This window comes from Lysinibacillus sp. 10T31, assembly GCF_056394365.1.
The window spans coordinates 1-57,671 of sequence record NZ_JBFTHS010000023.1; the positions used below are offsets into that span (position 1 = coordinate 1).

General features: G+C 37.3%; 52 protein-coding genes, 1 tRNA gene and 1 riboswitch. Of the genes, 36 read left to right on the forward strand and 17 right to left on the reverse strand.

All coding sequences use genetic code 11. The features are described from left to right. Window positions 1-174: 174 nt before the first annotated feature. Both rpoN and AC1DCY_RS14670 read right to left on the reverse strand, forming a co-directional pair. Window positions 175-1,461, reverse strand: coding sequence for an RNA polymerase factor sigma-54 (rpoN, locus tag AC1DCY_RS14665; RefSeq protein ID WP_477351240.1), 1,287 nt, complete (start codon window positions 1,459-1,461; stop codon window positions 175-177). Window positions 1,462-1,780: 319 nt separating this feature from the next. Next, window positions 1,781-2,845 carry a M24 family metallopeptidase gene (locus tag AC1DCY_RS14670; RefSeq protein WP_477351242.1) on the reverse strand — a complete coding sequence of 355 codons (1,065 nt, stop codon included), beginning with the start codon at window positions 2,843-2,845 and terminating at the stop codon, window positions 1,781-1,783. Window positions 2,846-2,982: 137 nt separating this feature from the next. Here AC1DCY_RS14670 and AC1DCY_RS14675 point away from each other — a divergent pair, with 137 nt between their 5' ends. Then, window positions 2,983-4,665: a peptide ABC transporter substrate-binding protein gene (locus AC1DCY_RS14675; protein ID WP_477351244.1), complete on the forward strand. Its 1,683-nt coding sequence runs from the start codon at window positions 2,983-2,985 to the stop codon at window positions 4,663-4,665. A 106-nt stretch (window positions 4,666-4,771) separates the two neighbouring features. On the opposite strand, the gene AC1DCY_RS14680 is transcribed toward AC1DCY_RS14675, so the two are convergent. From AC1DCY_RS14680 to AC1DCY_RS14695, 4 genes are read right to left on the reverse strand one after another with little or no spacing between them, the layout of a single operon-like run. Then, window positions 4,772-5,137 carry a DUF3899 domain-containing protein gene (locus AC1DCY_RS14680; RefSeq protein ID WP_477351246.1) on the reverse strand — a complete coding sequence of 122 codons (366 nt, stop codon included), beginning with the start codon at window positions 5,135-5,137 and terminating at the stop codon, window positions 4,772-4,774. Further along, window positions 5,134-7,122, reverse strand: coding sequence for an ABC transporter ATP-binding protein (locus AC1DCY_RS14685; RefSeq protein ID WP_477351248.1), 1,989 nt, complete (start codon window positions 7,120-7,122; stop codon window positions 5,134-5,136). The genes AC1DCY_RS14680 and AC1DCY_RS14685 overlap by 4 nt, the downstream gene beginning before the upstream one ends. A gap of 13 nt (window positions 7,123-7,135) precedes the next feature. Then, the gene (gene opp3C / locus AC1DCY_RS14690; protein WP_477351250.1) at window positions 7,136-8,170 is read right to left on the reverse strand and encodes an oligopeptide ABC transporter permease; all 1,035 of its coding nucleotides are present in this window, start codon (window positions 8,168-8,170) and stop codon (window positions 7,136-7,138) included. A gap of 3 nt (window positions 8,171-8,173) precedes the next feature. Continuing rightward, window positions 8,174-9,097 carry an ABC transporter permease gene (locus tag AC1DCY_RS14695; RefSeq protein WP_477351251.1) on the reverse strand — a complete coding sequence of 308 codons (924 nt, stop codon included), beginning with the start codon at window positions 9,095-9,097 and terminating at the stop codon, window positions 8,174-8,176. A gap of 447 nt (window positions 9,098-9,544) precedes the next feature. Between AC1DCY_RS14695 and AC1DCY_RS14700 the strand changes: the two genes are divergently transcribed. The 6 genes from AC1DCY_RS14700 (at window position 9,545) to tsaD (ending at window position 13,078) form a co-directional block, all read left to right on the forward strand. Continuing rightward, window positions 9,545-9,620 (forward strand) — tRNA-Asp (locus AC1DCY_RS14700). A gap of 222 nt (window positions 9,621-9,842) precedes the next feature. Next, a complete protein-coding gene (locus AC1DCY_RS14705; RefSeq protein ID WP_477351252.1) occupies window positions 9,843-10,178 on the forward strand; it encodes a hypothetical protein in 336 nt (111 codons plus the stop codon). A 285-nt stretch (window positions 10,179-10,463) separates the two neighbouring features. Further along, the gene (gene tsaE / locus AC1DCY_RS14710; RefSeq protein WP_477351366.1) at window positions 10,464-10,913 is read left to right on the forward strand and encodes a tRNA (adenosine(37)-N6)-threonylcarbamoyltransferase complex ATPase subunit type 1 TsaE; all 450 of its coding nucleotides are present in this window, start codon (window positions 10,464-10,466) and stop codon (window positions 10,911-10,913) included. Next, on the forward strand, window positions 10,910-11,617 hold the full coding sequence (gene tsaB / locus AC1DCY_RS14715) for a tRNA (adenosine(37)-N6)-threonylcarbamoyltransferase complex dimerization subunit type 1 TsaB (RefSeq protein WP_477351254.1): 708 nt from the start codon (window positions 10,910-10,912) through the stop codon (window positions 11,615-11,617). The genes tsaE and tsaB overlap by 4 nt, the downstream gene beginning before the upstream one ends. Continuing rightward, on the forward strand, window positions 11,610-12,062 hold the full coding sequence (gene rimI / locus AC1DCY_RS14720) for a ribosomal protein S18-alanine N-acetyltransferase (protein ID WP_477351255.1): 453 nt from the start codon (window positions 11,610-11,612) through the stop codon (window positions 12,060-12,062). The genes tsaB and rimI overlap by 8 nt, the downstream gene beginning before the upstream one ends. Then, the gene (gene tsaD, locus AC1DCY_RS14725) at window positions 12,062-13,078 is read left to right on the forward strand and encodes a tRNA (adenosine(37)-N6)-threonylcarbamoyltransferase complex transferase subunit TsaD (protein ID WP_477351368.1); all 1,017 of its coding nucleotides are present in this window, start codon (window positions 12,062-12,064) and stop codon (window positions 13,076-13,078) included. Before rimI ends, tsaD begins: the two co-directional genes overlap by 1 nt. Window positions 13,079-13,708: 630 nt before the next feature. Here tsaD and AC1DCY_RS14730 read toward each other — a convergent pair. After that, window positions 13,709-15,652: an ABC transporter ATP-binding protein gene (locus AC1DCY_RS14730; protein WP_477351370.1), complete on the reverse strand. Its 1,944-nt coding sequence runs from the start codon at window positions 15,650-15,652 to the stop codon at window positions 13,709-13,711. Window positions 15,653-15,873: 221 nt separating this feature from the next. Here AC1DCY_RS14730 and AC1DCY_RS14735 point away from each other — a divergent pair, with 221 nt between their 5' ends. The 3 genes from AC1DCY_RS14735 to tatC all read left to right on the forward strand — a co-directional run bounded on the left by AC1DCY_RS14735 (window position 15,874) and on the right by tatC (window position 17,691). Continuing rightward, a complete protein-coding gene (locus AC1DCY_RS14735; protein ID WP_132364235.1) occupies window positions 15,874-16,509 on the forward strand; it encodes a redox-sensing transcriptional repressor Rex in 636 nt (211 codons plus the stop codon). Window positions 16,510-16,662: 153 nt separating this feature from the next. Continuing rightward, window positions 16,663-16,848: a twin-arginine translocase TatA/TatE family subunit gene (locus tag AC1DCY_RS14740; protein ID WP_010857065.1), complete on the forward strand. Its 186-nt coding sequence runs from the start codon at window positions 16,663-16,665 to the stop codon at window positions 16,846-16,848. A gap of 18 nt (window positions 16,849-16,866) precedes the next feature. Continuing rightward, on the forward strand, window positions 16,867-17,691 hold the full coding sequence (gene tatC / locus AC1DCY_RS14745) for a twin-arginine translocase subunit TatC (protein ID WP_477351258.1): 825 nt from the start codon (window positions 16,867-16,869) through the stop codon (window positions 17,689-17,691). Window positions 17,692-17,789: 98 nt separating this feature from the next. Here tatC and AC1DCY_RS14750 read toward each other — a convergent pair whose 3' ends face one another. Next, window positions 17,790-18,554: a lysostaphin resistance A-like protein gene (locus AC1DCY_RS14750; RefSeq protein ID WP_477351260.1), complete on the reverse strand. Its 765-nt coding sequence runs from the start codon at window positions 18,552-18,554 to the stop codon at window positions 17,790-17,792. Between the two features lie 174 nt (window positions 18,555-18,728). On the opposite strand from AC1DCY_RS14750, the gene groES reads away from it, so the two are divergent. The 3 genes from groES to AC1DCY_RS14765 all read left to right on the forward strand — a co-directional run bounded on the left by groES (window position 18,729) and on the right by AC1DCY_RS14765 (window position 21,853). After that, on the forward strand, window positions 18,729-19,013 hold the full coding sequence (gene groES / locus AC1DCY_RS14755; RefSeq protein WP_049667833.1) for a co-chaperone GroES: 285 nt from the start codon (window positions 18,729-18,731) through the stop codon (window positions 19,011-19,013). Window positions 19,014-19,154: 141 nt separating this feature from the next. Continuing rightward, entirely contained in the window at window positions 19,155-20,786 is a 1,632-nt protein-coding gene (gene groL / locus AC1DCY_RS14760) for a chaperonin GroEL (protein WP_477351262.1), read from the forward strand. A 530-nt stretch (window positions 20,787-21,316) separates the two neighbouring features. Next, window positions 21,317-21,853 (forward strand): DUF6241 domain-containing protein, encoded by a 537-nt coding sequence (locus AC1DCY_RS14765; RefSeq protein ID WP_477351264.1) that lies wholly within the window; start codon window positions 21,317-21,319, stop codon window positions 21,851-21,853. 282 nt (window positions 21,854-22,135) lie between these two features. Here the strand turns inward: AC1DCY_RS14765 and AC1DCY_RS14770 are convergent, their stop codons facing one another. Then, entirely contained in the window at window positions 22,136-22,261 is a 126-nt protein-coding gene (locus AC1DCY_RS14770; RefSeq protein ID WP_477351265.1) for a hypothetical protein, read from the reverse strand. 143 nt (window positions 22,262-22,404) lie between these two features. After that, window positions 22,405-23,121: a hypothetical protein gene (locus tag AC1DCY_RS14775; RefSeq protein WP_477351267.1), complete on the reverse strand. Its 717-nt coding sequence runs from the start codon at window positions 23,119-23,121 to the stop codon at window positions 22,405-22,407. Between the two features lie 301 nt (window positions 23,122-23,422). Between AC1DCY_RS14775 and AC1DCY_RS14780 the strand changes: the two genes are divergently transcribed. The 10 genes from AC1DCY_RS14780 to AC1DCY_RS14825 all read left to right on the forward strand — a co-directional run bounded on the left by AC1DCY_RS14780 (window position 23,423) and on the right by AC1DCY_RS14825 (window position 35,304). Beyond that, complete coding sequence (locus AC1DCY_RS14780; RefSeq protein WP_477351269.1) at window positions 23,423-23,767, forward strand: hypothetical protein; 345 nt, start codon at window positions 23,423-23,425, stop codon at window positions 23,765-23,767. A 230-nt stretch (window positions 23,768-23,997) separates the two neighbouring features. Next, a complete protein-coding gene (locus tag AC1DCY_RS14785; RefSeq protein WP_477351271.1) occupies window positions 23,998-25,335 on the forward strand; it encodes an AAA family ATPase in 1,338 nt (445 codons plus the stop codon). After that, window positions 25,328-26,059 carry a hypothetical protein gene (locus AC1DCY_RS14790; RefSeq protein ID WP_477351273.1) on the forward strand — a complete coding sequence of 244 codons (732 nt, stop codon included), beginning with the start codon at window positions 25,328-25,330 and terminating at the stop codon, window positions 26,057-26,059. Before AC1DCY_RS14785 ends, AC1DCY_RS14790 begins: the two co-directional genes overlap by 8 nt. A 334-nt stretch (window positions 26,060-26,393) precedes the next feature. Further along, window positions 26,394-27,566: a glycosyl hydrolase family 18 protein gene (locus AC1DCY_RS14795; RefSeq protein ID WP_477351372.1), complete on the forward strand. Its 1,173-nt coding sequence runs from the start codon at window positions 26,394-26,396 to the stop codon at window positions 27,564-27,566. A 205-nt stretch (window positions 27,567-27,771) separates the two neighbouring features. Further along, complete coding sequence (locus AC1DCY_RS14800) at window positions 27,772-29,997, forward strand: YcdB/YcdC domain-containing protein (RefSeq protein ID WP_477351275.1); 2,226 nt, start codon at window positions 27,772-27,774, stop codon at window positions 29,995-29,997. Between the two features lie 162 nt (window positions 29,998-30,159). After that, entirely contained in the window at window positions 30,160-32,388 is a 2,229-nt protein-coding gene (locus tag AC1DCY_RS14805) for an S-layer homology domain-containing protein (RefSeq protein ID WP_477351277.1), read from the forward strand. A gap of 154 nt (window positions 32,389-32,542) precedes the next feature. Beyond that, entirely contained in the window at window positions 32,543-32,977 is a 435-nt protein-coding gene (locus AC1DCY_RS14810) for a MarR family winged helix-turn-helix transcriptional regulator (protein ID WP_477351279.1), read from the forward strand. A 50-nt stretch (window positions 32,978-33,027) separates the two neighbouring features. Next, window positions 33,028-34,011 carry a ring-cleaving dioxygenase gene (locus tag AC1DCY_RS14815; RefSeq protein WP_477351281.1) on the forward strand — a complete coding sequence of 328 codons (984 nt, stop codon included), beginning with the start codon at window positions 33,028-33,030 and terminating at the stop codon, window positions 34,009-34,011. A gap of 70 nt (window positions 34,012-34,081) precedes the next feature. Continuing rightward, window positions 34,082-34,699, forward strand: coding sequence for a nitroreductase family protein (locus AC1DCY_RS14820; RefSeq protein ID WP_477351283.1), 618 nt, complete (start codon window positions 34,082-34,084; stop codon window positions 34,697-34,699). Between the two features lie 62 nt (window positions 34,700-34,761). Next, window positions 34,762-35,304, forward strand: coding sequence for an NADPH-dependent FMN reductase (locus AC1DCY_RS14825; RefSeq protein ID WP_477351285.1), 543 nt, complete (start codon window positions 34,762-34,764; stop codon window positions 35,302-35,304). Between the two features lie 326 nt (window positions 35,305-35,630). On the opposite strand, the gene AC1DCY_RS14830 is transcribed toward AC1DCY_RS14825, so the two are convergent. The 4 genes from AC1DCY_RS14830 to AC1DCY_RS14845 all read right to left on the reverse strand — a co-directional run bounded on the left by AC1DCY_RS14830 (window position 35,631) and on the right by AC1DCY_RS14845 (window position 37,939). Continuing rightward, complete coding sequence (locus tag AC1DCY_RS14830) at window positions 35,631-36,227, reverse strand: biotin transporter BioY (RefSeq protein ID WP_477351289.1); 597 nt, start codon at window positions 36,225-36,227, stop codon at window positions 35,631-35,633. A gap of 400 nt (window positions 36,228-36,627) precedes the next feature. Continuing rightward, entirely contained in the window at window positions 36,628-36,942 is a 315-nt protein-coding gene (locus tag AC1DCY_RS14835) for a DMT family transporter (protein WP_477351291.1), read from the reverse strand. Continuing rightward, on the reverse strand, window positions 36,942-37,295 hold the full coding sequence (locus AC1DCY_RS14840) for a DMT family transporter (protein ID WP_477351293.1): 354 nt from the start codon (window positions 37,293-37,295) through the stop codon (window positions 36,942-36,944). The genes AC1DCY_RS14835 and AC1DCY_RS14840 overlap by 1 nt, the downstream gene beginning before the upstream one ends. 65 nt (window positions 37,296-37,360) lie before the next feature. Beyond that, window positions 37,361-37,939: a TetR/AcrR family transcriptional regulator gene (locus AC1DCY_RS14845; protein ID WP_477351294.1), complete on the reverse strand. Its 579-nt coding sequence runs from the start codon at window positions 37,937-37,939 to the stop codon at window positions 37,361-37,363. Between the two features lie 146 nt (window positions 37,940-38,085). Between AC1DCY_RS14845 and AC1DCY_RS14850 the strand changes: the two genes are divergently transcribed. The 4 genes from AC1DCY_RS14850 to AC1DCY_RS14865 all read left to right on the forward strand — a co-directional run bounded on the left by AC1DCY_RS14850 (window position 38,086) and on the right by AC1DCY_RS14865 (window position 41,528). After that, complete coding sequence (locus AC1DCY_RS14850; protein WP_477351296.1) at window positions 38,086-38,256, forward strand: hypothetical protein; 171 nt, start codon at window positions 38,086-38,088, stop codon at window positions 38,254-38,256. Between the two features lie 70 nt (window positions 38,257-38,326). Beyond that, the gene (locus AC1DCY_RS14855) at window positions 38,327-39,493 is read left to right on the forward strand and encodes an endonuclease Q family protein (protein ID WP_477351298.1); all 1,167 of its coding nucleotides are present in this window, start codon (window positions 38,327-38,329) and stop codon (window positions 39,491-39,493) included. A 121-nt stretch (window positions 39,494-39,614) separates the two neighbouring features. Further along, window positions 39,615-39,773, forward strand: a complete 159-nt coding sequence (locus tag AC1DCY_RS14860; protein ID WP_477351300.1) for a hypothetical protein — start codon at window positions 39,615-39,617, stop codon at window positions 39,771-39,773. Between the two features lie 132 nt (window positions 39,774-39,905). Then, a complete protein-coding gene (locus AC1DCY_RS14865; protein WP_477351302.1) occupies window positions 39,906-41,528 on the forward strand; it encodes an S-layer homology domain-containing protein in 1,623 nt (540 codons plus the stop codon). Window positions 41,529-41,830: 302 nt separating this feature from the next. Here AC1DCY_RS14865 and AC1DCY_RS14870 read toward each other — a convergent pair whose 3' ends face one another. The 3 genes from AC1DCY_RS14870 to AC1DCY_RS14880 all read right to left on the reverse strand — a co-directional run bounded on the left by AC1DCY_RS14870 (window position 41,831) and on the right by AC1DCY_RS14880 (window position 43,197). Continuing rightward, a complete protein-coding gene (locus AC1DCY_RS14870; protein ID WP_477351304.1) occupies window positions 41,831-42,259 on the reverse strand; it encodes a hypothetical protein in 429 nt (142 codons plus the stop codon). Between the two features lie 204 nt (window positions 42,260-42,463). Beyond that, window positions 42,464-42,751 (reverse strand): DUF2653 family protein, encoded by a 288-nt coding sequence (locus AC1DCY_RS14875; RefSeq protein WP_477351306.1) that lies wholly within the window; start codon window positions 42,749-42,751, stop codon window positions 42,464-42,466. Then, a complete protein-coding gene (locus AC1DCY_RS14880; protein ID WP_477351308.1) occupies window positions 42,739-43,197 on the reverse strand; it encodes a hypothetical protein in 459 nt (152 codons plus the stop codon). Before AC1DCY_RS14880 ends, AC1DCY_RS14875 begins: the two co-directional genes overlap by 13 nt. A 285-nt stretch (window positions 43,198-43,482) precedes the next feature. On the opposite strand from AC1DCY_RS14880, the gene AC1DCY_RS14885 reads away from it, so the two are divergent. From AC1DCY_RS14885 to desA, 9 genes are all read left to right on the forward strand, one after another. After that, window positions 43,483-44,496 (forward strand): YdcF family protein, encoded by a 1,014-nt coding sequence (locus AC1DCY_RS14885; protein ID WP_477351310.1) that lies wholly within the window; start codon window positions 43,483-43,485, stop codon window positions 44,494-44,496. A 59-nt stretch (window positions 44,497-44,555) separates the two neighbouring features. Next, window positions 44,556-45,842 carry an SEL1-like repeat protein gene (locus AC1DCY_RS14890; protein ID WP_477351312.1) on the forward strand — a complete coding sequence of 429 codons (1,287 nt, stop codon included), beginning with the start codon at window positions 44,556-44,558 and terminating at the stop codon, window positions 45,840-45,842. A 583-nt stretch (window positions 45,843-46,425) separates the two neighbouring features. Further along, window positions 46,426-47,715 (forward strand): protoglobin domain-containing protein, encoded by a 1,290-nt coding sequence (locus tag AC1DCY_RS14895; RefSeq protein ID WP_477351314.1) that lies wholly within the window; start codon window positions 46,426-46,428, stop codon window positions 47,713-47,715. Window positions 47,716-47,992: 277 nt separating this feature from the next. Next, window positions 47,993-49,381, forward strand: a complete 1,389-nt coding sequence (locus AC1DCY_RS14900; RefSeq protein ID WP_477351316.1) for a protoporphyrinogen oxidase — start codon at window positions 47,993-47,995, stop codon at window positions 49,379-49,381. A 125-nt stretch (window positions 49,382-49,506) separates the two neighbouring features. Further along, a riboswitch (SAM riboswitch) is annotated at window positions 49,507-49,605 on the forward strand. Between the two features lie 320 nt (window positions 49,606-49,925). After that, entirely contained in the window at window positions 49,926-51,773 is a 1,848-nt protein-coding gene (locus AC1DCY_RS14905) for a bifunctional homocysteine S-methyltransferase/methylenetetrahydrofolate reductase (protein ID WP_477351318.1), read from the forward strand. Next, the gene (metH, locus tag AC1DCY_RS14910; RefSeq protein ID WP_477351320.1) at window positions 51,766-55,197 is read left to right on the forward strand and encodes a methionine synthase; all 3,432 of its coding nucleotides are present in this window, start codon (window positions 51,766-51,768) and stop codon (window positions 55,195-55,197) included. Before AC1DCY_RS14905 ends, metH begins: the two co-directional genes overlap by 8 nt. Before the next feature lie 43 nt (window positions 55,198-55,240). Continuing rightward, window positions 55,241-55,741: an N-acetyltransferase family protein gene (locus AC1DCY_RS14915; protein ID WP_477351322.1), complete on the forward strand. Its 501-nt coding sequence runs from the start codon at window positions 55,241-55,243 to the stop codon at window positions 55,739-55,741. A 402-nt stretch (window positions 55,742-56,143) separates the two neighbouring features. After that, window positions 56,144-56,353: a hypothetical protein gene (locus AC1DCY_RS14920; RefSeq protein WP_477351324.1), complete on the forward strand. Its 210-nt coding sequence runs from the start codon at window positions 56,144-56,146 to the stop codon at window positions 56,351-56,353. Between the two features lie 155 nt (window positions 56,354-56,508). Beyond that, window positions 56,509-57,540, forward strand: coding sequence for a Delta(5) desaturase DesA (desA, locus tag AC1DCY_RS14925; protein WP_477351326.1), 1,032 nt, complete (start codon window positions 56,509-56,511; stop codon window positions 57,538-57,540). The last annotated feature ends 131 nt before the right edge of the window (window positions 57,541-57,671 follow it).

The following is a 57,671-nucleotide window of genomic DNA, read 5'->3' on the forward strand; positions in this document are numbered from 1 at the left end:
GGATTTAATTTTAATTGTGCCTGTTGTTGTTTCGAAAATAAATTCTTAGTCATACTATTTACCACCGCTCGTTTTTTTCTTCATTATAAACAAAAATACCCTATAAGATGACCTTTTTGAAAGTGTCTATCTTATAGGGTACATTTTAATTAAGAGTAGCTCCTTTTAAAATAGTTAATTAAATTGAATCATTTTACGTCTTGCTGATGACGGAATGTTCATTTCTTCACGGTATTTTGCAATTGTACGACGTGATATTTCAATACCAAGTGTGGTGTTGAAATGCTTGGCGATTTTTTGATCTGAGAAAGGCTTATTTTTATTTTCAGTTTTGATATAGTTTGATAAAAGCGATTTTACTTTTATTTGTGAAACACTATTACCGTTAGTTGTTTGTAATTTAGAAGTGAATAAATCTCGAAGTTCGAATATCCCAAAAGCCGTTTGTACATATTTATTCGTTGTCACTCGGCTAACTGTCGATTCATGTACTTCAATTTGTTCAGCAATTTCACGCAAGGTAAGAGGCTCTATAGCATCAAAGCCATGTGTAAAAAAGGCTTTTTGCTTTTCAATAAGTGCTTTTATGATTTTAATAATTGTATTTCGGCGCTGCTCAATACTGTTAACTAGCCATTGATAGTCTGATAAATACTTTTTAAAATAACTCTTTTCAGAAGAATTGGCAGTAATATATGGTGCATAGTCCGCATGTATATTGATTTTAGGTAAATAATAATCATTTAATGAAAAAGTGATGACGCCATCAACAATTTCAACAATAATATCAGGTGTATGATGATGTATAGCTTCCTGGTAAAACAGTGAGCTAAGCTTAGGTTGCAAAGTTTGAATGAATTGATAAATCTCTTGTAATTCACAAAGTGATATATCTAATTCGTCGGCAATTTGTTTCCATTTTTGATTTGCAAGTTCATCAAGATAAAAGGAAATTACTGTTTCTGCATGGGCAGGGCTATTTTCATGATACATTGTTTGTAATAGTAGGCATTCTTTCAAATTACGTGCCCCAACACCAAGTGGTCCAATGTTTTGTAATAAGTGAATACCCTTTTCGATTTCATGATCTTGATAAGTCGGCGTCATTGGTTGTTCATAGTAGCCGTTGTCATCCAAATGATAAATAATATGTTTAAGCAGTTTAATGTCCTTATCTTTATGCAAGGTTAGCTTAATTTCCTCAAATAAATCATCACGAATATTTTTTTCATATTTAGTTACATGTTCCAAGATACTTGTGTGACGGCTAACACCTTTTGAAAAATGTGTGCGTTCTTGAAATATCGGTTCACTTAACTCTATTAATGGATTTTCGAGCTCTTGTTCACGAATATACTGTTCTAATTCTAGTGTAGAATATTGTAGTAACTCTATGGCTTGACGAAGTTGTGCAGTCATCACTAAATTCAAATCTTGAGTTTGTTTAATAGAAAGCTGCATTTTAAAACCTCCATTCTCCATTTACGTACTTAAATCTATAGAAAATGATGCTATTGAGTAATAGTGACAATAATTTTTGACATTATCACTAAAGTAAAAAGGAGCTTTAGTGATAAATGTCTAATATAAAGATATTTAAAATGTGTCAAAAAAATGAACATTAGTGTGTATAAATAATGAAAAAGGGCTCCTCACCAATATATGTACTTGACTGCGAATTTCATTCCGGGAGACGCTTTCCTTTGGTGTGGTCCGAGCCTCCCTCCGCTCCATCGGCTTTCATACCAACAATACACTTTTTCAAAATTAAAAGGTTACTTTATAAAATAATAAGCTCTTTTGGTGAGTGTGTGATAACTTCAACACCGTTTTTTGTAACGATGACATCATCTTCTATACGTACTCCGCCTAAATCAGGAATGTAAATACCGGGCTCAACAGTAAGCACCATATTCTCTTCTAGGATGTCTTCGCATACTGGAGACATAAAAATATTTTCATGAATATCTAAGCCGATACCGTGCCCCGAACCGTGTCCATAATTTTTTCCATAGCCTTTAGCTTTTATGAAATCTCGTGTATAGCTATCTGCTTCTTTTCCAGTAATACCAGCCTTCATACTAGATAGAGCTATTTGTAATGAGTCATAAACGATTTGGTATATTTCCTTTAGTTTACCAGGTGGTTCGCCAACTGCAATTGTTCTCGTCATATCTGAACGATAGCCTTGATAATAGGCACCAAAATCAAGTGTCAGCATATCGCCTTCTTCAATTATTTTGTCAGATGCAACACCATGCGGAAGTGCAGAACGATGGCCAGAAGCAATAATTATATCGAATGCAGCTCCAGTAGCTCCGTTTTTACGCATATGAAACTCTAGCTCATTTGCGATATCAATTTCTGACACTCCTGGTTTAATAAATGTCAAAATATACTTGAATGCCTCATCTGAAATCCACGCTGCTTTCTTAATCAATTCAATTTCTTTTGGTGTTTTTATCATGCGTAAATTTTCCACAATATTAGATAGCGGCTTTAATGTTGCTGTTATTTTACTAGCCATTAATTGATATACCTCATAAGTAACATGTTGTTGCTCAAAACCAATTGTTTGGATAGATTCTGTGTCTAAAATTTCTTGGATAGTTTCATATAAACGACTGCGATCGATTTCACGAACATCAAATTCTTTACTTTGGTTTGTAGCTTGCTTTGTGTAACGGAAATCTACGAGTAAAAGTGCTTGAGTTGGTGTAATTACTACTGTACCCGCACTGCCTGTAAATCCTGTTAAATAACGACGGTTTTGATTACTCGTTATGATGAGTACATCCGATTGTTGAGCTCGTAATGATACACGTAATTGTTCTAGTAGTGACATGTTATAATTCCCCCTTTTTTAATATACTGCAAGATTTGTGCCAAAATTTTAGAGCAAATATGGTGTCGGCATGAATATTGCATATATGTTTTATTGCACGGTAGCTATCGTGCAATAAAATCAAAGGGGAAATGACAATGACTAAAAAGACAAAATGGTTAGTCGTGTTATTAGGGCTGATGCTAGTTGTATTAGTTGGCTGCTACGGCAAGGAGGATAAATCTTCTGATAGCCCGACTGGTGGCAATAGTACGGACAAAGAGTCTACTACTGACGTCGACACAACTGTTGGACAGGAACTACATTTAGTAGCGGGAGGGGATTTAGCAACAATGAGTTCATTAGGGAGTGTAGATGCACTTGCAGTTACAGCAATGAACTCTGTATTTGAGGGGTTATACCGTATCGGACCAGAAAATACACCAGTGCCAGGAATGGCAGAGTCATATGAAGCTTCAGCAGATGGAACTGTATATACATTTAAGTTACGCAAAGATGCTGTGTGGAGCAATGGTACACCTGTTACAGCACATGACTTTGAATATGCTTGGAAAAGAGCTATCAATCCTAAAACGCAAGCAATTTATTCTTATTTAATGCTAGATATAAAAAATGCGGCTAGTGTTCAAAAAGAGGGCGATCCACTATATGGTAAGGTAGATGAAATTGGCGTTAAAGCGCTAAACGATTACACATTGGAAGTCCAACTAAATGCTCCAATTCCATATTTCCTAAGCTTAACAACGTATGCGCCGTTTTTTCCACTAAACAAAGAATTTACAGAAGCACAAGGTGATCAATATGCGTTAGAAGCAGCAAATATGATTTATAATGGTCCATTCGTAATGGAATCATGGCAGCATGGTCAAGGCTGGACGTTCGTAAAAAATGAAAAATATTGGGATAAAGATAGTGTGAAGCTTACTAAGATTACACAAAAAATCGTGAAAGATACAGCAACAGCAGTAAATCTATATGAAGCGGGAGAGATCGACACTGCTGAGCTTTCAAGTGAGTATGTTGCTCAATACAAAGATAGCCCAGAGTATTCAACATTCTTAAAACCAAATACGTATTTCATTCGAATGAACCATGAAAATAAATTTCTATCGAATAAGAACATTCGTAAAGCAATCGATATGGCTTGGGATAAACAAGGCTTTGCAGATGTAATTTTACAGGATGGCTCTATTCCAGCTTATTTTTTAGTACCACTTGGATTATCAACAGATGAAAAAGGTGTTGATTTCCGTGAAGGTAATGGTGATATGAATAAAACTAATGTTGAGTTGGCCAAGGAAGCATGGGCTACTGGTTTAAAGGAGCTGGGGGTAGATAAAGTAAAACTAGAATTTTTAACATACGACCGTGCAGAATCTAAAAAAGCTGCAGAATTTATTAAAAATCAATTAGAAACAAATCTTGAAGGCTTAGAGCTAACAATCAATATGCAGCCAAATAAGCAAAAGCTAGCACTAGAAGGGGCTGTTGACTATGATTTGGACTATGGCGGTTGGGGACCAGACTATCAAGATCCAATGACATATATTGAGTTATTTGAATCAACTGCCTACTACAACCAATCTCACTATAAAAATGAAAAGGTTGATGCATTAATTAAAAAAGCTAAAACAACTTCTGATGTTTCTGAACGTTGGATATTAATGCAACAAGCCGAAAAGATTATGATGGATGATTTTGCATTTGCGCCGACCTTCCAAAAAGGTATAAGTCGTTTGACGAAGCCGTATGTAAAAAAATTATATGAACATCCGTTTTCAGCGGACATTAGCTATAAATGGGTTGAAATTGTAAAGTAAAAACAGATGCTGCCTACATTGAGGCAGCATCTGTTTTTCTATAAGGATCATCACCAAAAGTTGGGACAAGGCGAAATCAACCCCTTGTTATGTTGAAATAAGCCATCTATAAATAGAAAACAAGAGATAAAATAGTGGTGATAATACAGCCAATCAAACCTGCAAGTAGCAGTGGATAGGTAAAGGTATAGGATGGCGCTTGTACGAATTCCAAGTCACCATCTAACTCATATGCGTAGGTACCGTTTTTAGTGACACGTGCAAAGAAGCGTTTAAAGCTATAAGCGATACCATTAAAAAGCCCACCTTGCACAACAAACAATATTGCTCCAACGATTGTAAAAGCAAGTGAAGCAAGAAAAGTATGATTAATTATAGTCAGCATTGTCATCGATTGTTTTAAGAGTAATGTATAGAGAAGGGAACATATAAAAATGCAGCCAGTAAACAATATAGTTGTTTTTAATTTCATAGTGGTATGCTCTCACTGTTTGCTTGATCGTATTGGGTAAGCTCCTCTTCTGTTAGCATGACAAAATGGCCCGGGCGTACTTCAGTAAAGCTTTCACTTTCTCTATTAGTAGCGTTATATTCAGCTTCATTAAAAATAATACGTTGTCGTTCACGTTCTAGTTTTGGGTCAGGCAGTGGTATAGCAGATAATAATGCCTTTGTATAAGGGTGAATAGGGTGATCATAGAGTTCATGGCTTTCTGCAAGCTCGACAATTTTCCCGCGATACATGACGCCGATACGGTTACTAATATATTTCACCATCGACAAGTCGTGTGCTATAAATAGATATGTCAGTTCCCGTTCCTTTTGTAGCTTTTTCAATAAATTAACGATTTGTGCTTGGATCGATACGTCTAATGCAGAAATCGGTTCATCAGCAATGATTAGTTCAGGCTCTACAGCAAGTGCGCGTGCAATACCAATACGCTGACGTTGCCCGCCACTAAGCTCATGAGGATAGCGATTCGCATATTCTTTCGTTAAACCTACTATATTTAAAAGCTCATAAATTTTTGCCTTCCATTCGCTTTTCGGTACACCATGAATAGCAAGACCTTCTGCAATAATGTCAGCAATTTTCATACGTGGATTTAGGGAAGAATAAGGGTCTTGAAAAATCATTTGCACCTTGCGATTCAAGGCTAATTTTTCTTGCTTCGTCTTTGTTTCATTAATGTTCCTACCGTCGATGTGAATATCCCCATCTGTTATTATATTGAGTCCAATAATCGAGCGCCCTGTCGTGGACTTACCACAGCCAGATTCTCCAACTAAACCGAAGATTTCTCCTTTATAAATATCAAAAGTAATGCCATCTACAGCTTTGTTTATAGCATTTTTATCTAATTTAAAATGCTGCTTTACTCCTTTTAATGTTAAATACGGTTTGGTTGTATTAAATACTGGTGCTTTTTCACGTTCCTTGCGTTCAGCTTGGGCTAACTGTTGATGAATTGGTATCATTTTAGGCGCTTGCTCATGCAATAACCAAGTAGCTGCATAGTGTGTGTCGCTGACCTTAAACATTGGTGGCTCCTCTAAAAAATCGATTTTGAGTGCTTGGTTATTACGAGCAGCGAAGGCATCTCCAATCGGCGGTTGCAGTAAGTTTGGTGGTGTTCCTGGAATAGCGTACAGTGTGCTGGTTTCGATATCTGGGTTTGGCATAGCAGCGAGTAGACCTTGTGTATAAGGATGCTGACAATGGTAAAAAATTTCATCAACTAAGCCAATTTCAATAATTTTTCCAGCATACATCACGGCAACACGATCAGCCATTTTTGCTACAACACCCAAATCATGTGTAATAAAGATAATTGAAAGATTCATCTTTTTTTGAATGTTTTTTAGCAATTCTAGAATTTGTGCTTGAATCGAAACATCTAGAGCTGTGGTAGGTTCATCGGCAATAATAATACGAGGTTCGCAAGCAAGTGCCATCGCGATAACGATACGCTGACGCATTCCTCCAGAAAATTGATGAGGATATTGTTTATATCGTTTATCTGCTTCTTTAATGCCAACAAGCTGTAATAGTTCAAGCACTCGTTCTGTAATTTGATTACCACGTAATGATGTATGTTTTTTTATGCTCTCTGCAATTTGACTACCGATTGTCATCGTGGGGTTTAATGCAGTCATGGGATCCTGGAAAATCATTGAGATTTCAGCCCCACGAATTGCACGTATTTCCTGCTCTCTGCACGTTAAAATATTTTTTTCATTATATAAAATTTGACCGTTTTTCAGTATTGTTGTTTCAGCAGGGTTTAATCGTAATAGGCTTTTAGAAGTAACAGATTTTCCAGAGCCAGACTCGCCAACGATTGCTAGTGTTTCACCTTCAAATAAGTCGAATGATACATTGCGTACAGCCTGAACCTCACCATTTTGCGTATTAAATGAAATACTTAAATTTTTAACTTCTAATATTTTTTTCAATTCGCACCCCTCCTTATTTACGTGTTTTTGGATCGAATGCATCACGCAGTCCATCACCTAGTAGATTAAAGCTAATCATAATTAAGCTAATGACAATGGATGAAAAAATCATGCCATGTGGATAAATACGTAATAATTTATAAGAGTCATTAACAATCGTTCCTAAGGAAGCAGTTGGTGGCTGTAGGCCTAGGCCGATAAAACTTAGTAATGCTTCAGTAAAGATAGCTCCTGGAATGGTAAAAGTAGTAGCTACAATAATCGGACCTAGTGTATTAGGAATTAAATGTTTCCAAATCAAGCGTTGGTTACTAGCACCGAGCGTTCTAGAAGCAAGAACAAACTCATATGTTTTTAGCTTTAGTATTTGTGCTCGTACGATACGAGCCATACTAATCCACCCGACGATAACCATCGCAATAGTAATAGAAATGATTCCTGGTTTTAAAATAAGAATGAGAAGAATATTAATAATTAGCCCAGGGATACCAACTAACACTTCAATAATACGTTGCATGATATTATCAGTGCGACCACCATAAAATGCTGAAATAGCACCGTATGCAACCCCTATAATTAAATCAATCGTTGCCGCTAAAAAAGCAATATAAAGAGAGATACGTGTACCTTGCCAAATACGTGTCCATAAATCCCGGCCTAATTCATCTGTACCAAACCAAAAATATTCACTTATACCTTTTGCTTCGTATTGGTCAACGCCACAACTATCAACACCGTTCAAACCTAAGAATGAAATATTCTCAAGAACAGGAATTTTTGGTGGTAAATTTGTACGCGCAAGATTTTGTTCATCGTAGCCATGACTGTTCATAAATGGACCGAAAATAGCTAGTATAATAACTAGAATAATAATGCATAAGCCAACAATAGCTGCTTTATTTTTGCGTAAACCAAGCCATGCATCTTGCCAAAATGATTGTTCGGGACGATACGTAAAATCATCAACAAATTCACTTTGAGAGGCAGGCTCAAACAAATCAGGAGGATATTTTTTTACCGTCGCATTGTCAGTTACTTCTGTTGTCATAAATTACTCGCCTCCTGTGACACGAATCCGAGGGTCAATGAATCCGTATAAAATATCAATAACTAAGATAACGCTTACAAATAAAACAGCATAAAAGATTGTTGTTCCCATAATAAGCTGGTAATCATTCGTAATAATGGAGTTAACAAATTGCTCTCCTAACCCAGGGATACTAAAAATTTTTTCAATAACTAGTGAGCCCGTAATCGTATTAACAGTTAATGGTCCGATAATTGTAATGATTGGGATTAGTGCATTTCGAATACCATGCTTTGTAATAATAACGGAATTCGACAGTCCTTTTGATCTCGCTGTTAAGATGTATTCTTGATTGAGCACTTCCAACATTTCAATCCGTGTAAAGCGGGCAATTGTTGCAACAACACTGACCGCTAACGCGATTGTTGGTAATATTGAGTATTCAAAACCATTCCAAAAGGCGATTGGTAGCCAGCCTAGTTTGACACCAACCCAATATTGTAAAAAACCTGCAAATACAAAGGATGGAATGGAGATACCGAGCACAGCTAAAACAGTAGCCCCGTAATCTATAACAGTGTTATGCCTTAGCGCCGCCACGATACCTAATAGTAAGCCTATTAAAGTACCGACAGTAACGGCTTGAAATCCGAGAATGGCAGAGGCGCCGATACGCTCTTGAATAATTTTAGTAACCGGACGATTATCCAAAACAAATGAAATACCTAGGTCCCCTTGTACAAGATTTGTTAAGTAAACACCGAATTGAATAGGTACTGGCTTATCTAGCCCGTATTTTTTGTAAAGTAGTTCTTTTTGTGTTTCAGGTAAGCGTTCATCGTTAAATGGAGAACCGGGTAATGCCTTCATTAGCAAAAATGAAAGCAAAATGATAATAAATAAAGTAATTATCATGTAGCCGATTCGAGTAAAGATGTACCGAATCATTGAAACGACCTCCTTATGAAATAGTTTGTAGAATCTATTTAATTTATTTGCAAAATCTATGCCAAAAGAAGGGAGATAATTGAAGAATTGGCTCATCACCATAACGTTTGGTTGATTTCCGTTCCGACTGGAGCTTTCTTGGGGGCGTCAGATGAACAGTTTGGGCCAACAGATGTTTTTGTGCGAAAGCGTATTGCTAACGAAGCGGCAACGGCAGCAACACGATGTTGTCACGAAGGCGTTATCACAGGAGTGATACTTTAGCCTTCGTTCCTCTATTGCTAATCCTCAAGGAGTCGGAATCGCCTAGCGGGAACGAAGATCAACTTATATACATGACATACGTTTTAACAAATGTATCCACAACTTTTGGTGAAAATCTAAAAAAATATGAAAAAATATTGCATATGTTATTATTCTATGATATATTTATAAATGTCTTAAAGAGGTCCCGTGGTGTAGCGGTTAACATGCCTGCCTGTCACGCAGGAGATCGCCGGTTCGATCCCGGTCGGGACCGCCATTATAAACGATAATATAGTTCTTATGATGCTTTTAAATCATAAGAACTTTTTTTATTGTTAATATAAGGGAATTAATGGGTATCGATAAAATTGGTTCTATAATATTTGTTGGGGTAACCATAGATTTTTAGATTAAAGTTTTTTTCCGATACTTCACTTTTGGTACAGATAATCTACTTTTTATCGATTCCTCACGTATGAAGGAATTTGGAGGTGTTAGCATGAGAAATTATTTTTACATAAAACGTCTGAATATAAGCTTACTAATAGGTGCTCTTGTAATACTAGCAGGCTGTGGAGATCCTATTTTAGATATAGAGGAGTCCAATGCGTACCACTGGCAGAAAAATATGAATGAAGCAGAATTTGAAAAATTAAAAGAAGGTATGTCATATATGGAAGTGGTAAAAATTGCAGGAGGAGCAGGGGACAAAGTAAAAAAAGATCAATATCGCTGGAATGATGAAATACTTATGACAAAAACATATATAGTACAATTTAAAGATGATAAATTGGTTGATAAAAAGGTTGCTGAGGTAAAGGGGCATAAAAAATAAGCGCGTTTTATCTCGATTCAGCACATAGTTTAGTATCGTCAGCGACAATTTAGCAAAGGCTTAATTGATGAGTAGATTCAGCTTGCCGACTACCCCATTATGAGTACTTACACAGGGGGAAATAACTTTGTTTATGAGATACACAGTATTTATATTTTTGGTCGACAAGCTGAAACAATTACGCCAAGGTGTAATTGTTTTTTTTGAAATCCATTGGATGTTTTGAACATTTACGCTTGTTTCGGTAAACTAGAAGTAATGGAGCTAGGAGAGGAAAAAGAGATGATGTATGAAAAAATAATGAATTCACTTGATGATACTGAGAATTTTGCGTTGAAGCTAGCAAACTTACTAGAAGCTCAGGATACAATTACATTAGAGGGTGATTTGGGCGCTGGTAAGACGACATTTACGAAAGCATTAGCGAAGGGACTTGGCGTGACGAGAACGGTCAATAGCCCGACATTTACGATTGTAAAGCAATATGAGGGGCGTTTACCATTTAATCATTTAGATGTTTATCGTTTAGCAGAAAGTGATGAGGATCTTGGATGGGACGAACTATTTTATGGTGATGCGGTGTCAGTTGTCGAGTGGGCTCATTTGATTGAACAGGATTTACCACAAGAGCGTCTTGGAATAGAGATTTACCGGATCGGAGAAAATCAACGACGATTTGTATTGACACCTCTTGGAAAGCGATATGAGGCATTATGTGAGGAGCTAATGAAATGATTTGGTTAGGGATTGAAACAGCGAATGCACCACTTTCTATTGCAGTAATAAAAGATGGGAAAGTGATCTCGGAGATTGTACAAAATATAAAATTAACGCATTCAGCAGGTGCTATGCCAGCCATTGAAGAAGTGCTAGCGAAGGCTGGCATAAAGCCAAGCGAGTTGGATGCGATTGCTGTATCAGAAGGACCTGGTTCTTATACCGGTGTACGGATAGGTGTGACGCTTGCTAAAACATTAGCGTGGACATTGAAAAAGCCTTTAGTTGGAATATCTAGCTTAAAGTCATTAGCCGCAAATGCAGCACTATATAATGGGTTTATTTGTCCTATTTTTGATGCGCGTAGAGGCAATGTCTATACGGCCGTTTATAAAGGTTGTGAGCTTGAAGCAATTATAGAAGATTATCACGATCATATAGATGGCTTGTTAGAGCGTTTACAAGCTTTAGAGGCACCGATTTTATTTGTTGGAGCCGATGTAGATATTTTTTGGCATAAAATCGTAGAGGTGCTAGGTGATTATGCGCAACGCACACCATTTAGTAATGACTTACCACGAGCAAGTGAAACAGTTCGATTAGCGACGAAAGTGGAGCTACCAAGTGTGGATGCAGTTCATCATTTTGTCCCGCAATATAAACGTATTGCCGAGGCGGAGGCGAATTGGCTGAAGGAACAAAAGGAGAAGGCACATGAGTAGTAATGTAACATATCGTAAAATGGTATCTGAAGATGTCCCAGAAGTGTATGAAATTGAGCTTGCTACATTTCCTGCTCCATGGACGTTAGATTCTTTTTATTATGAAGTGCATGAAAATCAGTATGCACATTATGTGCTAGCTATAGATGAATATAATAACATTATCGGTTTTTGTGGAATGTGGATGGTTATAGACGCAGCGCAAATTACGAACGTTGCCGTTATAGATGCTGCTCGCGGTCGCGGCATTGGTGAAGGATTAATGCGAGAGGCAATGCGTATTGCTAGAGAGCATACTATGGAAGTCATGAGTTTAGAGGTACGAGTAACAAATACAGTTGCTCAAAATCTTTATCGAAAGCTTGATTTCCAAGATGGCGGTATACGTAAAGGCTATTATACAGATAACGGGGAGGATGCCCTTGTCATGTGGGTGAATTTATGATGGAAGATCGAATGATATTAGCAATAGAATCGAGCTGTGATGAAACAGCAGCGGCGATTATTCGAAATGGTTCTGAAATTGTTTCAAATGTAGTTGCATCTCAAATAGAAAGTCATAAACGATTTGGTGGAGTTGTACCTGAAATTGCATCTCGTCATCATGTTGAGCAAATTACAGTAGTTATAGAAGAAGCATTAGCGCAGGCAAATATGAAGCCAGCTGATTTAGATGCTGTGGCAGTTACTGAGGGTCCTGGTCTTGTAGGTGCATTGTTAATTGGAATTAATGCTGCGAAGGCCTTTGCATTTGCAAATAATTTACCGATTGTAGGTGTGCATCATATAGCTGGACATATATATGCTAATGCACTCGTGCAGCCAATGGAATTCCCATTGTTAGCACTTGTTGTATCAGGTGGCCATACAGAGCTAGTTTATATGAAAGAACATGGCTCTTTTGAAGTCATCGGTGAGACGAGAGACGATGCAGCTGGTGAAGCTTATGATAAAGTTGCACGTGTTTTAGACTTACCATATCCAGGTGGTCCGCGAATTGATAAATTAGCACATGAGGGAGAAGAGGCTGTATCTTTCCCAAGAGTGTGGTTAGAGGAAGATTCCTATGATTTTAGCTTTAGCGGCTTAAAATCAGCGGTTATTAATTATAAACATAACATGGACCAACGTGGTGAAGAAATTAGTCCGACTGCCGTTGCCAAAGGGTTTCAGGAAAGTGTAGTTGAAGTATTAACGGCGAAAACATTACGGGCAGCTCGTGAATATAAAGTGAAACAGGTTATTGCAGCTGGTGGTGTAGCAGCTAATAAGGGATTGCGTGCATCACTTGAGACAGTATTTGCTGAAGAAAACATACCATTTTTCGTGCCGCCATTAAAGCTATGTACAGATAATGCCGCTATGATAGGGGCAGCAGCAACACCTATGTTTGAAGCGGGAGTTCGAGGCAATTTATCAATGAATGGTCGCCCTGGAATGGAGTTAAAATCCTGGGTTTAACTTCTTTCAGCAAATGTTTTTTGTAGCGTCAGCTACAATTATTTTATGTACCGAAAGCGTAGCGACAGGTACAGAAGTCTCCCATCTCTATAGGTGGTGAGATGAATGCGGATTTAAGCTACTTTTCAGCGGGTGTCCAAGCATAAAGTCGATTTCGGACTGAGGCATAATTGATTTTAGAAAAGAGGTATTTTAGATTTGATTCTAAAATATCTCTTTTTGCTTTTGTGAAAAAATTGTTGAGAAAACAATGTCTATAAGAAAATTTGAATCCAATCAGTTGACAAATTTTTCAGAAAATTATCCACAGGTAAGGTAGAAATAAAACAGCGAACATCCGTACTTATGCACAAAATGTTGATAACTTGTGTATAACTTGTGATTATTCAATATATAGTAGCCTGTTTTACACAAAATGATGTGAATAAAATATTTTTGAATTGTGGACAATGTGGAAAAGTCTGTTGATATGTTGGTATTACTAGATTGAAAGTGTGTATAAAGTTGTGGGCATTTTTTGTCGAAAAATAGCACTTGACCAATATATATGAAAAATCAACGCGAGTAAAGTAAAAAGCCATGCGACAAGGCACATGGCTTTACAATTTTTATCCCACCTCAAGAGGGATGTTATAAAATAATATTTTCAAGTTCTTCACTTAGCTCAAGCCATTCCATTTCGAATAACTCATGCTGTTCCTTAGCAGTTGATAATTCCTCTTGAAGCTGTGTAATTTTTTCGTGGTCTGTGAAAATCTCGGGATCGCAAAGAGCTTCTTCTAAACGAGCTATTACAAGATTTACTTGCTGCATTTTCCCTTCTAGTTCCTCAAGCGTGCGTCTAATTTGGCGCTCCCGTTTTTTAGCCTCTTTATCAATTTTAGAGGTAGAGATCTTCTCAGGTACATCAGCTTGTACTTGCGGTTGAGCGGCAGCCTTCAATTGTGCAATTTCTAATAGCTCTTGTTTCTTTTCAAGATAGTAATCATAGTCACCTAAGTACTCAAAGGAACCATCGCCGGATAGTTCGATTACTTTAGTAGCGATTCGATTGATGAAATATCGGTCATGCGATACAAATAAGAGCGTTCCAGGATAATCGATCAGTGCGTTTTCCAATATCTCTTTACTATCTAAGTCTAAGTGATTGGTAGGCTCATCGAGAATTAAGAAATTTGCCTTTTGCATCATCAACTTAGCTAATGCAAGTCTAGCCTTTTCTCCACCAGATAAAGAAGACACGATTTTATCTACATCATTTCCACCGAATAAGAAACGGCCAAGCACGGTGCGAATATCTTTTTCATTCATTAATGGCCATTCATCCCATAGCTCTTTTAGCACAGTTTTATTGCTCGATAGCTTTGCCTGCTCTTGATCATAATAACCAATTTGAACATTTGTACCATAGCGAATCCCTCCAGAGAGAGGTACTAAATCTTTGACGATGGTTTTTAATAAAGTTGATTTACCAACACCATTTGGTCCAACAAGTGCAATACGGTCTTCTCGGAAAGTACGTAATGTGATACCGCTTGATATTTTCTTATTACTATAACCTATAGCTAAGTCATCAACAGACAATACATCGTTACCACTTTGACGCTCAATTGTAAAACCGAAGCTTGCTGACTTTTCATCACCGTCAGGAGATTCCATCCATTCTGTTTTTTCAAGCATTTTACGACGACTTTGTGCCATTTTAGTAGTAGAAGCACGAGCAATGTTTTTTTGAATAAAATCCTCAAGCTTTGTCTTTTCATCTTGCTGACGTTCATAAAGCTTCAAATCACGCTCATAATTTTTCGCTTTTTCATCTAAATAGGCACTATAATTGCCTGTATATTTTGTGACGCGATGACGAGAGACTTCGTAGACAATGGACACAACCTGGTCTAAGAAGTAGCGGTCATGGGAAACAATTAGAATAGCCCCTTCATAGCTTTTTAAATATGATTCCAGCCAAGAGAGGGTTTCAATATCTAAATGGTTAGTTGGTTCATCGAGTATTAATAGGTCAGGTTTACTTAACAGAAGCTTAGCAAGCGCTAATCGAGTCCGTTGTCCTCCTGATAGTGAGCTAATTGGTTTTTCATAATCATTAGGATAAAACTGCATACCATGAAGCACAGAACGTGTATCCGATTCATATTGATAGCCGCCTGCATCCTTAAAATTATGCTGCAAATGATCGTATTCAGACATTATTTTTGCATATAAAGTAGGGTTTTCATAAACAGCTGGGTCGGCCATTTGTTGTTCTAATGATCGGATTGCTTGTTCTTGGGCAATAAGCGGCTCAAAAATTGTCATCATTTCATCCCAGATCGACAATGTTGAGTTTAATCCAGCATGTTGCTCTAAATACCCAATTTGTATACCTTTAGGGATAATAATATCGCCAGAGTCATATGACATTTGACCAGCAATTATTTTAAGTAAAGTAGACTTACCAGCACCGTTACGACCTACTAATGCAACGCGGTCACGATGTTGAACCTCTAATTTTACGCCACTTAAAATTTCATCTGCAAGGAAGGATTTAAATAGTTGATTGACCTGTAAAACAATCATTCTTGACACCTCAATTCCTCCTTAGTGTAATGGATGAGCGATTGGCTTGCAATGTCGATGCTTTACTTATTCCAAGCTGTCATGTAAGATTGAATCGATTTCTCTTTAGTTAGTGGCGTAAAAGCGCCATTAACTAAAGGGAAATCCTCCAGTGAATAATATAAATATAGAATTAAGCGTGTATCATAAATTGATTTGATACTCTATAAGGAGGAAAAAGTTTGAAACAAGAATTAAAAATTCCACAAGCCACTACGAAAAGACTTCCTCTTTACTATCGATTTATCCAAAACTTTGCACAAGAAGGCATGGAACGTATTTCGTCGAAGGAACTGAGTGAAGCGATGAAAATTGATTCTGCAACTATTCGTCGTGATTTTTCTTATTTTGGTGCGCTTGGGAAAAAGGGATATGGCTATGATGTTCAACATCTCTTGAAATTTTTTAGTCAAACGCTCGATCAACATGAAGCGACAAAAGTAGCGTTAATTGGTGTAGGGAATTTAGGTAGTGCTTTATTAAAATACAATTTCCAAAAAAATCATAATACCCATATCGTTGTGGCATTTGACTCAAAGGCCCCGAAGGAAGGGAAGATGATTAGCAATATTCCTGTTTTTCATCCTGATTTATTGGAAGAAAAATATGCTGAATATGGAGCGGAGCTTGCAATTTTAACAGTTTCACCACGCTCTGCACAGAAAATGGCTGATAGATTAGCGGTGATGAATGCAAAAGGAATTTTGAACTTTACGCCGGAGCGTATTACTGTACCAGATAAAATGCAACTTTTAACAATCGATTTGTCGGTAGAATTGCAGGCACTCATTTATTTAATTCGTAATCAGGAAGAGTGATAATTGTACATAATTTAAAGTATAGCTCACAGTTTCTGTCAAATAGAAGTATGAGGTAAAATGAGAGAGTGACGAAAAACTTTCACATATTATTAGTTAGCATAATGGCGAAATATGCGTTAAAATGATGGATATAAAGAGGAGGTGGCTTTAATGGGTGGTATTGGTCCTATGAGCCTCATTATTATCGGAATTGTCGCATTACTAATTTTTGGTCCTAAGAAGTTACCAGAGCTTGGTAAAGCATTTGGTTCAACATTACGTGAATTCAAAAATGCTACTAAAGGATTAGCCGACGAAGATGATGATGACAAGAAAAAGAAAGAATTAGATAAGTAAAGTTAGGATGTTTGTGGAATGAATCCAAGAGATCTAACTGTCATTGAGCATATAGAAGAATTAAGAAAACGGCTTTTCATTGTTGCCGTTTTCTTTGTTCTCGCTATGGCTGGCGGTTTTTTTGTTGCGAAGCCGCTTGTTAAATACCTTCAATCTACCGGAGCGAATTATAATATAGAGCTTCATGCATTTGATGTAGTAACACCACTTGCAATTTATATCCAAGTCGTTTTTTTAATAGCATTTATCCTATCTTCACCGGTATTGATGTATCAATTATGGGCTTTTATTAGTCCAGGATTAAGGGACGTAGAACGAAAAGCAACCTTAAGTTATATACCTTATTCGTTTATATTGTTTTTAGCAGGGCTATCTTTTTCATACTTTTTACTATTCCCTTACGTCATAAAGTTTATGATGAATTTATCAAATGAATTAGAAATTCAACAAACGATAGGAATACATGAGTATTTTTCGTTTTTATTTAAACTTACAATACCTTTTGGTTTCCTTTTCCAATTGCCGATTGTGGTCTTGTTCTTTTCACGTATTGGGATTCTATCGCCTGAGTTACTAATTCGTATTCGTAAGTACTCATACTTTGGTTTATTTGTATGTGCTGCTCTAATCGCACCACCTGAATTAGCTTCACACTTAATGGTTTCAGTACCGTTATTTATGCTTTATGAAATTAGCATTATGATTTCCCGTATTGGCTATAAGAAATACTTGAAATCAGAGGAAATGCGAATGAAGGAAGAACAAGAAGCTGAGCAAAAACGCCAGATCGAAGAGGCACTTGAACAACAGCGACGCCAAATCGAAGAATTGAATCAACAATAATAGAAGCTCGATGCATATTAGTAGCATCGAGCTTTTTCGTCGTAATATATATACTTACATTCAACTAAAAATCAGTGGGAAGAAAAACTCGCTGATTTTTATTGCATTTTTTCTAGTTGATCAAGAAACTTTTGCAATGGTTCTGCATACAATTGTACAAGTGTCACAAAACCATTCAGCATGATATGGGCGATAATAGATGTCCAAATGCGTTTTGTTTTGTGATATAAGAAGGCGAAAATCAATCCACAAATTGTATAAAGCAAGATATGAGAGAAGTCGAAATGAATAAGTGCAAAGAAAATGGCACTTACTATACCAGCTATCCAGAAATTAGTTGTTTGGACAAGCGATCCAAAAATAACACGGCGGAAGACGAACTCTTCTAATATTGGTCCAAATACGACAATTGCTAATATAGCAATAGGAGCGCCTTTTGCAATAGCTACAATATCAGCTGTGTTTTGCGACCCACCTTGGATACCGAATATAGCCATTTCGATAGCTGCGCCAATCATTTGGCCGATGAAAACTAAGAAGAAACCTATGATTCCCCACATAATTGATAGTGGTATAGTTTCTTTCTTTCCTTGATAAATATCCCAAAACGCTTTATCGCGAGATGTTAGGATTAAGCTTAGAATTAACGCAATGGCAAAGCTAAGAGCGATATACCAGCCTTGCGTAAGAGGAGCAGCCTGCTCACTAGGTAAACCGGTTGTACTCATAACCATCTTGTGAAACGGTTTTGCCAGCAATATACCTGATAGTTGCATGAGGATATAGATCAGTAAAACATAAAGGGCTGTTTTTTTATGTTTATTTATTTTTTGAGAATTGTTCACAGTCAAAATCCTTTCCATTCATTATGCTACCTTTCTATTGTAGAGGAATATGGAAAGAAAACAAAATTTTTCGAAGTTCTGACTTGCAAAAAAAAGTGTGATTGATTATCATAATAATTGTATTAGCACTCGACTAGATAGAGTGCTAATAAACTTTTAAACATATACTTAATTAATAGGAGGTTGTTTCACTTGTTAAGACCACTAGGAGATCGTATTGTAATCGAACTAATCGAGGTAGAAGAAAAATCTGCATTCGGTATTGTACTACCAGACTCTGCAAAAGAAAAACCGCAAGAAGGTAAAGTTGTAGCAGTTGGGACGGGTCGTATTTTAGAGAACGGACAACGTGTAGAGCTTGACGTAAAAGTTGACGACCGCATTATTTTCTCTAAATACTCTGGTACAGAAGTTAAATATGAAGGTAATGAATACCTAATTTTACGCGAAAGCGATATTCTTGCAATTATTGAATAAGTTAATAAGTTTATTAAAGTAAATGCCTCTAGTGATTGTCGAAGATGAACAAATAGATAGGTGACAATGACAGTTTGGCGAAATTTCTATAAATATATGATGAAGCTTAACGAATATTCCATTCCAGGAGGGTAAATTCAAATGGCAAAAGATATTAAATTCTCAGAAGACGCTCGTTCATTAATGCTACAAGGTGTAGATAAATTAGCAAACGCAGTAAAAATTACTCTAGGGCCTAAAGGTCGTAACGTAGTTTTAGAAAAAAAATTCGGTTCACCACTTATTACAAATGATGGTGTAACAATTGCAAAAGAAATCGAGCTAGAAAACCCATTCGAAAACATGGGTGCAAAATTAGTAGCAGAAGTTGCTTCTAAAACAAACGAAATCGCTGGTGACGGTACAACAACTGCAACAGTATTAGCTCAAGCAATTATTCGTGAAGGCTTGAAAAACGTAACAGCTGGTGCAAACCCTGTAGGCATTCGTAAAGGGATCGACAAAGCGGTTGCTGCAGCTCTAACGGAATTACACGCTATTTCTCGCCCAGTAAGCAACAAAGAGGAAATCGCGCAAGTAGCGTCAATCTCTGCTGCTGATGATGAAGTAGGGCAATTAATTGCAGAAGCAATGGAACGTGTGGGTAACGATGGTGTTATTACAATTGAAGAATCTAAAGGCTTCACAACTGAGCTTGATGTAGTTGAAGGTATGCAATTCGACCGTGGTTATGCATCACACTACATGGTAACAGATACAGATAAAATGGAAGCGGTATTAGATAACCCATACATTTTAATTACTGATAAAAAAATTACAAACATCCAAGAAGTATTACCATTATTAGAACAAGTGGTACAACAAGGTCGTCCACTATTAATCATCGCTGAAGATGTTGAAGGTGAAGCTATTGCAACACTTGTAGTGAACAAACTTCGTGGTACATTTAATGCTGTAGCGGTTAAAGCTCCAGGATTTGGCGACCGTCGTAAAGCAATGCTTGAAGATATCGCAATTTTAACAGGCGGTCAAGTAATTACAGAAGAATTAGGCTTAGACCTTAAAACAGCTGATATTACATCACTTGGTCGCACTGCGAAAGTTGTTGTTACAAAAGACAATACAACAATCGTAGAAGGTGTTGGCAGTGCAGATACTATCGAAGGCCGTATTGGTCAAATCCGTGCTCAGCTTGCTGAAACAACTTCAGAATTCGATAAAGAAAAATTACAAGAACGTCTTGCAAAATTAGCAGGCGGTGTAGCAGTAATCAAAGTTGGTGCTGCAACAGAAACAGAATTAAAAGAACGCAAACTACGCATTGAAGATGCACTTAACTCAACTCGTGCAGCAGTTGAAGAAGGTATCGTATCAGGTGGTGGTACGGCACTTCTTAACGTATATGCAGCAGTTGAAAAAGTTGCAGATGCAGAAGAAGGCGACGTAGCAACTGGTGTAAAAATTGTTCTACGTGCTTTAGAGGAGCCAGTTCGTCAAATCGCAAACAACGCTGGTCTTGAAGGCTCAATTATCGTGGATCGCCTAAAACGCGAAGAAATCGGTGTGGGCTTCAACGCTGCAACAGGCGAATGGGTAAACATGATTGAAGCGGGCGTAGTAGACCCAGCGAAAGTAACTCGCTCAGCTTTACAAAACGCAGCATCTGTCGCAGCTCTATTCTTAACAACAGAAGCAGTTGTAGCAGACATTCCAGAACCAGCATCAGCAATGCCAGATATGTCTGGTATGGGCGGCATGGGCGGAATGATGTAAGGGGTTTTTCCCTCTCATTGTGAGAAATAGTCACTGCTATTTTTCGCCCAATTTGTGAAGCAGTCATGTAAATAATTAATTTCAATAACAATAACCACTTCTCAGTAATAAGGGGAGTGGTTTTTTTGTTGCTTAAATTTGCATATCAAGATTTTTAGATGACAGGAAATTCAAGAATACAAGTAAAGCAAACATTCAAAATTACAATATGCTGTTAGGTAAATTCATTGATTATTGCTCTGAGAATCAAGTAGTAAATGTTGAAGATATTACTTACAATCATGTCCGACAACATTTACTCATTTAACGCTTTCAACTTTGAATGGGTATGTTGACCTGCTGTGAATAGTGTTCCGAGCAGATACCTGATGTGTTTATTGAACACGTCAGTTACATGTATGTAACAGTATTACATGCAGATAGACAGTACTCATTGAGCTTAATTATAATCATCTGTTATTATTAAACTAATTACATAAAATAAACCAAATTGCATAATTACATACAAATTATAAGTGAGGTTTGATAATATGCAGAGAAAAACAAAGTCGGCTATCGTTATCATTGCAGTATTAGCCATCATCGGTGGAGCTTATGCTTACACTCAATTCACAAATCAAATAGAAAAACCAACTCCCGAAAAAGAAAAAGCAACTGTTGAGCATGACGGAGTAACGCTTGAAGATAAAATTGTTACAAAAGAAGAATTGCTTTATCCTGATAATTTAATAGAACACAAAGTGAACGAAGCCATCCATAGCATGTCTCATCAAAAAGTTGAAGCTAAAGTAAAATGGGGGCATGAGCAAATCACACAAGCCAAAGTTGACCGATTGTTAGCTGTAGCCAAAATGAACGATTATAAATACAAAGAGCTTTATATTGAAATATTGGAGAGATGGTCGAAAGGTGATTTTTCTCATGCAATTGAAGATCACAACAAAATTTGGGAAATGCAAGGAGGCGACGAGTCAAGAAATTCAGGAAAAGCAACTCGTTTATTGACTGACGAGGAAGAACAAGCTTATATTGAACACAATTTAACATATGATTTATATGATAAATAGCGCTCAGTAATGACATTATTTTTTATTTGTTCGCTATTTACCAGTTTGTTATCATTAAATTAATTACTAAAATCCACCAATTACTAAGATACAAAAAATTATCGGTGGAGGTTTTATACACCGTCTGCTGTCCGCAAGGCGGTGTTTTTTGAGTCGATTAGATCAATTGTTATAAATATTAATTAAACAACTTCGCAATAAGCAGCAACAACTTTATAATGAAAGAAGTAGATAAATCACGAGAAGTTGTTATCGTTGATTGAATTTTGATATTACATAACTTTACAAATAAATTTGCTTCTTTGTCTTAACAACAGAAGCAGTTGTAGCAGACATTCCAGAAGCAGCTCCAGCAATGCCAGATATGTCTAGTATGGGCGGAATGATGTAATCTACGACTCCAGCCAAATAAAAATCACTTTCTCAAATTTGAGAAGTGATTTTTTTATGCTTTAGCGAATATATTTTTCGGTGAATTACTGATAAAATCCCCACAACAGCTAATAAAGATAACAAACCTGCTGGCAAAACTACGAAAAAGTAGCTTAGATTTATTCTTTTTGCTTCAGCCTAAAATCAGGAGAAATATAAGAGATAAGAGCATAATCCATTTCTTCTCCTGCTTGAGTTGATAATTGCACAAGCAAAGATTCTTCGGTATTTGTGGGATGTATAGCGCTTGTATTTATAGTAATCACTTGAACACCGGTTCTTCTTGGATTTCCAACAACGACAACCTGATTGCCCAACGTATAAACTGCTGTAATATCAGATTGGAACGCGACAATATATAAATCTAAATCCGTTTTATTTTGAAACATTGGAATCGTGAACCCCATATTTTGTTCAAAGTCGTACCATTCAGAAAGAGCAACATCGTAATTCGTAAATAGTCGATGCAGTGCATAATGAATTCTAGTTGGAACATAGCTCCACCGACCGATTGAGCTATGCCAATATTCTTCATAAGCGGGTCTCTTATAGCCAGGATTATTGACGATAACATCATAAGGAATAGTAGTGCCATTCTCTATCACCTGTGAAAGTGTAACAAATTTTGATGGGGGAGATAATTCTGGAAAAGGAGGATCGGCAATTGTTTGGGGTTTTATCGGCTCAAGGCTTTTTAAACGATTTTCTAGTCCTTTTATTTGTGCTTTAAGTCCATTAATTCTATTCAATTCTTTTGCATCGAAAGAAGATACAATGCTCAAATTAATTAATATTAGGCTAATCATACATAAAGTTATTTTTTTTACGTTACACATAGATCCACCTCTCTATATACTGTGCTCATTAAATGAAGGAATATGTAGGATGGCTGAAAATTTTATAGACATGTTTCCACTTCCTTAGTTTTTTTATCAGTTCAATATTAGTTTCTAATAAACAATAAAAAGGCAATCCATTAGTTCGTGTTTGAACTTCTGGATAGCCTTTCTTATAGTCTGTTATTTAGGACTTCCAAATATGGCAGGTGACAAATCTACATTCCTGGTAGGTTTAATCCAGGAAAGCCTGGTAAGCCAGGATATTGCCCGCCTGGAAATGGCATAGGACGTGGTGGGTATGGTTGTGGCGGATATGGCTGCGGAGGACGTGGTGGGTATGGTTGTGGCGGATATGGCTGCGGAGGGCGCGGTGGATATGGTTGTGGCGGATATGGCTGCGGAGGACGCGGTGGATATGGTTGTGGCGGATATGGCTGCGGAGGACGTGGTGGATATGGTTGTGGCGGATATGGCTGCGGAGGACGTGGTGGGTATGGTTGTGGCGGATATGGTTGCGGAGGGCGCGGTGGGTATGGTTGTGGCGGATATGGCTGCGGGGGGCGCGGTGGATATGGCTGCGAAGGTCGTGTCGGATACGGTGATGGGTTTAAAGATGGATATGGGCTACCAGAAGGCATGGTAGGGTGAAACGGAATGTTAACATCAAGATCTTCGGGATTTAATGGATTGACCAATGAAACACACCTTTCTTCGTTTTTTCTTTTCTAACATATGCCTACTATTATGATTGTCATAGGCATTAAACTATGTGAATGATCGCTACTTGTATAATTCGTTAAAGTAGAAAATGTTATAAAATATATCAAAATTAATTATAATAGAAAGAAATATCATTAAAGGATGTTTAAATAAATGACTATTATAAAAATCAAGAAAATAAAGGTACAAAATTTACGAAATGTACGTCATGGTGAAATTGTGTTAGCGGTAGATTTCGAGACGTTTTTTAAGCCCAATGTTGTAGGTTTATACGGACAAAACGGTTCTGGAAAAACAACTATTGTTGATGCATTTGGCTTGTTAAAGGCACTTATCTCTGGCTGGATTGCTGAAATTAAATTACCATCTCAGGAAAAGAAATTAATTATGGCAGGGGAGGATACGGCAAGTATTGAGTTCGAGTTTTTAGTAGAAAATCAATTTGGCACATTTTTTCTCAATTATTATGTAGAGTTACAAGAAGATGAAAATAGACTGTACACAACGGTTGAACGTATAGCATACAGAGAAAACGAGAAAGGGAAGCGTTCAAAGATTCTAATTAATGTTACAGAGGAAGACATACAACTACGTAAAGCAAATCTTTCTGATATGAATGAAAAAACGCGTATCCAATTATTAGTCATTCATCAATTATCTAAAAAACAATATATGTCCTTTGTCTTTCACAAAGATTTAAAGCCATTATTACAGGACAGGTTGTCAGAGCTAGAAATGCAATTGCTTCATAATTTAGCAATAGATTTTAATCGGGATTTACATGTCGTTAATAATCAAAATATCGCACCATTATTTGAAGAGCGCAGTATGCCCTTTAGTATCCATCTCGAAAAAACTCGTGGTTCTATCCCTTACAATTTGAAGGGCCCAGCGTTATTGCCAGAGGACGCATTTTACGTGTTATGTGAAGTAATAGAGCAAAGTAATCAAGTTTTATCAGCGATTATTCCAGGTCTGTCTATAAAGATTAATGTGCTTACAAAACAAACTATGGATAATGGGGAAAAAGGAATCCGTTTTGAATTTTTATCGCAGCGAGGGGAACGCGAATTACCACTACGGACAGAGTCAGAAGGAATTTTGAAAATTATTTCTGTACTTAGTGTGCTTATTGCAGTTTATAATAACCCAAATGCTTGTGTAGTGATTGATGAATTAGATTCTGGTGTTTTTGAATATTTATTAGGCGAGTTGTTAACAGTGATTGATGAGGGCGGAAAAGGTCAGCTTATTTTTACGTCGCATAATTTACGTGTGTTAGAGGTGCTAGCTATTAAAAACTTATGGTTTACGACAACGAATGAAGATCGTCGTTATATACAGCTAAAGGGTATTAAAGAGGTAAATAATGCTCGAGATGTTTATTTACGTGCAATTCAGTTGGGTGGACAGGATGATGAGGTTTATAAGGAAACGAAGACATTTAAAATTAAGCGTGCCTTTAGAAAAGCGGGTGTCCAGCGTGACTAAAAAGGTTCTTTTAATCATTGTAGAGGGGCAGACGGAGCAAATTGTTTTAGAGGATTTTCTAGATGAACATTTTGCAAATTCAACGATTCGCTTCGATGTACAACGGGAGGATATATTAACGAAATGGGATGCTAATAAACGGATACCTAATATTAAAAATAGTGTGACGCGAGTGATTCAAAACTATTTGGAAAAGTATAAGTTTTTAGCGAAGGATTTAACCGCTGTTGTTCATATTACTGATGCAGACGGTTGTTTTATTGCCCCTGAATTTGTCAAGGTGAAGGAAGATATTGAGCAAAATTTATACTATACAGAAGATGCAATATTGGTGAAATCTGAGAAGCGTAAGGAGCAAATCGAACAACGGAATGAAATGAAGGCGAATAATGCCAAAATCCTTGTGGCGAATGATCATTTTAGTATTCAGCGATTAAGAATACCGTATCAGCTATTTTATTTTTCTACAAACTTAGAGCATGTATTATGGAATGAGCGCAATGAAGTAGCAACGGAAAAGGTGCAAAAGGCTGATGAATTTATGGAAAGTTTATCGAGTTCCATAGAAGAATTTTTAAAAGAATTTCTTCCAGTTAATTCAGAGCTTCCGTATAAAGAAAAAATGAAAATGAGCTGGTCATTTTTAATGGAGGGCTGTAATTCGTTACAGCGCGGAACGAATGTACCATTATTATTTGAAATGATTAAATCAGATGTACAATAAAGTGAAACTTTAATCAATGTAGTGAAAAAAGAAGCGACAGCAATAACAAATATGGAGGAAGCTTGATGCTTGCCCGCAGAAAAAAGGGTCCATTCGCTAGAATAAGGATCTTTTTTTCGTTTCAGGGAATCCGTTCTTACTGAGCAATGGCATCTTTTCCTTTCTAAATTCATAAGCTTTATAGGTGTGATTTATCAAGCTAGAAGGAGGCACTGACATTCAAATACATGTTGTACGGGCAGGGGAGTCCTTATGGGGTATTGCGCAGGCATATGGGACAACAGTTCAAAGTATTGTAGATGGCAATCAAATTCCTGAACCAAATCGATTAGTTATAGGGCAAGCGCTTGTAATACCGATTGTCGGAAATTTCTATTATGTGCAGTCAGGAGATAGCCTATATTCAATTGGCCAACGCTTTGGCATAAATTATTTAACACTTGCTCAGGTGAACAATATTAGTCCGAGTCAACCTTTATCGATTGGTATGCGACTTTATATTCCACCTCAACCAAAAACAAGGGCTGAAACATTGGCATATTTAGAGCCGAAAGGGACATTCGTTAGTGAGGCATTACTGAGTCAAGCAAGAGAAGCAGGTCCATTTTTAACTTATCTTGCTCTATTTAGCTATGAGGCAAGGCGAGATGGAACGCTTAAGATACCTCCGAGTCAAGGTGTGGCACAAATTGCAAATGATACAGGTGCTTCTCTAGCGATGGTTGTCTCAAATTTGGAGAATTTTAGTTTTAGTGGTGATTTGGCGAGAGATATTTTTCAAAGTACAGCAGTACAGGATTTGCTCTTTAATAATATTCTTGAAGAGGCAAAGCGTTTAGGTACCGTAAAAGATATTCATTTTGATTTTGAGAATTTACCGGGCGATCAACGAGAAGCGTATAACAACTTTTTAAGGAGAGCTGTGAGTCGATTCCATCCACAGGGGTATACCGTATCGACAGCGCTAGCTCCAAAAACAAGTGCTAGTGAGCGAGGTCCGTGGACAGAGGGGCATGATTATAAAGCACATGGAGAAATAGTAGATTTTGTTATGTTAATGACTTATGAATGGGGGTATTCTGCAGGTCCGCCTATGGCAGTATCGCCACTTCCGGAGGTAGAAGCGGTTGTTAAATATGCGATAAGTGAGATACCTCGGAACAAAATTTTACTTGGACAGAATTTATATGGGTATAACTGGACATTGCCTTTTGTGCGAGGGGGCCCAAATGCAGAAGCAGTTAGTCCACAAAGAGCAATCGAGATTGCTAAGAAATATAATGCTGCTATTCAGTTTGATTTGAGATCTCAAGCACCATTCTTTGAATACTATGATGAGCAAGGTAAAGCACATGTGGTATGGTTCGAGGATGCAAGATCCATTCAAGCGAAGTTTGATTTAATCAAACGGTACAAACTCAGAGGAGTAGGCTATTGGAAGTTGGGTCTACCATTCCCTCAAAATTGGTTATTAATCGGGTCAAATTTTGATGTAGTAAAGAAATGAGAATCTGAAGGAGCAATCAAGCAATTTCGCATGGCGTAATTGACGCTGACGCTTCGCTTTCGCGCAGAAAAGATATGCGGAATGAAGATAAGATAGCTCTATGTCCATTCTATTTTTTAATAAAAATAAGTAATCCGAAAACACTATTTCTATTTATGGGAAATAATATTATAATTATGGTAAATGATAATTCAGGAGGGATATTTTGGGAAAGTTTAAAAAGTTAGGTATCATACTAACAACTACTGCATTTTCTGTTGGTGTACTTTCGCCAATGGCACAAGCTTCAGCAAATGTAAAAGAACCGCAAGAGAGAGTTGCAATTCAAATTGCTTCAACAGAAACAAAAGTAACGAAAAGTATGCTTATTAAGCAATTGAATACACTATTCCCAGGCAAGTTCAATTTTGTAACAGAGAAAGATTTCTCGATGGGGCAAGGGCATTACTTTAATGATGATAAAACAGTGCGCTATGATTTAAGTTTCCATAAGGTAATAAATAATAAAGATGTCTATGGTGGTTTTACTTTTAAAGGCGAAGATTTAGAATTAGAAAATTTCTACTATCAACCTGCTAATATAGCGGATGCATTGTACCCAGTGAAGTATTCCGAGGGCGATGCAAAGAAAATTGCCCAAGACTTCCTAAAGAAATTGCCGAACACTGCGAATTACAAACTTCGTGAAGACAATATCAATGGTAATTTTAATTTTAGTAGACCTTTATCTGAACCAATTACGTATTCATTCTCTTATTCACCTACACACAATGGTGTGCCACTTAGTAATCAGTTTGTTGATATTACAGTTCTAGCAAATGGTGAAGTTACAAGTATGTATCGTAATACTGAGTCAACTAGTAAGGCTACATTTGATAGCTTAGATCAGAAAAAGAAAGAGTCAGACATCCTCGCACAGGTTCGCGAAAATGTGTCAATAGATTTACGTTATATGCTTGACTATAACTACCAAACAGGTGAATCTATTGCTAAGCTTGTGTATACGCCCCCAACAAGCTTCAGTGGTGTGAATGCATTAAATGGGCAGTGGCAAACAATGAATGGTTTCACTTCTCAAGTACCAAAGGCTAAAGGTGTAGAAAACCTAGCATCGCAGCCACTAGAACCTAGAAAGAAGGGCATTACATTAGCAGAAGTTGAAGAGTTAGCTAAGTCATTTTTAAAAGTTGATTCTGATAAAATAAAGCTACAACTTAATTCGGTTGATGAAAGAGAAAACGAAAATGGTGAGACAATTTATTCAGTGAATTATATGTATGAATCTGGAAACCGTGGCTATGGCTCGTCATTTGAAGTGAATAAGGCAACAGGTGAGATTATCAACTACTGGGATTTACGTAGTGAGTTCGTGGAGACAGATAATAAAGTAGAACCAATTTCAAAAGACGCAGCGTTAGCAAAAGCGATAGACTACTTAAAAGAGTGGGTTCCGTCATATATTCATAACTATTCAAAACCAGTAGAAGATACAGTATACGACAAACAAGGCAAACAATATTACTTCTCCTTCCCACGTATTGTTAATGGCATTGCCGTAGTAGGGGATGAAATTTCTGTTGGTATTAGTGCAGATGGGAAATTAAATTCTTTAAATGTTAATAATCGAAAAGTTGATAATTGGCCGTCTGTAAACAAAGCTATTCCTGCTGATAAAGCAAAAGCAACGTTCAGTAAAGGGTTAAAATTGGAGCTACAGTATGCAAAACAAGATGGAGAGGATAATCACCACTATGATTTAGTATACTCTCCAGTTTATAATGGAAGCTTGTTCAATAGTATTGATGCAACAACTGGTGAATGGCTTCAAAAAGAGGATGATTCTAAAGATAAACCAGCTATCTCACATCAAACAGCTGGTGGAGAATTAACTTATTTATTACGCCAAAATGTGTTAGAGGTTAAAGACCCAGCACACTTTAATGCTGATACAGCTGTAACAAGAGGAGAAGCTTTGAAAATTTTAGTTAAATCCTTATCATACGGATATGATTACGGTCCGTATGGAAGAGATGACGATAAGCAATCCTTTAATAATATTGACAAAAAGCATCCATTATATGGAGTCGTTGAACAAGCTGTAAGAATGGGCGTTTTACAACCAGCGAATCAATTTGCAGTAGATACAACATTGACTCGTCAAGAGCTTGCAGAATGGTTAGTACGTGCACTAAATTTAGAAAGTGCTGCTAAGCATAGTGACATTTACAAATTAAACTTTGCTGATGCAAGCTCAATTGACAAAGCGTACGCAGGTTATATTGCTTTGGCAAGTGCAAAGGGACTAATTGATGCAAAGCAAAATAAATTCAATGCTACAGAGAAAGTGACGTATGCAGATTTGGCTATATCTACAATTCGTCTAGCAAAGGCTATTAATGAGGAAAACAGTGGCCGCCATTACTATTATTAAACGATAATTTGTATATGAAAGGGTATCTCCTGATTTTAGGGGATGCCCTTTTCTCTATTGTCCATTCTATTTTCTAATAAAAATAAGTAATCTGAAAACATCATTTCCATTTCTGGTAATATGTATTATAATTATGGTAAATGATAAATTAGGAGGGATATTTTGGGAAAGTTTAAAAAATTAGGTATTATACTGACATCTACTGCATTTTCTGTTGGTGTACTTTCGCCAATGGCACAGGCTTCAGCAAATGTAAAAGAACCGCAAGAGAGAGTTGCAATTCAAGTTGCTTCAACAGAAACAAAAGTAACGAAAAATATGCTTATTAAGCAATTGAATACATTATTCCCAGGCAAGTTTAATTTTGTAACAGAGAAAGATTTCACAATGGGACAAGGGCATTACTATAATGATGATAAAACAGAGCGCTATGATTTAAATTTCCAAAAGAAAATAAATGGAAAATACACTTATGGTAGTTTTACTTTTAAAGGCGAAAATTTAGAATTAGAAAATTTCTACTACCAACCTGCAAATATAGCGGATGCATTGTACCCAGTAAAGTATTCAGAGGTGGAGGCAAAGAAAATTGCCCAAGACTTCCTAAAGAAATTGCCGAATACTGCGAATTACAAACTTCGTGAAGACAGTATTTTTGGTGATTTTGGTTCAAGTTTTAGTAGACCTTTAACTGAACCAATTACGTATTCATACACTTATTCACCAACACATAATGGTGTACTAATTAGTGATGAGTCTATCAATATTGCAGTTCTAGCGAATGGTGAAGTTACAAATATGTATCGTAATACCGAGTCAACTAGTAAGGCAACATTTGATAACTTAGAACAGAAAAAGAATGAGTCAGATATACTTGCACAAGTTCGCGAAAATTTGTCAGTAGATTTACGTTATATGGCTGACTATAACTACCAAACAGGTGAATCTATTGCTAAGCTTGTGTATATGCCGTCAACAGGCTTCAATGGTGTACATGCAATAAATGGGCAGTGGCAAACAATGAATGGTTTCACTTCTGAAGTACCAAAGGCAAAAGGTGTAGAAAAACTTGCATCGCAACCGCTTGCGCCTAGAAAGAAGGATATTACAGTAGCAGAAGTTGAAGAGTTAGCTAAATCTTTCTTAAAAGTTGATTCAGACAAAGTAAAGCTACAAATTGAATCGGTTAATGAAAGTGAAAACGAAAATGGCGAGACAATTTACGATGTGAATTATATGTATTATTATGGAAATAGTGGTTCGGGCACATCATTTGAAGTGAACAAGGCAACAGGTGAGATTACAAACTACTGGGATATTCGTAGAGATTTCGAGGAGACAGTTAATAAAGTAGAACCAATTTCAAAAGATGCTGCATTAGCAAAAGCGATCGACTACTTAAAAGAGTGGGCTCCGTCATATATTCATAACTATTCAAAACCAATAGAAGATACAGCATATAACAAATACAGCAAACAGTATTACTTCTCCTTCCCACGTATTGTCAATGGCATTGCCGTAGTAGGGGATGAAATTTCTGTTGGTATCAGTGCAGATGGGAAATTAAATGCTTTACATGTTAATAATCGTAAGATTGATAATTGGCCGTCTGTAAACAAAGCTATTCCTGCTGATAAAGCAAAAGCAACGATCAGTGAGGGATTAAAATTGGAGCTCCAGTATGCAAAACAGGATGGTGAGGATAATCATCACTATGATTTAGTATACTCTCCAGTTTATAATGGAAGCTTGTTCAATAATATTGATGCAACAACTGGTGAATGGCTTCAAAAAGTTGATGATTCTAAAGAAAAACCAGCCATTTCACATCCAACAGCTGGAGGAGAATTAACTTATTTACTACGCCAAAACGTGTTAGAGGTTAAAGACCCTGCACACTTTAATGCTGATACAGCTGTAACAAAGGGAGAAGCTTTAAAAATCTTAGTTAAATCATTATCATACGGATATGATTTCGATCCAAATGGAAGAGACAACGATAAGCAATCCTTTAATAATATTGACAAAAAACATCCATTATACAAAGTCGTTGAACAAGCTGTGAGAATGGGTATTTTACAACCGGCAGATCAATTTGCAGCAGATAAAACATTGACTCGACAAGAGCTTGCAGAATGGTTAGTACGTGTACTAAATTTAGAAAGTGTTGCTAAGCATAGTGACATTTACAAATTAAACTTTACTGATGCAAGCTCAATTGATCCAGCGTACGCAGGTTATGTTGCTTTAGCGAGTGCAATGGGGCTAATTGATGGACAGCAAAATAAATTCAATGCTACTGAAAAAGTGACATATGCAGATTTGGCTGTATCTACAGTTCGTCTAGCAAAGGCTGCCTATGAACAAAACAATGACCGCCGTTACTATTAATTAATAATTTATAAATGAGAGGGCATCTCCTAAAGAGGGATGCCCTTTTTGTGATATCGGTAAAGCAAAAGGATTGCTGTTTAGGAGTTTATATGTTATTATTATCTCGAATTAAAGATAAATGAATTCGAAGTAAATGAAAAGAGGGAATCGTATGAAGGAAAACAATCGTAATTTAAAAGCTTTTACGGTATTGTTCCGAGCATATCAAACGATTCAAGATGCAACAAAGAGAGATTTACTTCAATACGATTTAAATCAAACCGAATTTTCGGTACTTGAGTTTTTATATCACCATGGTGAGCAACCAATCCAAGTGATTGGAAAGAAGATTTTAATCGCAAGTAGTAGCATTACGTATGTTATTGATAAGCTCGAACAAAAAGGTTTTGTGTATCGACATGCTTGCCCGAAGGATCGTCGTGTCACATATGTTTTATTAACATGTGAAGGACAAACGTTGATGGAAGAAATATTTCCGAAGCATGAACAAAAAATTAACGAGATTTTTGAAGTATTAGATCAACAGGAGTTGGACACAATGACTCTGTCTCTGAAAAAGGTTGGTTTGAATGCAGTTAATAAATAAAAAATTTTACGTATATATCTCGAAATCGAGATAAATAGGAGGGACATAAAATGAATCATTTAAAAGGAATTCACCACGTTACTGCTATTACAAGTAGTGCGGAAGAGAATTATAAATTTTTTACTTATGTATTAGGGATGCGATTAGTGAAAAAAACGGTTAATCAGGATGATATCCAAACATACCATTTATTCTTTGCAGATGATAAAGGTAGCGCTGGAACTGATATGACATTTTTCGATTTCCCAAACATTCCAAAAGGTGTGCATGGGACAAATGAAATTTCCAAAACGTCATTTCGCGTGCCAACAGATGCGGCATTGGACTATTGGGTAAAACGTTTCGATCGATTGAGTGTGAAACATACAGGTATTAAAGAGCAGTTTGGCAAGAAAACTTTATCATTCGTCGATTTTGACGATCAGCAATATCAACTAATTTCTGATGAAAACAATACAGGTGTTGCATCAGGCACTCCATGGCAAGATGGACCGATTCCTCTTGAATATGCAATTACAGGCCTAGGTCCGGTTTTTGTAAGAGTTGCTAATTTTAAATATTTCAAAGAGATGCTAGAAAAAGTGATGCTCTTTACAGAAATTGCTGAAGAAGGGGATTTCCATCTGTTTGAGGTTGGTGAAGGTGGAAACGGTGCACAAATCGTTGTAGAACTTAACACAGTTTTACCAGTAGCTCGTCAAGGCTTCGGTACAGTACATCATGCTGCATTCCGCGTAGAGGATCGAGCTGTACTAAATGAATGGACTGAACGCTTTGAAAGCTTTGGCTTCCATACTTCAGGGTACGTAAATCGTCACTTCTTTGAATCACTTTATGCACGAGTAGCACCACAAATTTTATTTGAGCTAGCTACTGATGGCCCAGGATTTATGGGGGATGAGCCTTATGAAACTTTAGGTGAAAAATTGTCGCTGCCACCATTTTTAGAGCCAAAGCGTGCACAAATTGAAGAGCTTGTGCGCCCAATTGATACTGTAAGAAGTGCGATTACGTTCGATAAAGAATTTGAGTAATACTTTTTATTCCAATCAGAGAACATAAGCTTCTACTGATTGGAAATTACATACTCTTGGGGGTTAGTAGATGGAATTTGCAAAGCTAATAGATAAGCGCCGATCAGCAAATAATTTTATAGAGGGCATCAAGATGAGTGAAGAAGATATACGTCCCATTTTGGAGGATGTTAAGCTTGCTCCATCCGCTTTTAATTTACAACATGCCGATTATATCGTTGTTATAGATGAAGAAAAAAAAGAAAAAGTAAGAGAAGCTGCATACGGGCAATATAAAGTGCACTCAGCTTCAGCGGTTATACTTGTTTTAGGAGATAAAGAAGCCTATAAAAATACTGCTAACCTTAATCAAGGGATGGTAGACTTAGGCATTATTAATGCTTGTGAATTAGAAAATATCGTTAATGAAAACGCTAAATTTTATGAAGAGCGTGGCGAGGAATTTATGAAGGAAGAAGCCATTCGTAACGCTTCACTTTCAGCTATGTTATTTATGCTAGCAGCCAAAAATCGCGGATGGGATACATGTCCAATGATCGGCTTTGATCAGCAACAAATGAGAGCTCTTTTTAATGTCCCAGAAACACATGAAATTGCACTAATGATTACAATAGGTAAGGAAAAAGAAGATAGTCGCCGTTTACGTGGATATCGTAAACCAGTTGAGGAATTTGCAACCTATTACTAGGGCAGTATAAAATAAAACTGTTAACAAATAATAAAATGAATGCACATTTAGGAGGAAACAACGTGAAAGTAGTAGCAATCGTAGGTAGTATCCGTAAAGAATCTTATAATATGCAATTAGCGAAATTTGTTCAAAAGCGTTATGCAGAGAAAATTGATCTTGAAATATTAAGTTTAAAAGATTTACCAATGTATAATCAAGATATCGAAAATGAAGCACCTCAAACAGTATTAGATTTTAAAGCAAAAGTAAAAGCGGCAGATGCAGTATTATGGTTAACACCAGAATATAATGGTACAGTGCCAGGTGTTATGGTTAACGCCATCGATTGGTTATCTCGCGTTGATAAAGTAATGATTGGCAAGCCATCATTCATGATGGGGGCGTCAATGGGGAACTTAGGTACTGTTAAAGCACAATTACATTTACGAGATATTTTATTCTCACCTGGAGTAAATTCACCATTACTTAGTGGTAATGACGTTTATATTGGAGCAGTACACACTAAATTTGATACAGAAGGCAATTTAACAGATGAAGGTACTCTCAAATTCCTAGATGTAGTTATTGATAACTTCTTAAACTGGATGAAAAAATACATTTAAAAATAAAAAAATGGGATCATCACCGAAACGTGTGGTTGATTTCCGTTCCGACTGGGCGCTTTCCTGGGGGCGTTCGATAAGCCGCTTCGCTTCGCTGCAGGGTCTCGGGCCGACACGATGTTGGTCACGAAGGCGTTATCACAGGATGTGATGATTTTAGCCTTCGTTCCTCTATCGCTGATCCCCGAGGAGTCGCCCAGTCTCCACTACAATCAACTATTTGCATAGTAAACGTTTTAACAAAAGTCATCCACAACTTTTAGTGATGAACCAAAAACTGTCCAATTAAGTATGCTATATACTTTTGGACAGTTTTTTTTATCTCTTTATTTAATTGGAATTATTTTCAAAATCTTTTGGAGACGGTATGCAAAAATACCCGCGAATATAGCTAGAATAATATCCTTTGGCAAAGGAGGCATCATCCAAAGCCATGCTACCTTATAAGTGAAAGCATCAGGAGCACTAGCCCATAGCTTATAGGCAAAGTACATCCAATTTGTCCCTAGTAAGTAATTAATAGCTGTTGCAACTAATGCAGCGACTACATAGCTTTTCTTCGATCCAATACGTTCTACAATAAGTCCCGCGACAAATGCAGCTAATATGAAAGAAACAATGAAACCAAAAGTAGGGCTTAAAATTTGTCCAAAGCCTCCGTTGAAACGAGCAAATACAGGTGCACCTGCTAAACCTATGCACATATAAACCGTACAAGCGAGTGCCCCTTTTCTACTTCCAAGAATAAGTCCTGCTAAAATAGCAAAAAATGTTTGCAATGTGATAGGTACGCCACCAACAACCATGAAAGGTACAATGGACGTGATATTAGCTCCTATCATCATCAATGTTGAAAATAATCCAATGTATGCAAGATCGACTGTTCTTAATTTATGATGTGTGTGTTCCGCAACTGTTGTCATTATTTCACCCCTAAAAAGTAATGTTGATAATAATAGTGTAAAAAAATAAGCATTTTGTGTCAACTACATAAAAATAAATAGTTAACACAAAATGCTTACCCTGTTTAATCTGATAACTAATTGTTAGTTATAGACTATCGATTAAAATATAAGATAGAAACGTCATAATTAAAAACAGTGGTGTGATATCTTATATGATGTGACCCTTAAAAAGGGAAGTCGATGCAAAGCCGACGCTGTCTCGAAATGTAACGAGGAGTTCTATGATGACTTAGCCATCGTTCTGAAACACTCCTAAAGAAAGCGCCCAGTCGGAACGGAGATCAACCTCTCACTTTGCCAAAAAGCCATACTAGGCATTAGCACTCACTCACAATACTTTGAATTAAAATAGAATAAATTAAGATACTGCTTTTAGTCCTGCCACACCAATGATAATGGCGATGATACTAATAATTCGAGTCAGGTTTTTAGATTCACCGAAGTATATAATATTCACGAGAACAGCACCAACTGTACCAATACCAACCCAAACGACATAGGCGATGCTTAACTGTAAATAGTTAAAGGATGCATATAATAGCACAAAGGACAACCCAAAGCCGCCTAGATATATTAATAAATTTCGTATATTTTTTTCCTGACTATAAAAGCGTAAACCTACAACACCGACAATTTCTGAAATTGCAGCTAATAAAACAAGCATCCAACCCATTATGCATTAGCTCCTTTCTCTTCAACATGATCTTTTGAAGGGTTATCAGCTAAATTAAGACCAATAACACCCAGTACTAAAATAAACATGAAAATTCCTTTAATAGCATTAAACTCACCGTCAAAAATAAAAATGTCCATTAACGTAGTACCAATTGTACCGACCCCAGCAAAAGTCGCGTAAACCGTTCCTGTAGGTAGGTTTTCACAAGCCTTCGATAAGAAGTGGAAATCCAATGCAATTAGGGACACAATAATAGCCCAATGCCACCAGGAATCGGCAATATTAAAACCAAATATCCAAAACAATTCAAACAAACTAGTTAATCCAACATAAATCCAATCTTTTTGCATAGTTAAATTCCTTTCTATTATAATGACTGACATTCAGTCATTTTTAGTGTAAAAGAGAACGTCACTTATGCGTGACGTAAATCGAGTGCATGATGTAAAAAGTCGAGGAGCTCAAGCTTTTGAAGTCTAATAGTTTCTTCTTCACTATCGTCATACAAATAAATTTGTTCAGCGGCAGATTCTACTAGACCGATTATAAGTTTAGAAGAACGTGTAGTATTTAGAGAAGCGCGTATCGTTCCTTGTTGTTGAGCGTCATCTAAGAAATGATTCATCCATTCGTAATAAGGAGCATATATATTTTCCCATTCTTTCATATGCTCAGTTTGTGTAATACCGGCATAGATAAGTGCAAATACATCTCGATATTCCTCTGTTAGAGAAAAAACAACATCTACTACTTTTTCTAGCTGCTTTGTAAAAGGCTCCTGTTTTGAAATACCATCGTTAATAGCAGCAATAATTTTCTCAACCATAACCTTTGCAATGGCTGGCATAACTGAAAGACGTGATGGGAAATAAAGATAAAATGTCCCTTGCGCGATACCTGCAGTTTTTACGATATCTGAAACCTTTGTCTTTTCAATTCCTTTTTCACGGAAAACTTCAATTGCAGCTTGAATAATTTTCTCTTCTTTTGTCATGAAATCCCTCGCTTTTAGCCTGCTTATTTAATATGTTACAAAAAAGATGAAATAAAGTCAAAGAAAAATGACTGACAATCAGTCATTGTTTTTATGTATATATGTTCTTATTTGGGGAATTTTATTCGTGAAAGGATTTGATGAAAATGGAAGAGATAAAAATTGCCCAACTAGATCAGCAACAGCTTGAAAAAATTAATGATCTAGAAAAGAACATTGGAGTGACATTAGTGGCATATGATTCTTCGACAATGCCATCACAGGGTTCGGGTGCCTTTGAGTCAAATAATAATACTCACGGCAATCATCCATCATAATAAAAATAGAAAGTCTTGCAGCAATGTGAGGCTTTTTATTTTATCTAAAAAATAGTAGGGGGTTACAATGATGCAGGATTTCTATGCAGATTTACATATTCATATTGGACGCACTTCAAGTGGACGTGCTGTTAAAATTACTGGCAGTAAAACGTTAACGTTAGCAAGAATTTTAGAAACTGCAAGTGCAAGAAAGGGACTTGATATCATCGGGATTATTGATTGCCATTCACCAGAAGTACTGGATGAAATGGCAGAGATGATAGAGAAGGGCGAACTGAAGGAGCTGGAACAAGGAGGGCTTCGATTTCAAGAAACAACACTTATTCCAGGTTCTGAAATTGAGATTTATGATCATCATTGCCATGGACCAATCCATGTACTCGCCTATTTTCCAACACTTCAACTTATGAGGGAATTTTCAAATTGGATGTCTAAACATATGAAAAATATTCATTTAAGCTCTCAGCGCATTTATTGTGATGGTCGAACACTCCAGCAAAGGGTTCATGAATTAGGTGGCCTTTTTATTCCTGCCCATGTTTTTACACCATTTAAAAGTCTCTTCGGTAAAGGGGTGCAGCGTAGTTTAACAGAAGTTTTTGACCCTCAGCTTATAGATGCGATAGAGCTTGGTTTGAGCTCTGATACTGATATGGTGAGTAACATTAAAGAGCTGCAGGCTTATACATTTGTTAGCAATTCTGATGCACATTCACTTGGAAAAATTGCACGTGAGTATCAAAAATTAAGACTATCTAATGCAAATTTTACAGAATTAAAGATGGCGCTTTATGAACAGCAGGGTCGAGCAGTAACAGCCAATTATGGCTTAAATCCTTTGCTTGGTAAATATCATCAGACTGTCTGTACAAAATGTGGTGAGCAGCTTAGCAATTTGGCCACAATTTGTACAAACTGTGAGAGCACACAAATTATTAAAGGTGTTGCAACACGTATTAAGGAGCTTTCAGAGCAAGTTACAAATAAACGTGCACGACCCCTATATATTCACCAAGTACCACTAGACTTTATTCCAGGATTAGGGCCGAAAATGATGGAACGATTAGTACAAGCATTTGGTACAGAGATGAACATCTTGCATCGCGTAACGTTAGAACAACTCGAACAAGTCGTACCTCACAAAATTGCCAAGATGATCGATTTAGCAAGAACAGGACAATTGTCAATCGAAGTTGGTGGTGGCGGAATTTATGGGAAGGTTCAACAGGAATAAAAAGAGTTCATCACAAAAAGTTGTGGATGAATTAAACGTATGCCATTTATCTTCATTCAGTGAGGACTCGGGGCTCCTCCTTTGAAGGCGGTGAGATGAATGAAGATGTGGTTCCTTTGAAGTGGATGTCCAAACATCTACTGAAATAGAAGAACTCAGTCTAAGAACGCCACGTCCTGTGGCAATTTATCTGTGCGACAGCGCCAATTACGCCAAGGAGAAAATGATAAGAGTTGATTGGAGTGGAGGCTGGGCGACTCCTTGGGGATCAGCGATATAGAGGAACGGAGGCTAAAAGCATCACTTCCCATGTTATGATGAGGAGCTATAAAGAAACAAGAGATCTTATTTCATCCATTTTTATCCAACTTGTATTAAAATAGTAATTAATACAAGTTGGAGGAGTGGGTGTATGCAATTATCAAAGAAATTCCGGTTTTTAGCAGCTAGCATTCTGACATGTCAATTAGTAGTACCAATAGGTGTAAATGCTGAAGAACAAAGAGACTACATAGCGCCAAGTTGGGTAGTTCAGGCAGATTATGTAGCACTGGGCGATTCCTTAGCACACGGTATGGATGAGGTTGGTATGATTGGGTTAGGTTACACAGATTTTGTTGCACAAGCTTTACAGCAAGATGGTTTCATCACTTCTTATAATAAGGGATTTGCCTATTCAGGCTATACAACGAAAGATGTATTAGAGGATCTACAAAATAATGTGGAAAAGCCAGTGGTAGGATTCGGTTATCAAAGTGAGAAGGTAAAGCTCCGCACATCCATTAAAGAGGCTGAAATTATTACTTTAACCGCTGGCGCCAATGATTTAATACCTATTTTAAAAGAGTCACAGACAACTGGCATTAATGCAACAGCGATGTTAAAAGCTTCCCAAGTGGCAATAAAAAATATTGCTTCTATTTTAGAAGAGATAAAAGAACTTAATCCGAATGCTCAAGTTTATGTGATGGGCTATTATAATTCTTTTCCGTACTATAGTCAGGATTTACAGAACCAATTTAAAATGCTATTAAAAGTTATGAATGCAACGATAAAAACAACTGTTGAAAAAGCGGGTGCCGTTTTTGTACCGACATACGATATTGTAGCAAAAGATATTTCAAGCTATTTACCTAATCCTGAAAATATTCATTTAAGTGAAGCGGGCTATTTAGCAGTAGCGAACGAAGCGTTTTTACCAGCGATTAAAGCAAGTACGTTATGGGATGTATCAAAAACGATCGAAGCAAAGATGAAAGATAGTACAACTGTTAAAATAAACTGGCTGGAAGCGACGGATAATGTAGGTGTCACAAGTTACAATGTGTATGTAAATGGTAAGCTAACATTTACACAAAATGCTGAGACACCGACGATAACTTTGGATAATTTAACTGAGAATACAGCATACACAGTAGCTGTTAAAGCGGTTGATGCGTCCGGTAATGAAAGTGTACAAAGTCCAACAGTTACTTTTACTACTGGAAGAACTTTAAGCTTTCCTGATATAGAAAAGAATTGGGCAAAGGGGTTTATATTGAATGCAGCTGAAGCGGGTATTATGAACGGTTATCCAGATGGTACGTTTAAGCCTGAGCAATTTTTAACTCGTGCAGAGGCCGTTTCGATGCTTGTTAGAAGTCTCGGTTTAACGACGAAGGAACAGGCACCATTTACAGACATTGCAAGCTATGATGTCGGAACTCAGTCAGAAATTGCAGCAGCTTATGCATATGGGCTAACTAAGGGGATGGATGGGACGTTTAACGCAGGGCTTCCAGTTACTCGCGCTCATCTAGCAGTAATGCTTAATCGTGCTTACGAATATCAGCAAAAGCAACCTTATGTGGCGAAAGGGAAAGCTCCATTCTCTGATATTGCCTCTTACGATGAAGAAACAAAACATGCAATCACTATGTTGTATGAACAAGGTATTATTATAGGTAGTGAAGGGGGATTTGCACCCGAGGCTCCTACAAAACGTGGCCATGCAGCGAAAATATTTATAAATTTTAATAGTCTATTAAAGAAATGAAATCATTTAAGGTAGAGGTTGTGGATAGAAACCTCTACCTTTAGACTTATACATATGTTACTTTTAATTCGATGAATATCTAGTACAGTTTAGGCACTAATCATGCCAAGTTATAATTGTAATAATGCTGAAGTGAAAATTAATCAAAAGGAAAATGGGATGCTGTCATTGGCTTGATGCCATGTATTTTGCAGTAGTGAGTTTAATTCCAACAGGTGTTGAGACGGGACTGTATCCTACTAGTGATTTTTCAAAGGTATTTACGATGATTTATTTAACTTCTTTCAGCAAGTCTCCCACCTCTATAATTGGTGAGAAGAATGCGGGTTTAAGTTACTTTTCAGTTGGTGTACAAACACCGCTGAAATAGAGGAACTCAGTCTAAGAACGCCACGTCCTGTGGCAACGACTGAGTGACCAACATCATGTTGTGATGCTGTCGCTTCGCTTTCGCACAGACAAAAACACGTTGCTGCCGCTGCGTTAGCACTACGCTTTCGCACAAAAAACATCTGCTGCTGCCGCTTCGCTTTCGCGCAAAAAACATTTGTTGGCCCAAAGCCTCCGGCGGATGTCACGGAAATCGGAAAGGAGTTCTTAGGGGATGTTAACCTAAACCATCGCATCCATGCGATAACGGCTAACTGACCTGCATCGGTAAAAACGCCACGTCCTGTGGCATTACCGAAATGACCGACATCGTGTCGGCCCTCGTGCAGGCCTAAGCACAAAGCGGATTCCGGACGCAATTATGCCGAGGCATAATTGATTTATTGGTACAGGCGTTATGTTTATTACGCTAATAATGCTCGGCCGATCAATAGTCGATTTTTCGATTGAGGAAGAAAAGAAAGAACTAGCAAAAAAAGTCTTGGTAATTAATAAAGCAGATCAATAAATCTCAAAGATTTATTGATCTGCTATTCTTTACTTATTTACGATAGTTTAGCAATAATGCCTTCCTCAGCGTCTAAGACTAGTTCGATGCCTGTTGAAAATGGATCACCATGTAGGACGTCTTTAATCCATACACGTAATGCGCCAATCATTGCGGCTGTATTGAACATCTCGATTTGACCATTAACTTCAACTTCTGCACCAAAGCCTGTGTCATCATCGTATGTTAGTTCTACAAATACATCCTCAGGGCGAATGTTTTTATAGTAGGCCTGTGATAAGCAAATTGCATTAATAACATCTTGCTCATTAATTATTTGTGCCATTGTGCTTCCTCTTTACGTTTTTTATCTTTAAACATATTAACAATTTTTACAACTACCATTACGATAACCATGATAGCTGCAACGTTTATTAATAAGCCTAAAATATTACCAAGCATACCCATACCACTGAAAAGACCTCCGAATAATAAACCAGCTAAGCCACCAAGCATTAAGCCTTTCATAAGGCCACCGGAGAAGAAGCCACCTTTCTTAGCTGTTGAATCTGTTTTGTTTGTATTGTTTTTATTTGTTGTTGCATTATTTTGGTCTTTAGTTTTATCCTGAGATTTTTGGAAATTTGAGTTATTGTTATTGTTAGAGAAACCTTTTTTACCTGACTTATAGGATTTAGCTTCTGCAGTTGGTGTATCTGAGATGAATAATGTTGCACCAACAGACGCAAACATAAGTGTCGCTGCAAAAATAGCAGCAAGAATTTTTTTCATTACTTGTATTCCTCCAATATAATTTTTAGTTTTGTCATAAACTAATTTTACATGAACCATCTTGAAAAACAAAATAAACGCTTCCATCAATTTAGATATATCAATAAATTTGAACAAGAAGTGTCAGTACTCATCACTAAATATTGGACATGCCTGACTTATAAGTATGCCTTATATCGATGATTGTAGTAGAGGTTGGGCGCCGCTCCCCTTTCATAACGGAATCAATCCCCCGTTATGATGATAAGCCTTAAAAAGGGTATATAAAAAGCAAGGAGAGAGACGATGATTTCAACATTAGCACTATTAATTTTAATTTTTTTACTGTTTTATATAACGGAAAAAAGACGTTTTCTTAATGCAGTAATTCTTGGCCTTTTAGGGTTGTTTATTTTAAGCACAATAATTAGTCATCCTGTATTTCTCCCAAATGAGCAGGGGATTGTGTCGAAGATGGGTATAGTCATAATACTAGGAAGCTTCCCGAGTATGATGTTTATTTTATCGATAGCTACGTTTTTTAATAGTAAAGTTTTACTTGAAAAAGAAGGCCGTAAAGTTCGTAATCTATTGTTAGCTGTTTTTGGCTTGAGTTTTTTTATCATGATGATTTGGTATGTATTTGTGATTTTTACGAATATTGACCATGAAATTTGGCATATTCTTTTCTTCTATGCGTTTTTGGTTTTTGGCTATACAATGTTTTTATACACAAGCATAATGGCCTATGCCACTCTTTATCATTTTACGCCGATTCTTTATGAGCCTAACTATATTATTGTGCTAGGGTCAGGACTAATTGGAGATAAGGTGCCACCACTTTTAGCTAGCCGTTTAGACGAGGCAGTAAAGCGATTTCGAAAATATGGAGAACGACCTTACATTATAGTCTCAGGTGGACAGGGGCATGATGAAAAAGTATCAGAAGCATATGCCATGAAAAAATATATAGTTGACGAACATCAAATACCAGCCCAAAAAGTCTTAATGGAAGATCAATCGACAAATACTGAACAAAATATGGCATTCTCTAAAAAAATTATGGATAAGCATGCTCAAGGAAAGAAGTATCGATCCATATTCGTAACGAATAATTTTCATGTTTTTCGTGCAAGTATTTATGCCAAAAAGGCGAAGCTTGATGCACAAGGCGTTGGTTCGAAGACTGCCTTTTATTATGTGCCTAATGCATTTACTCGTGAATTTATCGGATTATTAGAAATGTATAAATGGATTCATGTTACTGTCTTTTTGTTCATTACATTGTTCATTGGATTAATCTTAAGAGCATATGTGTAACCAATTTAGAACTGTCTTCCATATAATAGTGGCAAGATAGAGTGCAAGGGGGGAAATGAATGTATGGGCAAATTTTAGCAAAACAAAATAAAGAGCGAATTGTATCCCTACAAAAGCTCACGCAAACACAAGATACATGGTTTGCGCAAAACATTAATGTAATAACTGTCGAACAAGTGCAATTAGCGACCTTGCACAAAATACTATATCAAGTTGTGCAAGGACTGTTGAAAAAGAAACAACAACGACACTTACAAATTATACATCCAGAACAGACAAAGTCAGTACAGGAGAATGTGCTAACGCTTTTAGCTGAATATGATGATTTACTGCGTGATGCAATTCCACTCCCTATTTATATTTTTATTTGGCAAATTTCTTCACTGGAGAGGTTATCCAATTGTAATGAAGTTGTTGATGATGTACTTGATATATTGGAATGGTATTTTATTCACCAAAATGAACAAGTTGCGGCGTTTGACGAAGAAGATCTAGATCATGAAGTAATCATTGACTTATACAAAGATGCCATCGAGGAACAGGATGCCGATGCACAATTTCAGCTTGGAGAATATTATAGTGCAATTGACGGCGAATATTTCCAACCAGAAAAGTCAGTAAAGTGGTTTGAGTTAGCCGCATCTCAAGGAAATGCCGATGCACAATATGCACTTGGTAATTTTTATTTTGAAGGTCTAGGTGTTCAAGAAAACTATAATAGAGCTTTTTTACTGTATGAGGCTGCAGCAAAGCAAGGGCATCCAGATGCTGCAAATAATTTAGCAGATATGTATTTTAACGGTGAGGGAGTACCAGAAAATTTGGTACTTGCGAAGAAGTGGTTCGACTTCGCTGCACAACAAGGTGTGGCAGAGGCTATGTTTACCCTCGGAATTATTTACGAGCAAGGATTAGGAATCGACAAAAATGAGGAACAAGCACGTAGCTACTATAGAAGATCTGCTGAAGCAGGCTATGTCGAAGCTCAATACAGGCTTGGAGGAGTCTATTTAGAGGGACGGTTAGGTCAACCTAAAGATGTGAACCGTGGATTATATTGGTATGAAAAAGCTGCAGAGCAATATCATGTCGATACCTTTTATGATTTGGGCTATATTTGGAGCCAAGGCTTAACAGGTATACGAAATATTGAAAAGGGTATTCATTGGTTTAAACAGGCTGCTCTTCAAGGAGATTCGGAAGCTAAATTACAATTAGGGCATATATACAATAAAGGAGAAGGAATAGCTAGAAATATTAAAGAGGCTATAAAGTGGTATGGACTTGCAGCAGATGCAGGAAGTGAAGAGGCTGCAATTTTACTACAAGAATTGAAAGGGATTTAAGTATTTTTTATTAAAAAGTACTAGGTGTTTGGATTCGATTATTAACAATTTATATATAGGTCTTAAGTTTTTGTTTTAGTATGTTGTACAGGTGTATATTACTACGAAGAACTGATTGTAAAAATATTAATATAATAAGCGGTAATTACTGCAAACTAAAACAAGGAAAAAATAAGCATAAAAAAACAGAGACGATGTAAATTGGCTACCTAAAAGTATTGTGGTAGCTTTTTTACTGTTTTAGATCATAAGTAAGATAACAGGGACTTTTTATACAATTTTAGGGAAAAAATGTATATTCAAAAATTGACAGCTATTTATAAAATGTATAATGTATATGAGTGATTTTGAAAGAGTAGTTAGTAGCAATAGCTAGTAATATGGTAACCATTTTTAGCTGATTGTAGCCCGTAACAGAAATCAGCATTATAAGTAACCTGAATGGATAATAATGGTTAACTAACATCCTGATGGCTTATCACCAAAAGTTTGGGATGAACCTTCCTAATCTATATTTTTGGTGGACGGAATTAGATTTTTCTCAGCTTTTTCAAAAGTACACGGCATGAAAGAGGGTAAATGTGTGATTTTTCAAAAACAGAGAAAGACAACTGCGTTAGATTTAGAGCAATACATTGTAAAAATGGATTTAGCGAATTGCCATTCAATAAAAAAGCAAATTGATTTACTTAAATTGACAAAGCGGGATTTACAATATTTAAAAGCCTTTCAACCTTTTGTAGAAGGCGATATTGATAATATTGTTAATCGATTTTATGAAATGATTGGAACTGAACGTAGTTTAGTAGATATTATTAATAGACATAGTTCCGTGGAGAAGCTGAAAATTACATTACGACGTCATATTATTGAAATGTTTAATGGTACGATTGATGATGAATTTTATCAAAGACGAATTAAAATTGCTAAAGTGCATGTCCATATCGGGCTTAAAACACAATGGTATATTTGCGCCTTTCAAGATTTAACAGCATCATTTATTGACCTGGTTGAAGAACATATTAATCATCCAATGGATCAGCTTAATACAATTCGAGCTATCTCGAAAATTTCCAATTTTGAGCAACAGTTGGTTTTAGAGGCGTTTGAGCACACAATTGAGCAACTTCATGAAAAAATGGAACGTAGAAAAGAAGCGATAGAGCAAGAAATCGTAGAGTCTTCGGAAGGTCTTGCCACAATATCTCAGGAAACGAACAATTCATTTCATCGCTTAAGTGGACAATCAGTTGAGATTAAACAACTAGCGAAAAAATCACTTCAAGTGTCGACTATGGCTGAGAGTCAGGCATTAGAAGGTCGTGAACGGTTAAAGAGTCAATCGCAAAATATGAGTAATATTATATACTCACTTGATGATATAGCAGAAAATATTGCACAGTTGACAGATATGTCAAAGGAAATGGAATCGATTATGAATGTTGTAACAAATATTGCTAATCAAACGAACTTGTTGGCTTTAAATGCGGCAATAGAAGCGGCTCGTGCTGGAGAAGCGGGTAAAGGCTTTAGTGTTGTTGCAGATGAAGTACGAAAACTATCGATTCAAACAAAGGAATCTGTCACATCGGTAGCGACGTTACTACATAAAACGAATGAGCGAACAGATAAACTTGTTCTTTCTCTTAGTAATATTCAAGAAGAGGTAGCCTCTGGTGAGGAAAATATGGTTCAAACGGAAGGACAATTTACTAATATATTAGAAGCTATGACCGAGGCTAAAGATCAAAATGGTCGGATGGAAAAAGAAGTACAAGCAATAGCAGAAGTACTAAGTGAATTAGGTATTGCCTTTAACGAAGTGAAAAATTCAGCTGGAAAACTAGCTAGCTTTGCACAAAATTTAAATTAATTTATAGATAAGCAAAAGGCGAAGAAAATTGTTGTTTCCTTTTTTTTAAGCACTACACACTTAAGGTTCAAATAACACTATATCAACTGTTAATATATAATTTCCGTTAAGTAGATAAAAGCCTCTAGCGAATATATGCTATACGAATGTAAAAAAATGGAGCTATCCAATGCGTTGGATAGCTCCATTTTTGCTAAATTTGTAAAGGGTTTAACGTAATTTTCGATTAAAAAAGTTTATACTAAATAGAGAACTAAAAATAGGGGCGGTTAATAATATGAAAACAGTTGTTGTATTAGGTGGCGGAATTACTGGATTGTGTACGATGCATTATTTACAACGCCAAGTTCAGGATAAAAACTTAGATATAAAACTTGTACTTGTTGAAAAAAATACATACCTTGGTGGCAAGCTTCACTCTGCATATGAACAAGGGTTCATCATGGAAACAGGAGCGGATTCTATTGTAGCGCGTCATAAAGGTGTCATGGAGTTAGTAGAGGAACTAAATTTCGAACAAAATCTTGTGTATAACGAAACAGGTATTTCATATATTTACACAAATAATGAGCTACATGCCATCCCAGCAGACTCAACATTCGGAATTCCTATGAGCTTACAATCTCTTGAGGAAAGCACGCTTGTATCAGAGGAAGGTAAAAAAGAAGCATTAAAGGATTTAACAATGCCAAATGAAAGATTTACAAAGGAAAGCTCGATTGGGGAATTTTTAACGTATTATTTAGGCGAGGAGCTTGTTCAAAACCAAATAGCGCCTGTACTTGCAGGTGTATATTCTGGAGATTTAAATCAACTTTCAATTGCTTCTACTTTACCGTACTTAATCGATTACAAAAACGATTACGGTAGTATTATTAAAGGCTTCGATGCAAACAGGGAACAATTTGTGAAAGCCGCCAATAAAAAATTTATTTCATTTAAAAATGGTTTATCTTCACTAATTGATCGACTTGAAGAAACGTTAACGGATGTAGAAATTATAAAAGGGATTGCCACTACTAGTGTTAAAAAGCAGGAGAATCTATACGCTGTTACGTTAGCAAACGGTAAAATGATTGAAGCGAATCATGTTGTATTGGCACTGCCAAATGAAGCGGTACAAAGCTTATTGCAGGATGAATCTTTGAACTGTTATTTTGAACAATTTAATACTGCATCCGCCATTACGATTTATTTAGGATTTGATGTACCCGATAATAGATTACCAGCAGATGGAACAGGCTATATTGTGTCACATAATTCGGATGTTATATGTAATGCAGCAACGTGGACAAGTCGCAAGTGGAAACACACCTCAGCAGAAGGGAAATTACTGGTGCGACTTTTTTATAAGAGCATTAACCCTGAGTATGAGAGATTGCGTATGATGACAGATGAAGAGTTAGCAGCTGTTGCTCTAGAGGATGTAAGAAAAAGCTTGGGGATTGAGGAAAAACCAACTGTTGTTGACGTAACAAAATGGATCGACCAGATGCCGAAGTACGACTTGGCACATCGTGAAGCGTTGCAAGGTCTCTTACGAGAGCTCGAGAAAAACTATCCAAATTTATCAATAGCGGGATGCTCTTATTTTGGAGTAGGCATAGGTGCATGTATTCAAAATGGTAAAAAAATTGGTCAGGAGCTTGTAGAAAAGCTATCGTAATTGTTTGATATAAATCAAAATATTATAAATTTCGTAAAAATTATCCTTCGTTCAGTGAAATAGTCTTGACTCTATCGTTCGTAAACGATATGATTCTTTTAATTATTTAAAAAATTCATACTAAATTCTTATCAAGAGAAGCAGAGGGACTGGCCCTATGAAGCTTCAGCAACCAACTTATTGTCAGGTGCTAAATCCAGAAGACCGTGTGTCGAAGATGAGAAGGAAAACAATTACGAAACGTAAAAGCCTTCTTTTTTTATGAAAGAAGGCTTTTTTATTTTAACTTCTTTCAGCTGAAAGAAGTTAAAGCCTCCGGCGTATGTCACGGAATCGGAAAGGAGTTCTTAGAGGATGTTAGCCTAAAAATCATCGCATCCATGTGATAACGGCTAACTGACCTGCATCGGTAAAAATGCCACGTCCTGTGGCATTACCGAAATGACCGACATCGTGGCCCTCGTGCAGGCCTAAGCACAAAGCCGATTCCGGACGCAATTATTGCGAGGCATAATTGATAGAAAAAGGAAGAGAGGTTAGTTTTATGGGATTGCTTGAAAGGTTAAAAACGCATGTTCTTACAGCAGATGGTGCAATTGGTACGGTTTTATACGGCTATGGCTTGGAGTACTGTCATGAGGAAATGAATGTACAGAGACCTGAATTAATTGAAAAGATTCATAGAGAATATATTGCAGCTGGTGCTGATATTATTCAGACGAATACTTACGGGGCTAATGCCATAAAATTAGCCCGCTATGGATTGGAATCTCGTGTACAGCAATTTAATGAAGCCGCTATAACAATTGCAAAACGAGCAGCGGCAGATGGTGGACAATTTGTTTTAGGTACTATTGGGGGGATCCGTGGCATTCGTAAAAGTGACGCAACGTTAGAGGAAATTTTAGCAACCGTTGATGAGCAGGCAACTGTTTTACTGGCAGGAAATCCAGATGGTCTTTTACTTGAAACTTATTATGATTTTGAAGAGCTAGCAGCGACTTTAACAATGCTACGAGCTAAAACGAAATTACCGATTATTGCTCAAGTTTCTATGCACGAACCCGGAATTTTGCAAAATGGAATGAGCTTAAATAACGCCTTACATAAACTTGAATCGTTAGGTGCTGATATCGTAGGTGTTAACTGCCGCTTAGGCCCTCACCATACTATACAAGCATTTGAAGGTGTAGAGCTTCCTGAGAAGGCATTTATGTCAGCGTATCCGAACGCCTCTCTTCTTGATTTGGAGGATGGGCGTGTCGTTTATGAGTCGGAGGCAGATTATTTTGGTCGAGCAGCTGTAGAGCTTCGTGATCAGGGGGTACGTTTAATTGGTGGCTGTTGTGGTACGACACCAAAGCATATTGCTGCAGCGAAAAAGTACTTAGAGGAGCTATCCCCGGTTGAGGAAAAGTATGCAAAGCCAGAAAAAGTAGAGATTGTCCGTGAGGCAGAGCCAGCAAATTATGAGCCATTACATGAAAAAGTAAAACGTGAACGCTCAGTTATTGTAGAGTTAGATACACCAAGACATTTAGAAATTGAAGGCTTTATTGAAGGAGCAAAAAAAATATATGAAGCGGGCGCGGATGTAGTCATGATGGCAGATAATTCACTCGCTTCTCCAAGGATTAGTAATGTCGCAATGGGAGCCTTGCTGAAAGAAACACACGGGGTACGCCCGTTGACACATATAACATGCCGAGATCGTAATTTAATTGGTCTTCAATCACATTTAATGGGATTAAATGCACTAGGGATTCATGATATTTTAGCAGTTACTGGAGATCCGACAAAGGTAGGCGATTTCCCAGGAGCAACTAGCGTTTACGACGTATCTTCTATGGAGCTAATCCAATTAATAAAACAGTTAAATGAAGGTGTATCGTTCTCAGGGAAACCACTTCGTAAAAAGGCAAATTTCTCTGTAGCGGCTGCGTTTAATCCCAATGTACGTGTACTAGATAGAGCTGTCTCTCGATTAGAAAAGAAAATTGAACATGGGGCAGATTATTTTATTTCACAGCCTGTTTACACAAAGGAAAAAATCGTGGAAATTTACGAGGCGACAAAGCATTTAGAAACACCAATTTATATAGGCATTATGCCAGTAACGAGCTATAAAAGTGCGGAGTTCTTACATCATGAAGTGCCAGGCATCAAACTATCTGAAGATGCGTTAGCACGTATGAAGGCTTGTGGCGATGATAAGGAACGCGCAACACTAGAAGGAATTGCAATTGCCAAGGAATTAGTAGAAGTAGCAGCGGAATATTTCAATGGAATTTACCTCATCACACCATTTTTACGCTATGATATGACGCTAGAATTAATGAAATTTATTGAGCAATTGGATGAACAGAAAAAAGGGGTAAGTATAAATGGCTAAGCACTTGATTGAAGAGCAACTAGAGAAACGAATATTAATTCTTGATGGCGCAATGGGTACAATGCTACAAAATGAAAATTTATCGGCAGAGGATTTTGGTGGCGAGGAATACGATGGCTGTAATGAAAATCTCGTGCTAACTAGACCAGATGTGCTTGAAAAAGTTCATAGAAAATATTTAGAGGCTGGAGCAGATATTATTTGTACCAATACATTTGGGAGTACACCACTTGTATTAAATGAATATGATCTTGGTGCGAAGGCAGAAGAAATCAATAAACGTGCTGTAGAAATTGCTCGCAAAGTAGTAGATGAGTTTTCAACATCCGATTGGCCACGTTTTGTAGCGGGAGCTATGGGACCAACTACAAAAACCTTATCGGTTACAGGTGGTATTACATTTGATGAGTTAGAGGAAAACTTCTATGTTCAAGCAAAGGCATTAATCGAAGCCGGAGCGGACGTTCTGTTGCTAGAAACTAGTCAAGATATGTTGAATGTTAAGGCAGGAACATTGGGAGTATCTCGTGCTTTTGAGGCAACTGGAAAAGAGCTACCTGTAATGATATCAGGAACAATTGAACCGATGGGAACGACACTGGCTGGTCAAACAATTGATGCTTTTTACATTTCCATCGAGCATATTAAACCATTATCAGTTGGTTTAAACTGTGCGACTGGACCAGAGTTTATGACGGATCATATTCGTTCACTAGCAGAGCTTTCAACAGGCTATATTAGCTGTTACCCGAATGCGGGCTTACCGGATGAGGAAGGCTGCTATCATGAGTCACCTGAATCATTGTCACAAAAGTTAAAAGGCTTTGCGGAAAAGGGCTGGCTAAATATTGTCGGAGGTTGCTGCGGTACAACGCCAGCACATATTGCAGCTATCCGAGAGGTGCTAAAGGACAAAAAGCCTCGCCAATTACCAGATGCGACACATGGTCATGTAGTATCAGGGATAGAGCCATTAGTGTATGACGACTCTATGCGTCCATTATTTATTGGAGAACGGACAAATGTCATCGGCTCTCGTAAGTTTAAAAATTTAATTATTGATGGGAAGTTTGAGGAAGCAGCAGAAATCGCGCGTGCTCAGGTTAAAAATGGAGCACATGTGATCGATATTTGTTTAGCAAATCCTGACCGCGATGAATTAGCGGATATCCGTGGTTTTATGCAGGAGGTTGTAAAAAAAGTAAAAGTACCTCTTGTGATCGACTCGACAGATGAAAAAGTAATTGAGGAAGCACTTAAGTTTTCTCAAGGGAAAGCCATCATTAATTCTATTAACTTAGAGGATGGCGAAGAGCGTTTTGACGCAGTTCTACCGTTAGTGAAAAAATATGGTGCCTCTTTAGTTGTAGGTACAATTGATGAGCAAGGCATGGCAGTTGATCGACATCGCAAGCTGGAGATTGCTGAACGTTCATATAAATTGTTAACAGAAAAATGGGGCATTGCTCCTGAAGATATTATTTTTGATCCATTAATGTTCCCAGTAGGTACAGGAGATGAACAGTATATTGGCTCAGCGCTTGAAACAGTGGAAGGAATTCGCCTTATTAAAGAAAAAATGCCACGTACATTAACGGTGCTTGGTGTAAGTAATATTTCGTTCGGATTACCACCAGTAGGTCGTGAAGTATTAAACGCTGTGTATTTATATCACTGTACACAGGCTGGTTTAGATTATGCAATTGTGAATACGGAGAAGCTAGAACGTTATGCATCCATTCCTGAGGCGGAAATTAAACTAGCAAATGATTTACTCTTCAATACAAATGATGAAACATTAGCTGTCTTCACGGATTTCTATCGTGATAAAAAGAAGGAAAAAACAGAGGCAGATATTCCGAAAACAGTAGAAGGTCGCTTAGCCTACTATATTTTAGAAGGTACAAAGGAAGGGCTTATTGAAGATTTAGAAGCTGCTCGTGAAATTTTCGAAACACCACTTGCTATTATTAATGGACCATTAATGGATGGAATGGCAGAGGTTGGCCGCTTATTTAACGATAATCAGCTCATCGTAGCAGAAGTATTACAATCAGCAGGGGTAATGAAGGCAGCGGTGGCACATTTAGAGCAATTCATGGAGAAAGATGAAGAGAGTGCTGGCAAGGGTAAGATGGTACTTGCTACTGTCAAAGGCGATGTGCATGATATTGGGAAAAACCTTGTCGATATTATTTTAAGTAATAATGGCTATAAGGTTGTTGATCTCGGCATTAAAGTAACACCTGCCCAATTAATAGAAGCAATTCGCAAAGAAAAGCCAGATTTCATCGGGCTTTCAGGCTTACTTGTAAAATCTGCACAGCAAATGGTTATTACAGCTCAGGATTTCAAGGAAGCGGGTATTGACGTACCTATTTTAGTAGGGGGAGCGGCATTATCCCGTCGCTTTACGGAAACAAAAATTGCCGGCGAATATAATGGACCTGTCATTTATTCAAAGGATGCGATGCAAGGATTAGAGCAGGCAAATCGGTTAATGGGGACAGATACACGTGCAGATTTCTTAGCTGAAATTAAGGAATCTCGGGAAAAACGCTTAGAGGCAGACGAAAAAAGAGCGGCTCGCCCTGCAAAAGAAGTAATTATAAAGCCTGTACGCACAGTAAAGGAAGCGTCTGTCTATCTTCCAGCTGATGTGCGACGCCATGTAAAGAGAGAATATGCCGTTTCGCATTTATATCCATATGTTAATATGCGGACATTACTTGGACATCACCTAGGTTTAAAGGGTCAAGTACAGCAGTTGCTTGATGCTGGCGATGAAAGGGCAACAGAGTTAAAAGATTTAGTCGACGAATATTTACAAAGTGATCTATTGAAGCCGTCGGGTGTGTATCAGTTTTTCCCTGCTCAAGCCGATGGGGATGATGTAGTCGTTTATGACCCAGCAGATAGCAAAACAGAAATTGAACGATTTACATTCCCTCGTCAGCAAGTTGAACCGTTTTTATGTCTTGCAGATTTCCTGAAAACAGTTGAAAGCGGTGAAATGGACTATATTGCCTTAATGGTGGTAACAGCAGGACAAGGAGTTATGGCGCAGGCTCGTCAGCTAAAAGAGGAAGGGAAATTCCTCGAAAGTCATGCATTACAATCTACAGCCCTTGAGCTAGCGGAAGGTTTCGCGGAACGTATGCACCAAGAAATTCGCGACCAGTGGGGCTTCCCAGATGCGACAGATTTTACAATGCGTGATCGTTTCGCTGCAAAATATCAAGGACAGCGCTTCTCATTCGGCTATCCAGCATGTCCGAACCTAGAGGATCAAGAGAAATTATTTGGCTTATTAAAACCAGAGGATATTGGTGTGCATTTGACGGAAGGCTTTATGATGGAGCCAGAAGCGTCTGTTTCAGCAATTGTCTTTGCACATCCAGATGCTCGCTATTTTAATGTGTGATGCCGGAAGAAGTAGTTAACTTTATGGTTGGGACGTGAGTATGATGATCCGATTCATGGAAGAGAAAGATTTACCCGAGATTTTAGATATTTACAATGACATTATTTTAACGAGCAAAGCTGTTTACCGATATGAAACACAATCGCTAGAAGAAAAAAGACAATGGTTCAAAGAGCAGCAAACGCTCGATAACCCATTGCTAGTCTTTGACGAAAATGGCACAGTAGCTGGCTTTGCAACATATAGTCAGTTCCGTCCATATCCAGGTTATAAGCACACAATGGAGCACTCTGTATATGTGCATAAGGATCATTACCAAAAGGGGATAGCGTCACAATTAATGCAAGAGCTAATTCGAACTGCCAAAGAGCAAGGTGTGAAGACACTTGTAGGGGGCATTGATGGTGATAACATCGGAAGTATTAAAGTACATGAAAAACTAGGCTTTGAATATGTAGGTACAATTAAAAATGCAGGCTATAAATTTGGACAGTGGCTAGATCTTGTATTTTATCAGCTACAGTTAACTGGACCAAAAGCGTAGAAAGGGTATAGAGTGTAAAATACTTCCGGACTGAAGGTGTACTCTATTTTATTTGCATAAAGCTGTATAATAATTTAATTGTGAGACCCCAGCATTTTGTAAGGGGCTTCGGAAAGTATTGTTTTTCCCTATAGCGAGGCTAACCTATTAAGCTGAATCTTTATGATACTGTAATCATAGCTATTTTCTCTTGGTTCAGCCTGTCTACTCATACTAATAATGAGGAACTGTTGATTGTTCACGGAGAGTGGCGACTCCTGTGAGATCAGCTTGCGCGGAAAGCCCCAACTCGGTGTGAAAATTAACCTTTGTTTAATTCTACATTTTAAAGGCTGTTTGCTAAAAACTGGGTATGACATATGCGATGATAATAGTTGATTGGAGTGGAGGCTGGGCGACTCCTTGGGGATCAGCAATAGAGGAACGAAGGCTAAAACCATCACGTCCTGTGATAACGCCTTCGTGACCAACTTCGTGTTGGCCCGAGACCCTGGAGCGAGCAAAGCGAGTGAAGCGGCTCATCGGACGCCCCCAGGAAGCTCTGCTCTGTGCGAAAGCGAAGCGGCAGCTACAAAGCGCCCAGACGGAACGGAAATCAACCACACGTTATAGTAATGAGCCATATTAATTTATATTTATTCCTTTGTAGCAAGATTAAAGGGTATGACAAATGTCATATCCTTTTTATGATGTTTGCTTCTGTGCATGATTGTACTCTTGTTTTATGATGAGGTCATAAGGAAAAAGGAAACGAGGGAGTAAAAACAATGGCAACAGATCGAGAAAAAACAAAAAAACTGCGCCAGGATGTAGCACCATTTGCGAAGTCTGATACAGCTAAAAGTATTTTTCAAATGGTAAATACAATTGTACCTTTAATCGCTTTATGGGTAGCTGGCTATATGTTAATGGATATTTCACCATGGCTAACAGTTGGGTTAAGCGTAATTTCTGCTGGCTTTGTCGTACGAACATTTATTATTTTCCATGATTGTACACACGGTTCATTTTTCAAAAGTAAAAAAGCAAACGACTGGGTTGGTTTTGTAACTGGAGTGATAACATCATTCCCATATGAAAAATGGAAGCGTGAACATACAATTCACCACGCAACTAGCTCGAACTTAGACAAGCGTGGTATCGGTGATATTGATATGATGACTGTGGAAGAATTTTTACAAGCATCTAAAGGACAACGTTTATGGTATCGTTTTTACCGTAATCCGTTCGTAATGTTCGGCTTAGGTCCACTATTTATGGTGTTAATATTAAATCGCTTTAATCGTAAAGACGCTAAACAGAAGGAACGCTTTAACACACATTTAACAAATGTCGTTATTGCTGGAATTTGTATAACTTTAATTTACTTTATGGGTTGGCAAGCATTTTTATTAGTACAGGGTATAACACTATTTGTTGCTGGTTCTTTAGGTATTTGGTTATTCTATATCCAACATACGTACGAGGATTCTTATTTTGAGCATGATAAAGAATGGGATTATGTAAAGGCTGCTGTCGAAGGTAGCTCGTATTATAAATTACCAAAGCTATTACAATGGGCTACAGGTAATATTGGCTTCCACCATGTACATCATTTAGCCCCACGTGTACCAAACTATAACCTTGAAAAAGCGCATAATGAAACACCGCCATTACACACGGCGACAACAATAACATTGCGTACAAGTTTAGAATCATTACGCTATAAGCTATACGATGAAGACCAAGGTAAGTTTATAAGCTTTAAAGAAGTTAATGAAATAATTAAACGAAAAGCAAGAGGCAGTATTGCTGCTTAGTAGAGTTTTTTCAGCCATCTCTTCGAAGGGATGGCTGTTTTACGTAAATAAAACATATATTGTGGATGAAGCAATTGATATGTAATATACAGCTGTCACGGTAAAAACCATGTACAGGCATAAAATTAATT

What these genes read in the sequence shown, in the direction of transcription:
- AC1DCY_RS14890 (WP_477351312.1), top strand. Translation starts at nt 44,556, where the DNA reads ATGTATGGGCAAATTTTAGCAAAACAAAATAAAGAGCGAATTGTATCC.
- AC1DCY_RS14695 (WP_477351251.1), bottom strand. Translation starts at nt 9,097, where the DNA reads ATGATTCGGTACATCTTTACTCGAATCGGCTACATGATAATTACTTTA.
- AC1DCY_RS14850 (WP_477351296.1), top strand. Translation starts at nt 38,086, where the DNA reads ATGGAAGAGATAAAAATTGCCCAACTAGATCAGCAACAGCTTGAAAAA.
- rimI (WP_477351255.1), top strand. Translation starts at nt 11,610, where the DNA reads ATGAGTAGTAATGTAACATATCGTAAAATGGTATCTGAAGATGTCCCA.
- AC1DCY_RS14780 (WP_477351269.1), top strand. Translation starts at nt 23,423, where the DNA reads ATGGTTGTGGCGGATATGGCTGCGGAGGACGTGGTGGGTATGGTTGTG.
- AC1DCY_RS14840 (WP_477351293.1), bottom strand. Translation starts at nt 37,295, where the DNA reads ATGCAAAAAGATTGGATTTATGTTGGATTAACTAGTTTGTTTGAATTG.
- AC1DCY_RS14740 (WP_010857065.1), top strand. Translation starts at nt 16,663, where the DNA reads ATGGGTGGTATTGGTCCTATGAGCCTCATTATTATCGGAATTGTCGCA.
- AC1DCY_RS14915 (WP_477351322.1), top strand. Translation starts at nt 55,241, where the DNA reads ATGATCCGATTCATGGAAGAGAAAGATTTACCCGAGATTTTAGATATT.
- AC1DCY_RS14820 (WP_477351283.1), top strand. Translation starts at nt 34,082, where the DNA reads ATGGAATTTGCAAAGCTAATAGATAAGCGCCGATCAGCAAATAATTTT.
- AC1DCY_RS14815 (WP_477351281.1), top strand. Translation starts at nt 33,028, where the DNA reads ATGAATCATTTAAAAGGAATTCACCACGTTACTGCTATTACAAGTAGT.
- AC1DCY_RS14705 (WP_477351252.1), top strand. Translation starts at nt 9,843, where the DNA reads ATGAGAAATTATTTTTACATAAAACGTCTGAATATAAGCTTACTAATA.
- AC1DCY_RS14885 (WP_477351310.1), top strand. Translation starts at nt 43,483, where the DNA reads ATGATTTCAACATTAGCACTATTAATTTTAATTTTTTTACTGTTTTAT.
- AC1DCY_RS14730 (WP_477351370.1), bottom strand. Translation starts at nt 15,652, where the DNA reads ATGATTGTTTTACAGGTCAATCAACTATTTAAATCCTTCCTTGCAGAT.
- rpoN (WP_477351240.1), bottom strand. Translation starts at nt 1,461, where the DNA reads ATGCAGCTTTCTATTAAACAAACTCAAGATTTGAATTTAGTGATGACT.
- tsaD (WP_477351368.1), top strand. Translation starts at nt 12,062, where the DNA reads ATGGAAGATCGAATGATATTAGCAATAGAATCGAGCTGTGATGAAACA.
- AC1DCY_RS14810 (WP_477351279.1), top strand. Translation starts at nt 32,543, where the DNA reads ATGAAGGAAAACAATCGTAATTTAAAAGCTTTTACGGTATTGTTCCGA.
- AC1DCY_RS14785 (WP_477351271.1), top strand. Translation starts at nt 23,998, where the DNA reads ATGACTATTATAAAAATCAAGAAAATAAAGGTACAAAATTTACGAAAT.
- AC1DCY_RS14865 (WP_477351302.1), top strand. Translation starts at nt 39,906, where the DNA reads ATGCAATTATCAAAGAAATTCCGGTTTTTAGCAGCTAGCATTCTGACA.
- AC1DCY_RS14905 (WP_477351318.1), top strand. Translation starts at nt 49,926, where the DNA reads ATGGGATTGCTTGAAAGGTTAAAAACGCATGTTCTTACAGCAGATGGT.
- AC1DCY_RS14830 (WP_477351289.1), bottom strand. Translation starts at nt 36,227, where the DNA reads ATGACAACAGTTGCGGAACACACACATCATAAATTAAGAACAGTCGAT.
- opp3C (WP_477351250.1), bottom strand. Translation starts at nt 8,170, where the DNA reads ATGACAACAGAAGTAACTGACAATGCGACGGTAAAAAAATATCCTCCT.
- AC1DCY_RS14900 (WP_477351316.1), top strand. Translation starts at nt 47,993, where the DNA reads ATGAAAACAGTTGTTGTATTAGGTGGCGGAATTACTGGATTGTGTACG.
- metH (WP_477351320.1), top strand. Translation starts at nt 51,766, where the DNA reads ATGGCTAAGCACTTGATTGAAGAGCAACTAGAGAAACGAATATTAATT.
- AC1DCY_RS14775 (WP_477351267.1), bottom strand. Translation starts at nt 23,121, where the DNA reads ATGTGTAACGTAAAAAAAATAACTTTATGTATGATTAGCCTAATATTA.
- AC1DCY_RS14765 (WP_477351264.1), top strand. Translation starts at nt 21,317, where the DNA reads ATGCAGAGAAAAACAAAGTCGGCTATCGTTATCATTGCAGTATTAGCC.
- AC1DCY_RS14670 (WP_477351242.1), bottom strand. Translation starts at nt 2,845, where the DNA reads ATGTCACTACTAGAACAATTACGTGTATCATTACGAGCTCAACAATCG.
- AC1DCY_RS14845 (WP_477351294.1), bottom strand. Translation starts at nt 37,939, where the DNA reads ATGACAAAAGAAGAGAAAATTATTCAAGCTGCAATTGAAGTTTTCCGT.
- AC1DCY_RS14675 (WP_477351244.1), top strand. Translation starts at nt 2,983, where the DNA reads ATGACTAAAAAGACAAAATGGTTAGTCGTGTTATTAGGGCTGATGCTA.
- tsaE (WP_477351366.1), top strand. Translation starts at nt 10,464, where the DNA reads ATGTATGAAAAAATAATGAATTCACTTGATGATACTGAGAATTTTGCG.
- AC1DCY_RS14835 (WP_477351291.1), bottom strand. Translation starts at nt 36,942, where the DNA reads ATGGGTTGGATGCTTGTTTTATTAGCTGCAATTTCAGAAATTGTCGGT.
- tatC (WP_477351258.1), top strand. Translation starts at nt 16,867, where the DNA reads ATGAATCCAAGAGATCTAACTGTCATTGAGCATATAGAAGAATTAAGA.
- tsaB (WP_477351254.1), top strand. Translation starts at nt 10,910, where the DNA reads ATGATTTGGTTAGGGATTGAAACAGCGAATGCACCACTTTCTATTGCA.
- groL (WP_477351262.1), top strand. Translation starts at nt 19,155, where the DNA reads ATGGCAAAAGATATTAAATTCTCAGAAGACGCTCGTTCATTAATGCTA.
- desA (WP_477351326.1), top strand. Translation starts at nt 56,509, where the DNA reads ATGGCAACAGATCGAGAAAAAACAAAAAAACTGCGCCAGGATGTAGCA.
- AC1DCY_RS14750 (WP_477351260.1), bottom strand. Translation starts at nt 18,554, where the DNA reads ATGGAAAGGATTTTGACTGTGAACAATTCTCAAAAAATAAATAAACAT.
- AC1DCY_RS14880 (WP_477351308.1), bottom strand. Translation starts at nt 43,197, where the DNA reads ATGAAAAAAATTCTTGCTGCTATTTTTGCAGCGACACTTATGTTTGCG.
- AC1DCY_RS14875 (WP_477351306.1), bottom strand. Translation starts at nt 42,751, where the DNA reads ATGGCACAAATAATTAATGAGCAAGATGTTATTAATGCAATTTGCTTA.
- AC1DCY_RS14855 (WP_477351298.1), top strand. Translation starts at nt 38,327, where the DNA reads ATGCAGGATTTCTATGCAGATTTACATATTCATATTGGACGCACTTCA.
- AC1DCY_RS14680 (WP_477351246.1), bottom strand. Translation starts at nt 5,137, where the DNA reads ATGAAATTAAAAACAACTATATTGTTTACTGGCTGCATTTTTATATGT.